Annotated in this window: 55 protein-coding genes and 1 pseudogene (1 of these 56 running past the window's edge); 19 read left to right on the top strand and 37 right to left on the bottom strand. The window is 46.5% G+C overall.

The window, feature by feature from the left end; all coding sequences use genetic code 11:
• Window positions 1-266: the 3' portion of an Rrf2 family transcriptional regulator gene (locus BM101_RS10680; RefSeq protein WP_087033136.1), read on the top strand. Its footprint begins 214 nt before the window's first position; 266 of the gene's 480 nt are visible here — the last part of the coding sequence; its start codon lies beyond the left edge, outside the window; the stop codon is at window positions 264-266.
• A gap of 20 nt (window positions 267-286) precedes the next feature.
• Window positions 287-2,926, top strand: a complete 2,640-nt coding sequence (locus BM101_RS10675) for a YhgE/Pip domain-containing protein (protein ID WP_177194484.1) — start codon at window positions 287-289, stop codon at window positions 2,924-2,926.
• Between the two features lie 84 nt (window positions 2,927-3,010).
• Here the strand turns inward: BM101_RS10675 and pyk are convergent.
• The 3 genes and pseudogenes from pyk to BM101_RS10660 all read right to left on the bottom strand — a co-directional run.
• Window positions 3,011-4,435: pseudogene (gene pyk, locus BM101_RS10670) on the bottom strand (pyruvate kinase); the annotation flags it as partial.
• Between the two features lie 162 nt (window positions 4,436-4,597).
• The gene (locus BM101_RS10665) at window positions 4,598-5,527 is read right to left on the bottom strand and encodes an EamA family transporter (protein ID WP_087033134.1); all 930 of its coding nucleotides are present in this window, start codon (window positions 5,525-5,527) and stop codon (window positions 4,598-4,600) included.
• A 441-nt stretch (window positions 5,528-5,968) separates the two neighbouring features.
• A complete protein-coding gene (locus BM101_RS10660; RefSeq protein ID WP_218149925.1) occupies window positions 5,969-7,090 on the bottom strand; it encodes an NADH-dependent flavin oxidoreductase in 1,122 nt (373 codons plus the stop codon).
• A gap of 214 nt (window positions 7,091-7,304) precedes the next feature.
• Between BM101_RS10660 and BM101_RS10655 the strand changes: the two genes are divergently transcribed.
• Window positions 7,305-8,306 (top strand): nucleoid-associated protein, encoded by a 1,002-nt coding sequence (locus tag BM101_RS10655; protein ID WP_087033133.1) that lies wholly within the window; start codon window positions 7,305-7,307, stop codon window positions 8,304-8,306.
• A 240-nt stretch (window positions 8,307-8,546) separates the two neighbouring features.
• Here the strand turns inward: BM101_RS10655 and BM101_RS10650 are convergent, their stop codons facing one another.
• From BM101_RS10650 to BM101_RS10590, 11 genes are all read right to left on the bottom strand, one after another.
• A complete protein-coding gene (locus BM101_RS10650) occupies window positions 8,547-8,810 on the bottom strand; it encodes a metal-sensitive transcriptional regulator (RefSeq protein WP_087033132.1) in 264 nt (87 codons plus the stop codon).
• Entirely contained in the window at window positions 8,807-9,103 is a 297-nt protein-coding gene (locus BM101_RS10645) for a rhodanese-like domain-containing protein (RefSeq protein WP_087033131.1), read from the bottom strand. The genes BM101_RS10650 and BM101_RS10645 overlap by 4 nt, the downstream gene beginning before the upstream one ends.
• Before the next feature lies 1 nt (window position 9,104).
• Window positions 9,105-10,757, bottom strand: coding sequence for an FAD-dependent oxidoreductase (locus BM101_RS10640; RefSeq protein WP_087033130.1), 1,653 nt, complete (start codon window positions 10,755-10,757; stop codon window positions 9,105-9,107).
• Window positions 10,757-11,071 carry a rhodanese-like domain-containing protein gene (locus BM101_RS10635; RefSeq protein WP_087033129.1) on the bottom strand — a complete coding sequence of 105 codons (315 nt, stop codon included), beginning with the start codon at window positions 11,069-11,071 and terminating at the stop codon, window positions 10,757-10,759. The genes BM101_RS10640 and BM101_RS10635 overlap by 1 nt, the downstream gene beginning before the upstream one ends.
• Before the next feature lie 308 nt (window positions 11,072-11,379).
• Window positions 11,380-12,561, bottom strand: coding sequence for an aminotransferase class I/II-fold pyridoxal phosphate-dependent enzyme (locus tag BM101_RS10630; RefSeq protein WP_087033128.1), 1,182 nt, complete (start codon window positions 12,559-12,561; stop codon window positions 11,380-11,382).
• A complete protein-coding gene (locus BM101_RS10625; RefSeq protein WP_087033127.1) occupies window positions 12,558-13,052 on the bottom strand; it encodes an Lrp/AsnC family transcriptional regulator in 495 nt (164 codons plus the stop codon). The genes BM101_RS10630 and BM101_RS10625 overlap by 4 nt, the downstream gene beginning before the upstream one ends.
• 343 nt (window positions 13,053-13,395) lie before the next feature.
• Window positions 13,396-15,159, bottom strand: a complete 1,764-nt coding sequence (locus BM101_RS10620) for a glycoside hydrolase family 3 protein (RefSeq protein ID WP_087033126.1) — start codon at window positions 15,157-15,159, stop codon at window positions 13,396-13,398.
• Between the two features lie 697 nt (window positions 15,160-15,856).
• Window positions 15,857-16,921, bottom strand: a complete 1,065-nt coding sequence (locus BM101_RS10610; RefSeq protein WP_087033124.1) for an FUSC family protein — start codon at window positions 16,919-16,921, stop codon at window positions 15,857-15,859.
• A gap of 430 nt (window positions 16,922-17,351) precedes the next feature.
• Window positions 17,352-17,594 carry a YdeI/OmpD-associated family protein gene (locus BM101_RS10600; protein WP_087033122.1) on the bottom strand — a complete coding sequence of 81 codons (243 nt, stop codon included), beginning with the start codon at window positions 17,592-17,594 and terminating at the stop codon, window positions 17,352-17,354.
• A gap of 91 nt (window positions 17,595-17,685) precedes the next feature.
• Window positions 17,686-17,919: a cytochrome b5 domain-containing protein gene (locus BM101_RS10595; protein WP_087033323.1), complete on the bottom strand. Its 234-nt coding sequence runs from the start codon at window positions 17,917-17,919 to the stop codon at window positions 17,686-17,688.
• A gap of 178 nt (window positions 17,920-18,097) precedes the next feature.
• On the bottom strand, window positions 18,098-19,429 hold the full coding sequence (locus BM101_RS10590; RefSeq protein WP_087033121.1) for a ferredoxin reductase family protein: 1,332 nt from the start codon (window positions 19,427-19,429) through the stop codon (window positions 18,098-18,100).
• Between the two features lie 430 nt (window positions 19,430-19,859).
• Here BM101_RS10590 and BM101_RS10585 point away from each other — a divergent pair, with 430 nt between their 5' ends.
• The 5 genes from BM101_RS10585 to BM101_RS10565 all read left to right on the top strand — a co-directional run bounded on the left by BM101_RS10585 (window position 19,860) and on the right by BM101_RS10565 (window position 23,365).
• Window positions 19,860-20,357, top strand: a complete 498-nt coding sequence (locus BM101_RS10585) for a QueT transporter family protein (RefSeq protein ID WP_087033120.1) — start codon at window positions 19,860-19,862, stop codon at window positions 20,355-20,357.
• A 35-nt stretch (window positions 20,358-20,392) separates the two neighbouring features.
• Window positions 20,393-20,893 carry a preQ(1) synthase gene (queF, locus tag BM101_RS10580; protein WP_087033119.1) on the top strand — a complete coding sequence of 167 codons (501 nt, stop codon included), beginning with the start codon at window positions 20,393-20,395 and terminating at the stop codon, window positions 20,891-20,893.
• Between the two features lie 29 nt (window positions 20,894-20,922).
• On the top strand, window positions 20,923-21,582 hold the full coding sequence (queC, locus tag BM101_RS10575) for a 7-cyano-7-deazaguanine synthase QueC (RefSeq protein ID WP_087033118.1): 660 nt from the start codon (window positions 20,923-20,925) through the stop codon (window positions 21,580-21,582).
• A gap of 216 nt (window positions 21,583-21,798) precedes the next feature.
• Window positions 21,799-22,491 (top strand): poly-gamma-glutamate hydrolase family protein, encoded by a 693-nt coding sequence (locus tag BM101_RS10570; protein ID WP_087033117.1) that lies wholly within the window; start codon window positions 21,799-21,801, stop codon window positions 22,489-22,491.
• 160 nt (window positions 22,492-22,651) lie between these two features.
• Entirely contained in the window at window positions 22,652-23,365 is a 714-nt protein-coding gene (locus BM101_RS10565; RefSeq protein ID WP_087033116.1) for a poly-gamma-glutamate hydrolase family protein, read from the top strand.
• Window positions 23,366-23,462: 97 nt separating this feature from the next.
• Here BM101_RS10565 and BM101_RS10560 read toward each other — a convergent pair whose 3' ends face one another.
• The 3 genes from BM101_RS10560 to pgsB are packed head-to-tail and all read right to left on the bottom strand — an operon-like array spanning window position 23,463 to window position 26,141.
• Entirely contained in the window at window positions 23,463-24,491 is a 1,029-nt protein-coding gene (locus BM101_RS10560; protein WP_087033115.1) for a CapA family protein, read from the bottom strand.
• A 16-nt stretch (window positions 24,492-24,507) separates the two neighbouring features.
• On the bottom strand, window positions 24,508-24,963 hold the full coding sequence (gene pgsC / locus BM101_RS10555) for a poly-gamma-glutamate biosynthesis protein PgsC (protein WP_087033114.1): 456 nt from the start codon (window positions 24,961-24,963) through the stop codon (window positions 24,508-24,510).
• Complete coding sequence (gene pgsB / locus BM101_RS10550) at window positions 24,930-26,141, bottom strand: poly-gamma-glutamate synthase PgsB (RefSeq protein ID WP_087033113.1); 1,212 nt, start codon at window positions 26,139-26,141, stop codon at window positions 24,930-24,932. The genes pgsC and pgsB overlap by 34 nt, the downstream gene beginning before the upstream one ends.
• Before the next feature lie 412 nt (window positions 26,142-26,553).
• Here pgsB and BM101_RS10545 point away from each other — a divergent pair, with 412 nt between their 5' ends.
• Complete coding sequence (locus BM101_RS10545) at window positions 26,554-27,081, top strand: acyl-CoA thioesterase (protein WP_087033112.1); 528 nt, start codon at window positions 26,554-26,556, stop codon at window positions 27,079-27,081.
• Window positions 27,082-27,198: 117 nt separating this feature from the next.
• Here BM101_RS10545 and BM101_RS10540 read toward each other — a convergent pair whose 3' ends face one another.
• Genes BM101_RS10540 through BM101_RS10495 form a run of 10 tightly spaced genes read right to left on the bottom strand, consistent with a single transcriptional unit; the run spans window position 27,199 to window position 34,938 of the window.
• On the bottom strand, window positions 27,199-28,596 hold the full coding sequence (locus BM101_RS10540; protein WP_087033111.1) for an oxaloacetate decarboxylase subunit alpha: 1,398 nt from the start codon (window positions 28,594-28,596) through the stop codon (window positions 27,199-27,201).
• Entirely contained in the window at window positions 28,589-29,152 is a 564-nt protein-coding gene (gene citX / locus BM101_RS10535) for a citrate lyase holo-[acyl-carrier protein] synthase (RefSeq protein WP_087033110.1), read from the bottom strand. Before citX ends, BM101_RS10540 begins: the two co-directional genes overlap by 8 nt.
• Complete coding sequence (citF, locus tag BM101_RS10530) at window positions 29,145-30,677, bottom strand: citrate lyase subunit alpha (RefSeq protein WP_087033109.1); 1,533 nt, start codon at window positions 30,675-30,677, stop codon at window positions 29,145-29,147. Before citF ends, citX begins: the two co-directional genes overlap by 8 nt.
• 2 nt (window positions 30,678-30,679) lie before the next feature.
• A complete protein-coding gene (gene citE / locus BM101_RS10525; protein ID WP_087033108.1) occupies window positions 30,680-31,567 on the bottom strand; it encodes a citrate (pro-3S)-lyase subunit beta in 888 nt (295 codons plus the stop codon).
• Window positions 31,555-31,863 (bottom strand): citrate lyase acyl carrier protein, encoded by a 309-nt coding sequence (citD, locus tag BM101_RS10520; RefSeq protein ID WP_087033107.1) that lies wholly within the window; start codon window positions 31,861-31,863, stop codon window positions 31,555-31,557. Before citD ends, citE begins: the two co-directional genes overlap by 13 nt.
• On the bottom strand, window positions 31,853-32,881 hold the full coding sequence (gene citC / locus BM101_RS10515; protein WP_087033105.1) for a [citrate (pro-3S)-lyase] ligase: 1,029 nt from the start codon (window positions 32,879-32,881) through the stop codon (window positions 31,853-31,855). The genes citD and citC overlap by 11 nt, the downstream gene beginning before the upstream one ends.
• A 24-nt stretch (window positions 32,882-32,905) precedes the next feature.
• Window positions 32,906-33,034 carry an OadG-related small transporter subunit gene (locus tag BM101_RS14400; protein ID WP_087033103.1) on the bottom strand — a complete coding sequence of 43 codons (129 nt, stop codon included), beginning with the start codon at window positions 33,032-33,034 and terminating at the stop codon, window positions 32,906-32,908.
• A gap of 27 nt (window positions 33,035-33,061) precedes the next feature.
• Window positions 33,062-34,183 carry a sodium ion-translocating decarboxylase subunit beta gene (locus BM101_RS10505; protein WP_087033102.1) on the bottom strand — a complete coding sequence of 374 codons (1,122 nt, stop codon included), beginning with the start codon at window positions 34,181-34,183 and terminating at the stop codon, window positions 33,062-33,064.
• 26 nt (window positions 34,184-34,209) lie between these two features.
• Window positions 34,210-34,596, bottom strand: a complete 387-nt coding sequence (locus BM101_RS10500) for an acetyl-CoA carboxylase biotin carboxyl carrier protein subunit (protein WP_087033100.1) — start codon at window positions 34,594-34,596, stop codon at window positions 34,210-34,212.
• Between the two features lie 12 nt (window positions 34,597-34,608).
• On the bottom strand, window positions 34,609-34,938 hold the full coding sequence (locus tag BM101_RS10495) for a hypothetical protein (protein ID WP_093399861.1): 330 nt from the start codon (window positions 34,936-34,938) through the stop codon (window positions 34,609-34,611).
• A gap of 401 nt (window positions 34,939-35,339) precedes the next feature.
• Here BM101_RS10495 and BM101_RS10490 point away from each other — a divergent pair, with 401 nt between their 5' ends.
• The 3 genes from BM101_RS10490 (at window position 35,340) to citG (ending at window position 38,375) form a co-directional block, all read left to right on the top strand.
• Window positions 35,340-36,686 (top strand): CitMHS family transporter, encoded by a 1,347-nt coding sequence (locus BM101_RS10490; protein WP_087033098.1) that lies wholly within the window; start codon window positions 35,340-35,342, stop codon window positions 36,684-36,686.
• Window positions 36,687-36,814: 128 nt separating this feature from the next.
• The gene (locus BM101_RS10485; protein ID WP_087033097.1) at window positions 36,815-37,522 is read left to right on the top strand and encodes a GntR family transcriptional regulator; all 708 of its coding nucleotides are present in this window, start codon (window positions 36,815-36,817) and stop codon (window positions 37,520-37,522) included.
• Window positions 37,509-38,375 carry a triphosphoribosyl-dephospho-CoA synthase CitG gene (gene citG, locus BM101_RS10480; RefSeq protein WP_087033095.1) on the top strand — a complete coding sequence of 289 codons (867 nt, stop codon included), beginning with the start codon at window positions 37,509-37,511 and terminating at the stop codon, window positions 38,373-38,375. Before BM101_RS10485 ends, citG begins: the two co-directional genes overlap by 14 nt.
• Before the next feature lie 2 nt (window positions 38,376-38,377).
• Here citG and BM101_RS10475 read toward each other — a convergent pair whose 3' ends face one another.
• The gene (locus BM101_RS10475) at window positions 38,378-39,088 is read right to left on the bottom strand and encodes a response regulator transcription factor (protein WP_087033093.1); all 711 of its coding nucleotides are present in this window, start codon (window positions 39,086-39,088) and stop codon (window positions 38,378-38,380) included.
• 96 nt (window positions 39,089-39,184) lie between these two features.
• On the opposite strand from BM101_RS10475, the gene BM101_RS10470 reads away from it, so the two are divergent.
• Window positions 39,185-41,038 (top strand): ATP-binding protein, encoded by a 1,854-nt coding sequence (locus BM101_RS10470; RefSeq protein WP_177194483.1) that lies wholly within the window; start codon window positions 39,185-39,187, stop codon window positions 41,036-41,038.
• A 120-nt stretch (window positions 41,039-41,158) separates the two neighbouring features.
• Here the strand turns inward: BM101_RS10470 and BM101_RS10465 are convergent, their stop codons facing one another.
• Window positions 41,159-42,802, bottom strand: a complete 1,644-nt coding sequence (locus BM101_RS10465; RefSeq protein ID WP_087033089.1) for a phosphoenolpyruvate carboxykinase (ATP) — start codon at window positions 42,800-42,802, stop codon at window positions 41,159-41,161.
• 199 nt (window positions 42,803-43,001) lie between these two features.
• Window positions 43,002-43,145: a hypothetical protein gene (locus tag BM101_RS14140; protein ID WP_177194482.1), complete on the bottom strand. Its 144-nt coding sequence runs from the start codon at window positions 43,143-43,145 to the stop codon at window positions 43,002-43,004.
• Window positions 43,146-43,636: 491 nt separating this feature from the next.
• On the opposite strand from BM101_RS14140, the gene BM101_RS10460 reads away from it, so the two are divergent.
• Entirely contained in the window at window positions 43,637-44,137 is a 501-nt protein-coding gene (locus tag BM101_RS10460) for a hypothetical protein (RefSeq protein ID WP_087033088.1), read from the top strand.
• A gap of 382 nt (window positions 44,138-44,519) precedes the next feature.
• Entirely contained in the window at window positions 44,520-44,831 is a 312-nt protein-coding gene (locus BM101_RS10455; protein WP_087033087.1) for a hypothetical protein, read from the top strand.
• A gap of 67 nt (window positions 44,832-44,898) precedes the next feature.
• Here the strand turns inward: BM101_RS10455 and BM101_RS10450 are convergent, their stop codons facing one another.
• A complete protein-coding gene (locus BM101_RS10450) occupies window positions 44,899-47,757 on the bottom strand; it encodes a DEAD/DEAH box helicase (protein ID WP_087033086.1) in 2,859 nt (952 codons plus the stop codon).
• A gap of 103 nt (window positions 47,758-47,860) precedes the next feature.
• Entirely contained in the window at window positions 47,861-48,016 is a 156-nt protein-coding gene (locus BM101_RS10445) for a ribbon-helix-helix domain-containing protein (RefSeq protein ID WP_177194481.1), read from the bottom strand.
• 81 nt (window positions 48,017-48,097) lie between these two features.
• Between BM101_RS10445 and BM101_RS10440 the strand changes: the two genes are divergently transcribed.
• Both BM101_RS10440 and BM101_RS10435 read left to right on the top strand, forming a co-directional pair.
• On the top strand, window positions 48,098-49,117 hold the full coding sequence (locus BM101_RS10440; protein ID WP_218149924.1) for an RNA-guided endonuclease InsQ/TnpB family protein: 1,020 nt from the start codon (window positions 48,098-48,100) through the stop codon (window positions 49,115-49,117).
• A gap of 326 nt (window positions 49,118-49,443) precedes the next feature.
• On the top strand, window positions 49,444-50,262 hold the full coding sequence (locus BM101_RS10435) for an aldo/keto reductase (protein ID WP_087033080.1): 819 nt from the start codon (window positions 49,444-49,446) through the stop codon (window positions 50,260-50,262).
• A gap of 414 nt (window positions 50,263-50,676) precedes the next feature.
• On the opposite strand, the gene BM101_RS10430 is transcribed toward BM101_RS10435, so the two are convergent.
• The gene (locus BM101_RS10430; protein WP_218149923.1) at window positions 50,677-51,867 is read right to left on the bottom strand and encodes an MFS transporter; all 1,191 of its coding nucleotides are present in this window, start codon (window positions 51,865-51,867) and stop codon (window positions 50,677-50,679) included.
• Between the two features lie 174 nt (window positions 51,868-52,041).
• Here BM101_RS10430 and BM101_RS10425 point away from each other — a divergent pair, with 174 nt between their 5' ends.
• The gene (locus BM101_RS10425) at window positions 52,042-52,434 is read left to right on the top strand and encodes a MerR family transcriptional regulator (protein ID WP_087033078.1); all 393 of its coding nucleotides are present in this window, start codon (window positions 52,042-52,044) and stop codon (window positions 52,432-52,434) included.
• A gap of 106 nt (window positions 52,435-52,540) precedes the next feature.
• On the opposite strand, the gene BM101_RS10420 is transcribed toward BM101_RS10425, so the two are convergent.
• The gene (locus BM101_RS10420) at window positions 52,541-53,542 is read right to left on the bottom strand and encodes a Gfo/Idh/MocA family protein (protein ID WP_087033077.1); all 1,002 of its coding nucleotides are present in this window, start codon (window positions 53,540-53,542) and stop codon (window positions 52,541-52,543) included.
• Window position 53,543: 1 nt separating this feature from the next.
• Window positions 53,544-54,560 carry a Gfo/Idh/MocA family oxidoreductase gene (locus BM101_RS10415; protein WP_087033075.1) on the bottom strand — a complete coding sequence of 339 codons (1,017 nt, stop codon included), beginning with the start codon at window positions 54,558-54,560 and terminating at the stop codon, window positions 53,544-53,546.
• A gap of 191 nt (window positions 54,561-54,751) precedes the next feature.
• Between BM101_RS10415 and BM101_RS10410 the strand changes: the two genes are divergently transcribed.
• Window positions 54,752-55,615, top strand: coding sequence for a MurR/RpiR family transcriptional regulator (locus tag BM101_RS10410; protein WP_087033073.1), 864 nt, complete (start codon window positions 54,752-54,754; stop codon window positions 55,613-55,615).
• A gap of 67 nt (window positions 55,616-55,682) precedes the next feature.
• Here the strand turns inward: BM101_RS10410 and BM101_RS10405 are convergent, their stop codons facing one another.
• On the bottom strand, window positions 55,683-57,092 hold the full coding sequence (locus tag BM101_RS10405) for a 6-phospho-beta-glucosidase (RefSeq protein ID WP_087033071.1): 1,410 nt from the start codon (window positions 57,090-57,092) through the stop codon (window positions 55,683-55,685).
• A gap of 11 nt (window positions 57,093-57,103) precedes the next feature.
• Window positions 57,104-57,671, bottom strand: a 568-nt coding sequence (locus BM101_RS10400; protein WP_143084458.1) for a family 1 glycosylhydrolase, incomplete at its 5' end; no start/stop codon positions are given.

Raw genomic sequence — 57,671 nt, 5'->3', positions numbered from 1 at the left:
AAGAGATTACCATACTGCACATCTATGAAGCGATCGAAGGGAAAGAGAGCTTTGTCCGGCCGACCAATTTGGCTGAAAAAGTTTTCCTCCATGCCGACAAGATAAAAACCAAAAAGCGGGAAGTCCTCGATGTTTTTTTCGATGCGGAACAGCAATTTAAAAACCGATTGCAAAAATATACGCTTGAATCTTTATTGGTTGAAGGCGCCGAAGAAGTAGAAAATGTTGATTGGGAAACAATCGCTTCGGCCACTGAAGGTTATTAATGATAAGGAAGTGCACACCCTTGATAAAACAAGAATGGAAGTCGATCTTCAACAAGAAAATGATGTTAGCTATTCTGTTCGGAATCAGTTTGATTCCCTCCCTCTACACTGTCATATTCCTCAGCTCCATGTGGGACCCCTATGGAAAATTAGCGAATCTTCCGGTTGCGGTAGTGAACCAGGACAAGGCCGTCAGCTATAACGATGAAAATTTGGCGATCGGCGACACGATGGTAGCGGGATTGAAGGAGTCGGATGCTTTGGATTTCGAATTTGTATCCCAAAAAGCAGCCGAAGCCGGACTGAAAGATGGCGACTATTACATGGTCCTCACCATCCCCGAAGATTTTTCGCAAAATGCGACCACCCTGCTGGATAAAACACCCAAACAGATGGAACTGTCTTACGAAACAAGCGCCGGCCATAGCTATATCGCTTCCAAACTGACGGCATCGGCAGCGAATGCAATCAAGGAGACCGTTTCAAATGAAGTGACGGCTATCTATGCCGAAACGGTATTTGCCGAATTGCAAAGCGTGGCCAACGGCATGCAAACAGCAGCTGATGGCGGCGCACAATTGAGCGATGGAACGCTGCAGATCAGAGACGGCAATGAAATCATCACCGCAAACTTGAATACATTGGCCGCAAGCACGCTGACATTCAAAGATGGCGCAGACAGCTTGAATGTCGGTCTGCAGACCTATCTGGATGGCGTCAGCCAACTGGATGCAGGAGCCGTTGCCTTGAATGAAGGGGTGGGCACACTGACCGCAAACATGCCAGCCCTGGCATCAGGCGTAGGCCAATTGACGAACGGCGCCGCTGATTTAGCTGATGGAAGCGGCACGTTGAGCTCCGGGCTATCAACACTAGCCACTAATACGGTCGCACTTTCGGCTGGGATGAGCAGACTGGATGATGGCATGGCCCAACTGACTCAGGGAAGCCGAGCTTTGATCGACGGGTTGAATGCACTGCACAACACGCTCTCCAGCGAAGAGCAGCAAACAAAATTGACCGCTCTGCAGGCCGGTCTTGACCAAATGAAGGACGGCCTTGAAACGTTGGACAGCCAATTACAGCATTCCACGCTCTCTACAGATCTATCCAATGCGATGGGCCAATTGAGCAACCTGTCTGCCATGGTTACCTCCGTCCAAAACGAGTTAGCCAGCATTATTGCGGCTGCTGACCCGACTGCAAATACGACTGCGATTTTGACAACAATCGAACAAAGCGGCGCAAATCTGACGGCTGAACAGGAATCGACCGTCCGCCAAGCCATTTCCGCTCAATTAGCAACCCTTGCAACCGAACAGGCCGGCTCCGTCCAAACAATTGGAACCGACCTGTCTGCCCTTTCCGGCCTTAAAAATATCGATGCCTCCACCATTTTGGACCAAGTCGCTGCTTTGCAGGCGGGCGTGAGCCAATTGTCCAGCGGCTACGGCAGCCTCTACAGCGGAACAAGCACATTGATCGCCGGATTCAATCAGCTCGGAACGAACAGCCAATTGTTATTATCCGGTGCCCAATCCTTGCAGACTGGCCTAGCCCAAGCGCAAACGGGCTCCCAGGCGCTTGCTTCCGGACTGTCGCAACTCTCTGAGGGTACACAACAACTAGCTTCCGGCGGGCAAAGGCTGACGGAAGGCAGTTCGCAATTAAGCTCGGGACTGCAAACATTGAATGCCCAAACGGGAACGCTCGTCTCCGGTACAAACCAACTGCAGGAAGGGACGCAAGCCTTGGCAAACGGAACAATGCAGCTGGTCGAAAATGCTCCCCAACTGAGCACCGGCACAAGTCAGCTTGCGGCTGGCGCCGAACAAATCCATTCCGGTTCCAGCCAGTTGGCCACTGGCTCACAAAAACTGGACGATGGTCTTTCCACGTTATTGAGCGGAACGACCGAATTGAGCACGAAACTGCAGGACGGCAGCACCGCTTTGAACGAGGTGAATGCCACTGAAGACACCTACAGCATGATGGCTGAACCGGTCATCGCGAATCAAACCGAAACGGCACCCATCGCCAACAACGGAACCGGCATGGCACCTTATATGATGTCCGTCGCCCTTTTCGTCGGCGCCATCAGCCTGAACCTGATGTATGATATCTACACGCCAAGAAAATATCCGAAAAACAGCTTCATCTGGTGGGCAAGTAAGATATCCGTCCTTGCGGCTGTAGGCGTTTGCCAATCCGTCATCATGGTCGGTCTCTTGCTTACCGTGAATGGTCTCGAGCCATCATCCGTCGGAAAAACCCTGCTTGTCACCATCCTGACGGCACTGACCTCGGTCTCGATCGTCATGCTGTTCAATCTATTGTTTGATAAAGTCGGATCATTCCTGATGTTGATATTCCTGATCCTGCAATTGTCAGGCTCAGGCGGTACTTACCCGATCCAGTTATCAAACAGCTTCTTTGAAGGCATCCACCCTTACTTGCCGATCACCTATTCGGTTGATGCCTACCGGCAATTATTCGGCATCGGTGGAAGCATTTCTTCGGACCTGTTCGTATTAATGGGAATTCTTGTTGCCGTAAACCTGCTGATCATCCTTTTCTATACGGTGAAACACAAAAAACTGCGGCAAGAAGATTTTGAGGAAGATCCTGAACAAGATGATTTTGAAACACAGTTGGCATAAGAGCCTGGACAGAAAATACCTGCTTCGATTCCATTATCTGGAACCGGAGCAGGTATTTTTTTGTCCTTTTTCAAAGGCTTTTCATCCTATTTTTTCTATTTTCATGAGGTTGGTTGTGCCGCTTTCGAGTATCGGTGTTCCGGCGGTGATGACGATGGCATCGCCTTTTTGGGCGAAGCCTTTCTCTACTGCCAGAGCGGTTACTTTTTCAAGCATATCGTCCACATTTCTCGGGATATCGATCACAAAGGCTTGGACTCCCCAGACGAGTGAAAGCCCTCGCTGAACCCGCTCACTGTAGGTTGCCGCCAGGATATTGGCTTTTGGCCGATATTTTGAAATCATCCGTGCCGTATGGCCGGAGCTGGTCGCCGCCACAACGGTTTTGATGCTCAGATTTTTGACCGTTTGCGCAGCCGCTTGGCTGATGGCCTCCGTGACGGAATCCTTTTCGAATAGATCGCTCATCGTTAGATGCCCACCGTTCACATCCAATGCTTCTTCTGCCCTGACCGCAATGCGCGCCATCATCGCAACCGTTTCAACCGGATATTTGCCGACTGCGGATTCACCCGAAAGCATGACCGCATCGGTCCCGTCGAAGATGGCGTTGGCGACGTCACTCGCTTCCGCTCTTGTCGGGCGCGGATTCCATTGCATGGAGTCCAGCATTTGGGTCGCCGTGATGACCTGTTTTCCGGCGATATTGCATTTCCGGATCAAATCTTTTTGGACTATCGGCACATCGCCGCCGTTTATTTCCACACCCAGATCCCCGCGCGCCACCATCAGACCGCTGCAGACGCTCAAAATAGCCTCGGCATTCTGCACGCCTTCCTGGTTTTCGATTTTCGCGATGATTTGCGTATCGGCTGCATCCATTTCCTCCAAAATCGCGATGATTTCCAGGATATCACTCGGTTTGCGGACAAAGCTGGCCGCGATATAATCCACACCATGTTCCGCACCGAAACGGATATCGGCTGCATCTTTTTCGGTCAGTCCGGGCATGCTGAATTTTGCTTCCGGCACATTGATCCCTTTCGAATTCTTCAACACTCCACCCGTCTGCACGACAGCGATGATTTCCTTCGTTTCGTAATCGATGTCCGTTATTTGCAGAACGAGCAGGCCGTCATCGATCAGGATGTGCATCCCTATCGTGACGTCATCGATCAAAGTCGGATAGGTCACTGAAAATTTATCCTTTGTCCCGAGCACCTGATCCATGCTGATGCGGACAGTATCCCCCGTGGTCAAGGTCACCGCATCATCCGTCATTTTGTGTGTGCGTATCTTTTGTCCCTGGATATCCAACATAATACCGACTACCTGATTGGCTTGCCTTGCCGCTTCCCTGACGTTGTTCAAACTGCCCAGATGCGTTTCATGCTCGCCGTGCGAAAAGTTCAGTCTTGCCACGTTCATGCCGTTATTTATCATTTTCACCAAAGTATCAATCGAATCGCTAGCCGGTCCGATTGTGCAGACAATCTTCGTTTTCTTCACCATTTCAGTCCCTCGTTCCTATGCTGTGCATCCATCTTTCGACAATCTCTCTGTTGATTCTATTATAAAACAAATAGAAGGCTTTAGAAAATCTGACGGGTCAGGGCAAGAAAAAAAACGCAATACTGTCGCACTGCGCCGTGAATGATTCTGCCGATTCTTTTATTGTATTAGTTCGCTTGGCGCCATCGCTATGCCAGCTGCAGTTTTTGGTTTCAGCGTCAACAGGATGACTGTGGAAAGGATCAGGCCGATCCCCAAGGCATCCGTCCAATCCAAGGATGCCTTCAGCCACGCAACCGACAAGAACGTTGCCGCTAGCGGCTCAGCCGATGACAACAGACTTCCGGCTGTCGCACCGATGCGGTTGACGCCTTCCAGGTAACAGCTGAAGGATACGACCGTCCCCAAAACAATGATGGCCGCCAGAGAAAGCAGCGCCGGCATATCCCAAGTGCCAATCACCTGCCAGGGTTGATAAATGAAGGACAGCACGATTCCTCCGATAAGCATCCCCCAGCCCAGAGCCAACAGCGTACCGTACGTTTTGATCAATCGTGCCGGTTGGAGATTGTAGATGACAACCGAAAGGGCTGACAACAACCCGAAGACTAGCGCATTTTTTGAAATAGCCAGGCTGTCGAACTGGCCATGGGTCGCCAGCAGGAAAATGCCCGCCACCGCAAAGCAAATCGCCAACAATTCCATCGCACGCGGCATTTTTTTATTCTTGACGGAAAGATAAGCCATGATCAGGACCGGAGCCAAGAATTGCAGGACCGTCGCCGTTCCGGCATTTGAATAAGTGATCGTAGAGAAGTAGGTAAATTGGCAGAATGCCAGTCCGAAAGCGGCAAAGATGAACAGATCGAGTCGATCTTTCGTCTCTTTCCAGACGCGAAAAATGGCCTTCCCCTCTTTTTTATAGCACAACAACAGCAGAACCAGCCCTGCCGACAACATCCTAACCGATACTAACCAACCTGACGTAACGCCACGGAACTGCAGCAGAAATTGCCCGCACGTCCCTGAAAGCCCCCAAAACAAGGCTCCTATGATTGTGAACAGCACACCAGATTTATAACGAGACATCCCTCTACACTACTCCTTTTTACGCTTTTTCGTCCATTATAGTTGATATAACGGGAAAGCTGAAGGATTTTCGGGTTTTTTTTAGAAAATAACGAGAGATAACGTTCCCAAATCAGCTTATTTCGCTGAACCGCTACGCAAAAGAGACAATCCCTAGCCGTTTTCTTATTTTCTAACAATTAATCGTAAACGTGTTCTAATTCGCAGACACCACTTCCGTTTCGCAACCTGCTTTCGTTCACAAAAGAAGTGAACGGAAGCAGGTTGCTCCAACGTCCGGGTGTCAAAACGCGCATTATCACACACTCTCTAAACGTGTTCCAAAAAGCAGAGCCGACGTCACTTAACGAATAATGCTCAGATGGTCCATGAACATCCTCCGCTTATTAGCTCCAGTGATTCGGGTCAAACGCTTTTTGTCTCACTCTCTCCTCTATTCGCTTATTCGAAAGGCAACCACCCTGGTACGGATTGGATACTTTCTGCCATGGCACGCGGAATCTTCAGTTTGTCCATGTCATCCGCCGAGATGCGGTAGTGCAATTCAAATTCCCAGCCTTCCTCGACTTTTTCTACCCATCTCGGTTCGCACAGCAAGATGCGGCCAAGGGCGACCAAAGGGATACCCTTATCCATAACCTTCACTGCGTCTTCCGGTGTATGGACGGAGCCCACTCCAATAAGCGGGATTCTCCCGGCTACATGTCTGCTGATGGTATCCAACACTTCTGTTTTGTCTTCCTTATTCCGTAAGGAAGTCACGAAGTATTTCCCGATTGAGAGATGGATGTAGTCCAACGGATAGCTGATCAACTTGTCCAGCAGCTGCAGCGTATCCGGGATGGTGATGCCTGGTTCTTCGACTTCTTCCGGCGACAGGCGATACCCTACCGCAAAAGGTTCTTGTGCATGATCCGCTACGCTCTTCAGGACGGCTTCCACAATGGCTGTAGGGAAAGTCATGCGTTTTTTCAGACTGCCGCCCCATTTGTCGTTCCTACGGTTCGAATGCGGTGAAAAGAACTGCTGCAGCAAATATGTATTGGCCCCGTGTATTTCCACTCCGTCGAAGCCCGCCGCTATCGCCCGTCTTGTCGCCTCGCCGAAGTCTCTGATGATCTGTTCGATTTCTTCATCTGTCAACGCACGCGGAACCACGGCATTCGGACGCAAGGCAGCTACTTCACTGGCGCTGACCGGCTGCTTCCCGCCGATCACCTTGGGGTTGACCATGCGGCCACCATGCATGATCTGCAGAATGGCTTTCGCCCCCTTGCCCTTGATGGTATCCGCCATGGCCTTCAATCCCGGTATGAATTTGTCATCCGTGATCCCGATTTGGCCGTCGAATGATTTTCCGCCTTCCGACACATAGGCGCATGCCGTGATGAATGCGCCCACACCCCAGGAGCGAAGCGCATAATAAGCCAGTTCATCGTTTGTGACCATACCGTTTTCGAAAGCGGAGTGCGTCGTCATTGGCGCTACAACCACACGGTTTCGCAAGGTTACCCCGGACGGCAAGACATACGGTTCAAATAATTTTTGATATTCCTCTTTCACAATCAATTCCTCCTTGGATGCGCATTCATTGCGGTGTTAATTTTATTCGATACTTGGTTTCAGTATACTCTACTCACCCCCGTTACCAAACAGATTGCTCTCGGCAACAGCATTTCCCGGACACAATCTTTCCCGGAAAAATGCGTTGTTCGCTTTTTCCAATCCCCGTTTTGTGAGATACTAATCTGCGTGAATACAAACGGAGGTAGTTTAAATGATACGTATCAAGGAAGCCATTTTACATATTCTGGACATCAACACCAATGAACCGCTCTTCTCCTATGCCGGCCTGGACACATCGGAACGGTTGACGATTGACTACATCCAAGCCATGGTCGGCAAAGTCGAGGACTCCGACAACATGAAGGATGGGGTATTGGCGGAAGACAACCCGGTCTATTCCCTTTTCAAAAATTGCCAAGAGGATTTCGTCGAAGGCACCAAAGCCTTATCGGACAAGCTGTTCAGCATCACCAAACTGAATCCGGAGATCCCCGCGGCGGACTTGCTGTTCGCCCTTTTCGAATTGGATGGGGTGCCTTGCCTGGGGTTATTCAAGCTGAATTACTCGGACAGCTATACGCACTTCGTCTCCTATGAAGGCGACGTATTGACCAATCAGATTGTCCTGAACCGCGCCATCCTGCCTTCCCAAAAACAAGCCATCCAAGAGGGGCTTGTCTTGAACCTGGAAACGATGGAATACCATGTGATCGAAAAGAGACACCTGATCGCCGAGCTGGGCGAAAAAGTGAACTACTTCACGGAAATGTTCCTGGAGAATACGCCGAAACCAAGCCTGAAGGAGAACATCTCCATCATCAAAAAAGCCGTTCAAAAGACAAGCAAGGCTTTCAATGATGAGGAATTCCAGGCGTTGGCGGAAACGAAGGACGCCATCGTCCAGAGCATGCAGGAAGAGAACGTCATCGACAACCAGATGATCGCCGAAACCCTCTTCGGCGACAACTATGCGAAGAAGCAAAAATACTTCGAGCAGATCGAGGAACTGGGCTATGTGGACCGCGCGCCTGCCGAAGCCGCAGTCGCCGGACCGAAATATTCGAAGCAAAAATTCCGCCTCGACAACGGCATCGAAATCAGCATCCCCTTGGAACTCTATAAAGACCCCGAGGTTGTCGAGTTCGTCAACAATCCCGACGGAACGCTCTCGGTCATCATCAAGAACATCGAGAAAATAAAGAACCTGTTCTGACCAGGAACCGGAACAAGCTTTCCGTTATGGAATGCATCACTGTTTAGAGAGTCTGCTGGAAAAGTCCTACCCATAATTCAAGTGAAAAAAACAAGAAAACCGCATAAAAATGGAGATTCATCACCATTTTTATGCGGTTTTCTTTATAGAAGTGGAAATCCCTCTTGCTCTGAGTAACAATTCTTCACTTTTTCAGCAGCCTATCTTAATCCGGTGCAAAAAGTCAGACTGTCTTTAACACTAGCGGCTTTTGACAAGCAAGTTGATGGCTTGCTGGATGCTTTCCTCTTGACTGATGCCATCTTTTTTTTGATCACTCACGCAGGCAACCAAGTTCTCCGCCACGATGAGCCCCATGGCACGATCGATGCTGGAACGGACCGCCGACAATTGGGTCACGACATCCACACAGTCTTTCCCTTCTTCCATCATGGCCAGGATGCCACGCATCTGCCCTTCCGCACGTTTGATGCGGTTCACTATTTTTTTGTCGTATTGGTTCATACAACGTCCCCTTTCCAGGCGGATATACCTCCCATAACGTTTGTCACTTTATAGCCTTTTTTCGATAGATATTGGCATGCAGCCATTGAACGGGCCCCGCTTAGACACATCACATAATAGTTTTCCTTTTTATTCAATTGATCGGTCTTTTCTTCCAATTCGCTTAAAGGCATGGATATAGCGCCATCGATATGGGCATGTTCAAATTCGTCCGTTTCGCGAACATCCACCAATTTGACCTTGTTTTTTTTCCATAATTGTTCGAATTCCGGCATTGTGATTGATTGAAACATCTTATTTTACCACCTTTTCTGGTCTGACGGTAGCATACAGACTGAATGCCCCGTCTAAATTTTTGACTGTGAATCCATTTTGTTTCAAGATACGTTCAGCGATATAGCTGCGCAATCCGCTCAGACAGCTGACGATGATCGGTGTTTCTTTTGATAGCTCGCCGATGCGTGCACGCAAGTCATCGACGGGGATGTTGATGGCGCCAGCCATGCGGCCCACTTTGTTGAACTCTCCTGCAGTGCGGACATCAACCAGTTGGTAGCCCATAACTTGCATTTTTTCCAGCTCATGCCATTGGATATTCTCGGAAATGCCTTCGACGATGTTCAATGCCGCATATCCGGCCATGTTGACGGGATCTTTTGCGGAACCGAATGGCGGCGCATAGGTGAATTCCAATTCCGGTAAATCTTCGACGGTCAAATGTCCTTTGATGGCGGTTGCGATGACATCGATACGTTTGTCGACGCCGTCCGCTCCGATCGCTTGCGCTCCGAAAATTTCGCCTGTCTTAGGATCGAAGATCAGCTTCAATACGATGGCTGAAGCGTTCGGATAATAGCTTGCGTGGCTCTTCCCTTGGGTATGGATAGCAGCATATTCTTTGCCGGCCATTTGCAATTGGCGTTCATTCAGCCCCGTTGAAGCAGCGGCCAAGCCGAAGACACGCACGATGGCAGTGCCGATGCTGCCTTTATTTTTCCTCTTCAAACCGCTGATGACGTCGGCAACTTGGCGGCCTTGACGGTTCGCCGGTGAAGCCAAGGCGATCATCGTGTCTTCGCCCGTGATCTGTTGCTTCACGATGATGGCATCTCCGACTGCATAGATGTCTTTTTTGCTTGTTTCATAGTTTTCGTCAACAAGGATCCCTCCACGCATGCCTGTTTCGATGCCCGCAGCGATAGCCAAGCCGTTTTCCGGTTGAACCCCTACCGACATGATGGTCAGGTCGCTTTCCAATGTCAAGCCATTTTCCAGGATGATTGTTTTCCCTTCATTTTGGAAAGCAGTAGCGGCAACACCCGTATAGAGAGTTACGCCATTCTCTTTCAGTTCGTTCGCCAGATAAGCAGCCATTTCTTCATCGAACGGCGGCAATACATGCGGTGCTTTTTCGACGATTGTAACTTCCAAACCACGGTGCGCCAAGCTCTCAGCCATTTCCAACCCGATGAAGCCGGCGCCGATCACGACCGCTTTCTTCGGTTTTTGCTCCAGGATGAATCCCGTTACTGCATCCCCATCTGGAACATTACGCATCGTGAAAATGTTTTTGGCTTCGGATAATCCTTCTGCGGGCGGAACGAATGGTTTCGCACCCGGCGACAGGATCAATTTATCGTAGGCTAATTTGTATTCCCCTTCAGTCGAACGGACGGTCACTTCTTTCTTATCCGCATCAATGGCCGTTGCCTCACTGAAAGGACGAACATCCAAGTCGAACCTTGCACGTAATTGTTCTGGCGTTTGAACAAGCAAGTCGCTGCGCTCTTTGATGTCCCCGGATACGTAGTATGGTAAGCCGCAGTTCGCAAACGAAACGAACGGGCCCTTTTCCAATACGATGATTTCGGCATTCTCATTCAGTCTTCTTAAACGCGTTGCAGCGGACATGCCCCCCGCTACGCCTCCGATAATAACAATTTTCATTACAGTTTTCCTCCTCTTGTCGCTCCGGACCATGCTGACATGCCGCCGCTGACATTGACTACATCGAATCCTTTTGATTCTAAGGTTTTTGCAGCTCTTTTGCTGCGCATACCTGATTGGCAGATGACGTACACCTTACCTCTAGGGGTATATGAACCTATTTTTCCTAAAGGAACGTTCTTCGCACCAGGAATATGTCCTGAAACATACTCGTTCGGTTCGCGGACATCGATGATCTGCGGTTTTTCCGGCAGTTTATTCGCTAATTCTTTTGTTGAAATGGTTGGAATGCTTTTGAATAAGTTAAAAAACATGGTGTGCCCCTCTTTTATCTTCTTTATTTTATTTGATTTTCGTTATCTGTTTGCCTCATACACTCATAATACCCCAAGGGGTATAATTTGTAAACTGTTTTGTTTATAAAAAAGAAAAAATTAGAAGAAGGAGGGAAATAGAAAGCCTCAACCGACCTTGCTGGATACAAAAAAACAAAACCCTGTTGCCACCCTTTCAATTTAATGATATCACGAAAGAATGATGCAACAAAAAGATAAGCCCCCCCCTACAAGACAAAAAACCGCAGCACTTGTATCGGATACAAATACTGCGGTTTTATTGGGTTTTAACCATTATTTTTCTTTTCGACGCGTAGTCTTTCAATGAAGTTTTTGATGTGTTCGAAGGCTTCCTTCAATTCTTCGATGGAGTACGCATAGGAGATGCGGATGAATCCTTCGCCAGAGTCACCGAAGGCGGTCCCTGGAACAACGGCGACCTTCTCTTCCAGCACCAAACGGGTCGCAAATTCTTCCGAGGTCAATCCGAATTCAGAAATATTCGGGAAGATATAGAATGCCCCAAATGGTTCAAAACAAGGCAGCTCCAGATCCTTCATGATCTTCATCAAAAAACGGCGGCGTTGGTTGTAGCTTTCCCGCATTTCGGCAACGTTGTCGTCGCAGCTTTTCAGTGCAACGATACCTGCGTACTGGCTGGTCGTCGGTGCTGCCATGATCGCGAATTGATGGATTTTGATCATCTGTTCCATGATGATTGGAGGCGCCGCCGCATATCCCAAGCGCCAGCCCGTCATCGCGTAACCTTTGGAGAAGCCATTGATATAGACTGTCCTTTCCTTCATTCCCGGCAAGGATGCGATGCTGACATGCTCCCCATTGTAGGAAAGTTCGCTGTATATTTCATCGGTGATGACGAAAAGGTCGTTTTCGATGATGACTGCGGCAATCTCTTCCAAGTCTTCCTTGCTCATGATTGCCCCGGTAGGGTTATTCGGATAAGACAGGATGACTACTTTCGATTTCGGCGTGATTGCCGCCAACAAATCCTCTTTCTTGAGACGGAATTGGTCCTCTTCTTTCAATTCGACAGCGACTGGAACACCATCCGCTAAAACAATACAAGGCAGATAGGAGACATAGCATGGTTCTGCGTAAATAACTTCGTCACCGGGATCCAGCATGGCACGCAAAGCCAAGTCGATCGCTTCGCTGCCGCCGACGGTCACGAGCGTTTCATTTTGTGGCGAATATTTCAAGCCATAGCGGCGATCCAGATAACGGCAGATTTCTTCGCGCAATTCAATCAATCCCGCATTAGCCGTGTAGAAGGTACGCCCCTTTTGCAGGGTATACATCCCCTCATCACGGATGATCCACGGGGTATCGAAATCGGGTTCGCCCACACCGAGCGAGATGACGCCCGGTATCTCATTCGCGATATCAAAAAACTTCCGGATGCCGGAAGGCTTGATATCCCTTACTTTTGCATTTATCGGATTTCTCATGGAGTGACCACCATCCGTTTATCGTCACCCTCATCCACGAATAGCGTACCGTGGTCTTTATAGCGTTTCAAGACAAAATGGGTGGTCGTAGATTGCACTTCGTCGATGACGGATAGGCGTTTCGCAACGAATAACGCGATTTCTTTCATCGGCGCTTTTTTCAATTGAACCATAAAGTCAAATCCGCCGGACATCAGGGAAACGGCTTCCACTTCCGGGAAATGGTATATTTTTTCAGCGATGCGGTCAAAGCCGGAGCCTCTTTGCGGATTCACTCGCAACTCAATGATGGCTGAAACTTCGTCGTCGCCGGTCTTATCCCAGTTGATCAATGTATGATAGCCGCAGATGATTTTTTCCGCTTCCAACTCTTTGATGGCTGTTTCCACTTCTTCCGTGGCAGCGCCCAACATGACCGCCACTTCCTCGGCAGTCAGTTTGCTGTCTTTTTCGATAATCTTCAGGATTTTTTCGTTTAGTTCGTTTTTCATCGTAGTGCCTCCTTTGATTTTCACGCATAAAGGGCATTCTCATACTCTTTCAGCAGTTGCTTTTAATTGAAATTTCTTCCATTTTATCACTCCTAAATAGCACTTGCAAATACGTTTTCAGGAATGTTCGTAAAATGCACACTATGGTTTACGAATCTGCTTTATAAAGAAAAACGAATGCATTTAAAACCAAGAGACGGTTGGTTCCTATCACGATAGCTTTGCTTGTTTCCAGTAATTGTTAAACTGCTTGTAATGAAACCGAAAAAAGCTTCGCATCCCCCACATAATCGTGAAGATGCGAAGCTTATTTACCTCTGTTTATTTTACCGAAAACAGCCGCTTAATAGCGTGTATCCAGGAATCCGCAGAATGCGTCCACTGGAGAAACGCCAGTGAATTCGGAACGGCCAACCATTTTGTTGACAAGGGCTTGCAAGGTGAAGTCTTTGCTATCGTATGTGTTGATGTATGTTTGTACTTGAGGCACGTCAGCCAAGTGGTTTGGTGCTTGCACAGATACAAAGATTGTAGGAATTTCATGGACATAGAAAGGAATGTCCGGTGTTCCTTTTGAAGCTGGCCATTGGATGCGTTGATCCGTATTCGGTTGTACCGAAGCTACGTTTATGATCAAGTCGTAAGCTGCAATCAAGTCTTTAATCGGACGTTTTTGAGCGTACACGTTAGCAACGGCAGCGCCTCTTTCTTCTTCCGGCAATTTGTTGATTCTTTCTTCGGTAGATTCCCAGATAGAAACTTCAAAGCCTTCAGCTTCCAGAATACCTTTCAATGTATCAACAGGGCGAACAGCTTCGCCGCCGATCATTGCGCCGAATCCGCCTTTATGGCCTTCAACGTTAACCAATAAGACGCGTTTTGTCTTTTCTGGTGAAATCGGGAAGATATTTTGGTTGTTTTTAACCAAAGTGATCGCTTTGTCGGCAACTTCAACTGCGATTGCTTTGTTTTCTGGCAAGCCGATCTTAGCCATCGCTTCTTCTTTGGACGGCAAGATTTCTGTTTTCGCTTTTTTGTGTAGGCCTAAAGAAGCTTTTGTACCCAAGATACGAGTCAAGGCTTCTTCCAAACGATCGTCCGTGATGACGCCGTTGTTGTAGCCATCCAACATCCATTGGAAATCTTCCTCTGGATCGTTGAAGAACAAGAACAAGTCTGAACCTGCAGCGATAGCTGTTGGAAGCATATCTTGGCGTTTCATGGCAGAAGTCATCGCAACCATGTGGCTAGCGTCCGTTACTACCAAGCCATTGAAGCCCATTTTGTCGCGCAATAAGTCTGTCAGGATGTATTTGTTCAAAGTAGCTGGCAAGATTTGTTCTTGAACAGTTGCTTCAGGGTTGAAGTATTTCACGTATTCAGGCAATGAAATGTGACCAGCCATGATGGATGGCAAGCCGGCATCGAACAAGGTGCCGTATACTTTACCGAAAGTATCATCCCATTCTTCAGTCGAATATGGGTTTACGCTGAATGATAGATGTTGGTCGCGTTCATCGATTCCGTCTCCAGGGAAGTGTTTTGCCGCTGGTGCAATGCCGCTTTCTTGGATACCTTTCATGTATGCCAATGACATTTCGATTGTTTTTTCTACATCACCGCTCCACGTACGCGTTGCGATGATCGGGTTACGCCAGTTGCGGTTGATGTCCACGATTGGTGCGAAACTCCAATTGCAGCCGATAGCAGCAGCTTCAACACCGGAAACGCGGCCCATTTCGTATGCGTACTTAGCATCGTTTGTAGCGGCGATTTTCACTTCAACACCGATATAGGTGCCGTCTGTACATGCGCCGTTACCGCCCGCTTCGGTGTTGGCCGCGATCAACAACGGAATTTTGCTGTGTTCTTGTAAAATTTTGTTTTGTTCGTAAACTTCTTCCGCCTTACCAGGATTATAACGGACACCCGCAATATGATAATCGTTTAAAACACCCGTTAAGTATTCTTCTGTGCGCTCAGCACCCATGTTGATGAACAATTGACCGATTTTTTCCTCGATTGACATGCCCGCGATTGTGTCTTTTACCCATTTAATGCCTTCAGCATCCAGGTTATAAGGTTTTGCTGTTAATTCGACTTTCATTAATTAGTCTCCTCTCAGAATGTGTTCTCTTTGCATGATGCTCTCGGTTCACACAGCAATGATGCTTATCCATCACTGTGTGAACCTTGTTTCATACAATTATTTGCACAGGATTGTCCCGCAATCCCTACTTTATTTAGTATATGGCTTTTGGATTCAAATAGAAAGTCACTTACCGGTTGTTAACAAAAGGTTCGGATTATGTTCATAATTTGATTGGATGTAAGAAGGGGTTGCCTCCATTGGTGGCAACCCCTTCATTCGCTTTATAAAAATATGCTTAACTTATCCCTCTTCGATAAAGACAATACCAAATATTAATTACTAATGCGATACATGTGATTACTATAATTCCAATTGCTAAAGGCACTGTTATTTTCCGAGAATTTTTACTAATCCAGTAAAATATTATGGCATCATTTAATGCAACAACTAACACACTTCTGATGATAAGCTCTCTTAAAATACTCATACTATCAAACCACCTTTTTTAACATTTGCCATAATGCGACCTCCAAATGTATCTATTATGAATCAATTATAGCATAGCCCCAAAAAAAGAAAGGCAAAATGAGAGACGGATCCGTTCGCTTTTTTCTATCTAAGCACCGTGTCCACTTTCTCGAAAACAGCGAAAAGAAAAGCCTGTTCCTCCCCCGCTTCAGGATGAATGAACAAGCTTTTCTTTAGCGTCTATTTATGCAAGTTTGTTGGGTTCCGTTTCATGGCTCTTGCGGGCCAACGTCAATTCTTTCTCGTACATCTTCATGGAAAACGAAATCAAAGCGGCTCCGATAAAACCGATCAAACTGCCCAGCACAAGGCCATAGAAACGATATTCCACCAATTCGATGGCGAATGCGCTGCTGGATAGATTCGCCAGCAAGAGCGCCAGCGGGTTCGTGAAGAAGTTTGCCAGTCCGTAGTTACGGACCATCGCATATTCCACGAAGAAGTTCAAAATAATCAAAACGACGACTGTGTTGACTGTGCTCAGGTTCAGCGAGAAGAAGAACATCCCGATCGCCAACCCGACAACCCCACCGATGATACGCTGGATATTCCGATGGAAGATGACTTTCAATTCGCGTCCCTGCAATACTGCCGCACATGAGATTGCGCTCCAATAGGAGTTGCCTAGCCCCAACGATTGCGCTAAGTAGGTTGCAAAGAAGATGATGGCTGCATGGTGGACAGAGGACAACAACAGCGCCGAGTCCTGCTCAACCGCTTCGTAAAGATGTTCCCGAATAGTCTTCGTATCATCTTTGTAGGGACGTTTCAGGTAACGATGATTGAAATAGCCCGCAAGACAAGCCCAGAATATGGAAGCCAGCACGCCGATGCCGACGTAAGACACCGCCTGAAGTAGATGCAGGAATTGCAGTTTCAGCCCTGTACCCATCGCAGTGACCATGATGACGAAGAAAGGTCCCGGATTCGGTATGCGCAGGATGCGGCAAATCAGGAAGCCCACCAAGCTGACAAACCCGAGCGCAATCGGACTCGTCCATGGCAGCATAGATGACAACCCGCCGATAAAAAGGCCTGCCATGATCGATATCCCTACAATGAAAATACGCCTCGCCAATTTTGGCGTCGAGAACGGCTGGAAAGACAAGAAGGCAAATGCCCCCAAGCTTCCGAAAGTTGCAACCCGCATATTTCCAATCATCAACCCGATGATCAACGGAACAGCTGTACTCAGTCCGGCACCGATGACCCTTGTAAGGGTATCATCCGTCTCCCTTATATGTAACATTTCACTTATATGTTTCCTGATAAGCCAACAACTCCTTCTCTATGATAGTATTCAGACGCAGGTTTTCCAATAAAAAAAAGCCGCCCTAAAGAACGCCTTGCATTTCCCGGAACCTACTGTTTCTTAAATGAAATGATGGAACATAACGAAAGTTGCCACATGGTATAACTAAATTTTTACTCGAAGGTGAAATTTCCATATCTCTACATTACCAAAAAAAACGTCCGTTTTAAAGAGCAATATTATTTCACAAAAATAAAGATGCAGATAACAAATACTATTAAAACAACGTTTAACCCGGATATGACCCTCGTTCTCTTTTGAATTATCCAACAAAATATAGACATCTATTTTCATAACATCAGAATCGAATAGGAAATAATTAATCGTAAACGCGCTCTCATTCGCAGACACCATTTCTTTTTCGTCTTTATTTTTTGGAATGATAGTCCATGCCCATATAGCTGTCACCGGTCTTCAATTCAGCGATCATCTGCGCAATCCTCTTCTCGCGCGTTTCTGGACGTTTTGCCCGGTTTATCCAGCCGATATAGTCATTTTGTTGGTATGCCGGTCGAAACCGGTAGACAGCGAACACCTTTTCCGCTTCCATCCTTTGCCTGATATCTTCCGGCATCGGGTTGACCGCTCTCTTCAGCCTGGATGAATCCATCACCAGCACCTCCCCGTATTTTTTAGCCAAACAAAGGGAAAAGCCCTCATGAGCTTCCCCCTTTGTTCTTCAGTCCGACCCCGTGCCGAGACTATTTTACTAATTTACCCACAACCGGCAGATTTTCCAAAACCTTTTTTCCATGCGGAGAGCTTAGGATTTCCTTAGATAAATCCTTTCCGGCAGTCAATCCGTTTTGATGCTCGCCGTTTTTCCAGGCTGGTACATTGGTGACATCATAGACGACACCATCCACGGCAACATATGCTTTTTCCCCATTCTTACCGGTATATTGACTGAGTTCTTCCAGCGTAAAGGTGGCCATCTCTGAGCTGGTACTGGACATCGAACTGGAACTGGACACCGAACTGGTTGATGCCATTTCTGAAGAAGTCGTCGTGCTGTTATTGGATGTGCTCGTTCCGCAGGCGAACAGGGCAAGGGATGTGACAGTCAACAAAGCTAAGAATTTTATTTTGGAATACATAAGAATTCCTCCTTTTCTATAGAGCGAAGGCTTCGAAGTGAATCCGATTTTTAGGGACACCTTTTTCCGCCAGTGCCGTTTCGATTGCTTCCATGAAGGGCCTCGGCCCGCACAGGAGATACTGAGCCTTTTCGTAGTGGACGTCTTTATTTTGGAAAATAGCTTGGATTTTACCGGCATCCAAAAATCCGCTTTCATTCGCGAAGAAGGGAACCAAATTGAAATCGGGAATGGTTTCGGTATAACTCTGCAATTGCGCAGCAAAGCCAAATTCACTCTGATCCTTCAGACTCCAGACCAGAACGATTTTGTTCGGCAATTGCTTGTGTTTGATGTCTTCCAGAATGCCCAACAGCGGCGTTATGCCGACGCCACCCGCGAACAGCACCAGGCTGTCTTCAGTATTTTGAAGTTCTTCCCGAATGCGCCAAAGACCGCCGTACGGACCTTCAACCGTGACTTTCACGCCGGGTTCCAGGTCTTGGATCTTATTCGTATAGTCGCCGGCAGCTTTGATGGCAACGGCGATTTCTTTGCGGTTTTGCGGCGCGCTTATCAAAGAGAAGGGATGCTCCTCGAACGGATAGCGCTTGTCCTTCACGCGCATGAAAACGAACTGGCCGGCGTTATAGGGAAATACTTCCCCTTGATCCGGCTTCATCGCCACATTCAAAATGTTGCCCTTTTCCGGTTGGACACTGGTGATGGTGTAGAGATTCTTCTTCAAACGCATCGGTTTGAGGAATTTGTGGTTGACATAGAGGCTCACGGCGATGGCAAAATAGGCGCCCAACACAGTGCCGGCAAGGATATCCCCCTGCACGACAAAGGTCATGGTCAGCACATGGATCGCAAGGAAGGTGGCCGCCAGAATGTTGAAGTTATGGAGAATCTTCATATTGTCGTAATGGGCAAACGGCAGTTTTTTCAGGACCGTTTTGATGGACTTCATCAGTTTCCACTTGCCGAACCAGTTGGTCATGATGAGTATGGTGAATGCGGCTATAGCCAAGAAAGTGACGATAGCCAAATCCCCATAAACCGTAGAAAACCCATAGACCTCACCCCAGACGGCAGTTATCCAAAATTTGTGGATGATACCGATGGATAAAGAAAGGATAGCCATGACGGCATGGAACTTGTTCAATTTGTCCAAACTGAAGTATTTTTCGATGAATGTGGGCCGGGATGCGATGATGACGCCGGCCACTAACCAGGTGTAGGCGACGATGCCCAAGAAGGAGGCGATAGGTGTGCTGCTCCTGTTCCGGAATGCGACTGCAGCGAAGAGCAAGGGACTGAGGAGATAGGCAGCAAAGATGAGAAGTCGTATCGTTTTCCTCTTCATAATTCAGTCCTTCTTTACGTTTTGTTTTTTTCGTCGGAAACAGTATCGGAAAAAAATGGCAAAGGCATAGCCATTTCAACTATAGCAACTCTGTAACTATATTTATTTTATTGTTTTTGATGTGCGAATACAATCAAGAACCCTTGGATAAAGAAAAGAAACGCATCTCATTTGAATCGAAAATAAAACCGCAACCAATCGATAATTGCAGCCCCGAGCCTATTGGCATTCTTGCCCTTCTCTGTTAGAATAATCGAGACAGTTCGTAACCATCCTGTCGTAAAATAAAACTAGGGTAAAAGAATAAAGCGACTGAAACACATAAATGTTTGTAAGATGAGCTTGTTATCCCTGGATACATCCCTCTTGCCATTCGTGTGTCTTTTTTTATTCTTGTAAGGCGTTGAAAAAAATACTAGGAGGTGGACCGATGCCAAAAACATTTACAAAAACGCAAAAACTGACTTTTTCAGCAATGTACATCGCTATGTATATCGTCATCATGTCTCTGACACAATCTTTCGCTTTTGGACAATATCAAATTCGCATCGCCACAACTCTTTACGCCCTTGCTTATTTTAATCCATTCTTGATCGTTCCTGCAGGACTCGCCAATCTCTTGTCGAACCTGTTCTTCGGCGGATTAGGGATCGTCGATATGCTTGGCGGTACCGCCGTCGGTATCGTGACCGCAGCACTTGTCTATGCCGTCAGCAAATACAACTTGCCGAAATGGTGCCTGATTTTACCGATCATTTTCATCCCAGGAGTCGGCGTGCCGATCTACCTGTCCCAACTTTTATCAATACCATTCATCCCGTTGGTCATCAGCCTTTGCATCGGCCAGTCTGTACCGGCTGTCGTAGGCTACTTTTTGGTGCAGGCACTGGAAAAACGATTCTATAAAAGGGAAGTCCCGCAACTGTAGCCAGTAGGGATTCCACCGCATGAGGAGGAAAAAACATGCCATCAGGCAGAAAAGAAAAAGAATTGACCGGCATTACCCAATTGGGCAATCAACAAACAAAGTATCAACAGGACTATGCGCCTGAGGTTTTGGAGACTTTTCCAAACAAGCATCCGGACAATGATTATTTCGTGAAATTCAACTGTCCCGAATTCACAAGCCTTTGTCCGATGACAGGGCAACCTGACTTCGCGACCATCTATATATCCTATGTTCCCGGAGAAATCATGGTGGAAAGCAAATCGCTGAAGCTTTACCTCTTCAGTTTCCGCAACCACGGCGATTTCCACGAAGACTGTATGAATATCATCATGAAGGACCTCATCACGTTGATGGACCCTAAATATATCGAGGTCTGGGGGAAATTCACGCCACGCGGCGGCATCTCCATCGATCCGTATTGCAACTACGGAAAACCAGGCACCAAATGGGAAGACGTAGCTTGGCAAAGGCTTTCCCAGCATGACCTATATCCTGAAAAAGTAGATAACCGCTAACCGGAAGGAAGGAAGGAAGGAATGAACCCATGACAAAACAAGCTTTGATCATCTTTTCCGGTGGCCAGGATTCCACAACCTGCCTGATTCAGGCCATCCAAAAATACGGCGCCGCAAACGTCGTCGCCCTTTCCTTCACCTATGGCCAGCGCCATGAAATAGAGTTGGAAAAAGCGGCCTGGATAGCGAATGATCTGGGCGTGGAGCACCATATCCTGGACGCGACGGTCATGTCGAAAGTCACGACCAATGCGCTGATGGATGATTCCCAAACAATCGAAGAAGCCGATGCCGAAGATTATCCCAACACCTTCGTCGACGGCCGGAATGCCCTTTTCCTTTTATTGGCCGGCATATTCGCCAAATCGAAAGACATCAAGACCATCATCCTGGGCGTCTGCGAAACGGATTTCAGCGGCTACCCGGATTGCCGTGATGTCTTCGTCAAATCGATGAACGTGACCATGAACCTGGCGATGGACTATAATTTCAACGTCGAAACGCCGTTGATGTACTTGACCAAGGCCGAAACCTGGAGACTTGCCGATCAAATGGGCTATCTGGATTATATCCAGGAACATACCCATACCTGTTACCTGGGCGTTCCCGGCGGTTGCGGCGAATGTCCATCCTGCAAGCTTCGCAACAGCGGGCTCGAGGAATATCTGAATAGTAAGGCTGGAATCTGAGGACGGTTCCGCGGAAAATCTCCCCGATGCGTTCCGATGCCCAGCTATTAAAATAAAATACCAAATGACGATTCACATCAGAACCGTCATTTGGTATTTTTCGTATATAATGAACATAGATAAAAAAACATGACCACGGTCGAAAAGTACGGCAAGCTTGCTTTATTTACCGGAACACGACTGCGGAACAGACCGCTTTGAAAAGGAGGATGCGCCTTGAAGAAATACGCTATTTTATTCGCCGCAATCGGGCTGCTGCTCCTTGGCTTTTTTGCTGTGAAAAAATATTTCGTCGTGCAGGCGGGGAGCGATGGTTCCTATGCAAATTACAGCAAGTTGGCGGATGAACGGGTTGAAGGGATCGATTACGAAATCATTTCCCGTGATACCGATTCTGATACGGCTGTCATTGCCATCCACGGCGGATCCATAGAGCCCGGAACAAGCGAATTGGCGGAGACGGTTGCTGGGGATGAATATGATTTTTACACCTTTTACGGCATGATGACTTCCGATAATCTATCGCTGCGCATCACTTCTACAAATTTTGACGAACCGATAGCGCGCAATCTGGTTGAAGAATCCAATCGGACATTGTCCATCCATGGGTTTGCAGGTTCTACAGAACTCACTTATGTTGGGGGCCGCGACCTAGACATGGTCGACCGGCTGAAAAAAAGTCTGGCAGACGCAGGATTTGAAGTGGCGGATGCCCCGATGCGCCTTGCCGCAACGGATGTTTTGAACATCTGCAACGATAACGCACTGAAAGCAGGCGCGCAGATTGAAATATCCGCAGCCCAGCGGTTGCAGTTCTTTGCAGGTCTTGACGAAGAGGGGCGCAAAACAACGACCAACGCTTTCACGGATTATTCACAGGCTGTTGAAGCTGCCTTGGCAAGCCATTGAAACGGAACAATCCCCCTTATCGTTTAAGCTTTACGCGCCGTCCTCTTCCCTTACCCATGGCCACCTTGGCTGTCATCCAAAAGCACTTGCCACTTTGCGCGGGTTGTTTCCATTCTGCTGAAATGTACTAGAAACCCTTTGCTCAAAAAGGAGATGTACTATGAAAAAATCTTCGCCAATCATTGCTTTCCTAGCACTATTGTTCTTTTTTGCTTTTGCTGCGTCCCAATATGGAACGGTCTCTGCCGCCCCGCATTATATGGAATCAACCACCACTGATAGCTATGCGAATTACAGTGAATTGGCCGCCGCAAAAGTCGAGGGGGTTGATTACGACATCCTTCACCGGGATACCACTTCCAAGGTTGCGGTCATCGCTATCCATGGTGGTGGCATAGAGCCTGGGACCGGCGAATTGGCGGACGATATTGCCGGGATGATCTACGACTTCTATGCCTTCGACGGCAAGATGAGCAGCAACAATATGTCCCTGCACATCGAGGCTACCAATTTTGACGAACCGATAGCGCTCGCCTTGGTTCAGAACTCTGAACGAACCTTGTCTATCCACGGCTTCACATGTTCGGCGCGGATCACCTATGTCAGCGGCCTGGATAAAGTCCTTGTGGGTAAAGTGAAAAAAATCTTGAAGGCTGCGGGATTTAAAGTAGCCGATGCCCCACAGGAACTCGCTGGAATAAGTGCCCTGAACATTTGCAACAAAAACATTCCGAAAGCGGGAGTGCAGATCGAAGTGTCTTCCGCCCAACGTTCTAAATTCTTTGCCAGCATGGACAGAATCGGCCGTGAAACAACGACCCCCGCGTTCGTCGCCTATACAGATGCCATTGAAATGGCGCTCGCAGGTTACTAAAAACAGAGCAGGCAGGTCAAGCCTCATCAGGATGAGGCTTGACCTGCCTATTTTTCTTGACGACCCATTCTTACTCAACACCTCAGGGGTAGCGACATCAATTCAATTCGACATTCAGGATGCCGCCCTTGATGGACCAAGATGAGTCCGCAGGCAATTCGGAGGTAAGTATTTTGAAAATATTATGGCGCGTAAATGCTTCAAAGATACCCAAAGCCGGTTCTGGGCGTCCAAAGGTCAGATTCAACGGTATCACCTTCAGCGTCTTCGAAGAACCATCTTGTCCGACGACATATTGCACAATGGCGCTCTCATTCGTGACCGAATAGACTTCCCCATGCAAAAAGTTACCCAGGCTGTACAGAATGATGGTGTCGTTGAATATCTCGATTGGCTTCAGGACTTCGGTATTATGCCCTACGATGATATCCGCCCCTGCATCACTGATGGCTTCGGCTATCCGCCTCTCTTCGGATGCTATTTCGGAGGAGAACTGATTCTCCCAGTTCAAATGGACGATCACCAGATCCGCAGCGCCGTGTGCCTTTTCGATTTCCTGTAGGTTTGTGGCATACTGCGATTCCGTTATGCCTATTGTCGCTATTTTGATACCCTTGACTTCCAGGTAAACGACGTTTTTTGCTGTGTCCGAATCCTCGCCGACGTGTACGATGTCATTTTTATCCAGCGTTTCCAGCGCATCCGCCATCTGAGCATCCGTGTTCGCTGCCTCGGGATCATCGAAGATGTTCACCGTTGAGAATTTAAAATCCTTCAACAACAAGGTCTCTTTGTCTGTCGTCAGGCCGATGATATTCCCGGCGATATAATCGGATGTCCCGAGGTAGCCATCGAGGTGCCTGCTGATTTCTTGGTCGCGCCCTTTCGCAACGGATAAGTCATAATACTCATTGAATGCCATATCCCCCACAAAACTTCCTGTGAACGTATCCTTTGCGTCTTCAGGCACGGGTGTGCCTTGGCCCAAGAAAAAATTCCAGGCAGGGAACAAGATCAATAGAAAAAGAAGTACCCCGGCAGCGATCAGTGTATGGCGGTCGGTATTTTTTTTGTGTTTTTTCACGAAACGAAGGGCTTTCATTTTGAGCGTCAATTGCTTGTCCATCAAGAATCACCTCCTGTCAATGGATAAAGGCATTATACCCGTACAAAACAAGATAAGTCGCAGTGCTGATCACCACTGTACTGGTCATTGTATGGACAAAACCTTGACGTTGAATCGTATTTGCGATGATGCCGGGGATGATGACGCCAATCCCGCTTATTTCGTATATTTCATATGGAATATACGGCACCAGATAATCGAGCAACAGTTTGACGAGAATCCCCACCGTGATCATTGCCACAAATTTTCGACGACCATATAAAATGACAAAACGCGAAACGACGTGGGTCACAATCAAGTAAGTCAAGCAACTGATGAACAAGATACCCAAAATCGCGTAGGGATGATTGAACATCAGGGCGAAATACCCGGCTACGACCAGTCCCGCCGGCAATATCCCGGTTATTTCCGTGTAAAGCAGACTAAGAAAAGTCCCAATCACAATGGCAATGTATAATTCTGTCCCGTACATCGTTCTTCCCCCTCGGGTCTAACCCTCAGTAACGCATCAATGAATTCCTCTGCAGTGCCATGAATGTTGCCTACTCCGATAATCACTTTTCCAGCAAGCTTTTCTTCCAAGTCATTGTAAATTGCGAACCCGTCATCCCTTTTGACCTCGATAAATTCTGCCGTAACAATTTTGCCTGCATGATAAGCATCCCGAACCGGTTTGGTTCCCTCGCCCATGCAAATGAAGAGTTCCGATGGAAGATGGGGTAAAACCTCTTTAGCAAATTGCACGGAACGATCCACCCGATCCGGGCGGCAGTTCATGATGACCGCCAACTTATCTGTCGGGTATCCCAAATCTTGTACCCTTTGCCAGATGGCTAAGGTGGAAGTCGCATCATTCGCTGCAAAAGCATTCACGAAATGGGTCTCCTCACCCAAAACATCTATTGTATGTATCCGCAATATGCCAGGATCCGGATTAGCCCGCAGCATGCCTTGCCACGCAACATCCTCGTCGATGTCCATTACCTCAGCCAATGCCAACGCGAGCGCTACATTTTCCGGGAAAACGACATAGCTGAATCGTTTCAACTGCTCTTCGCTGATTTCTGCGGTATCGGCCACAAAAATTTCCGTTCCGCGCTCTTCCGCAATCTTTCGGAAATACGGCTCGTAGGGGCCTGTTGCAACGATCAGTTTCCCGCCGTAAGGGATGGTGGCAGTGAACGCCTCTGCTATATTATCTAGGGTGGGGCCCATCACTTCCATGTGGTCTTCGATGACATTGACGATGACGCAAATATTTGCCTGCATCAATTGTTCCTGAAAGATGATCTGATAATCCGGATTGACCGCCATGCATTCGCTGACCAGAACATCAGCTCCCAGTTGCACCGCCTGCGCCATCACTTTTTTCTGTTCGCTGATGTTGGGACCTTCAGGCCTTCTTTCAATTGCCTCTTCCTCCGTGCTGTTCCAAAATAGCATGCGGGCGGCCGTTCCGGTTGTCTTTCCGACGACCTTGTAACTTCCCGCGGCCAAGATGCCGGTCATCAGTCTCGTCACTGTCGATTTTCCGCGGATGCCATTGACAACGATGCGAACAGGGATGGCGTCAATATTTTTTTGATTCTTAGCTTTTTCACGTATTCCGATCATCAAAAACAGGACAGAAAACGTAATAACAATTATCATATAGGATCCCTTCTTGGAAGATGTGACATGTTTTGACCCGGTGTGGCTGTGGAGATTCTGGCTTCGATCGCGGTTGGGGATATGTGAGGTATTATGTGTGGATGACGTTCCGTTGACAGTACAGTCTTACTCACCCATTATTATACTACAAAAGAAAGAAAGCGCTTATTCGGAGCAACTGCCTTGGAGGCTAAACTTTTCTCGCCGATAGGACATTCCTGGCAGGAAGCAAAAAAAACTCCACAACTCACAAAATGCAAAATCCATGATCTATCCTATTCGCACATTCATTTCGGATAACACTTTTTTGCATATTGATAGGATGATTCCCGGACGAAACAATCGGCGTTCAGGCTGCTTTTGCAACAGCCTGATGTGATACAATGAAAAAAAATGAAATAAGGATGATGATATGGAAAATCAAAAAAAGACACTGACCTGTAACCAGACTCGCAATGTCCGCACTGAGGTAGTGACTTATAGCCGACTAAATGACAAAGATACCTTGTTCGGCGGCGACATCATGGCACACTTTGACATTGCCGGCGGAAGGGCTGTTTTTAATTTTCTCAAGAGACCCTCTTTTACAGCTTCGGTCGATTCCATCGAATTTGTTCGCCCGGTCTATAAAAATGAAGCCTTCTATGTGGAGTCCTATGTTTCCGGCTGCGGTAAGACTTCCGTTGAAGTCTTCGTAAAAATGATCTCTTCAAATCCCTTGACTGAAGAAAGTCATATCAGCGCCTTTGCCTTTATGACCTTTGTCCTTGCCGACCGCTCCGACGCCTCCTTCAAGATGCCGCTCATCCAGCCGGAATCGGAAGAGGAAAAAACGGTCTGTGCCGGCTACGCCGACAGAAGAAAGGCTAGTCTGGCAAAACGCAATCAAAATGACGCTATCCTATCGCGTCTATCCGACAAGCCGATTTGGGCAAAATGAGCTAGTTATCTGTAAATGTGTATACGTCATTTTTGGCCGCCCAAATCCAATGAACGCAGAAAGACCATGACCTACTCTGTTTTCCACAGACTCAGTCATGGTCTTTCTATTATTTCCTTATTTTAGGACATCGATCGTTACATCGACCGTCTGTACTGGGACATCGTAGAATTTATCTTCTCTGCGACCTAAGAAATCCTTGGCTTGTTGCGGGAACAAGGCATACATCAAGACGTCTTCCGTAGATTTAGCGTACTGTTTGATCTCTTCTTCAAATTTAGGCATTTGCGGCAAGATCAGATCGGCAGGTCTCACAGTTGTGATGCCTTCGTTGCCGATGATTTTTTTCGTAATTTCTTCAGAGATCGCCACTGGCGGTTTGCCGTATTGACCTCTTACATATTCCTTGATTTCGTTAGGCACAATTTTGTAGCGCTCGCCGGAGATGACATTCATCAAGGCTTGCGTACCGACCATTTGCGATAACGGTGTAACCAATGGAGGATAGCCTAGATCTGCACGAACTTTAGGAACCTCTGCCAACACAGCATCATATTTATCCTGCAAGCCTTGTTCAGTCAGTTGGCTCAACAAGTTGGAAAGCATGCCGCCTGGCACTTGATACAGCAATGTTTTCGGTTCGACGTCCTTCACTTTAGGGTTCAGGATGCCCTCGTTGCGGAAACGATCCCGGATTGGCGCAAAATGATCGGCGATTTCTGCAAGTTTGTTCATATCAAGACCGGTGTTGTAGCCTAATCCTTCCAACGCGATTGCGACGGATTCCGTAGCCGGTTGGCTCGTGCCGCCCGCAAACGGGGAAATGGCCGTATCGATGATATCCGCGCCGGCTTCCACAGCTTTCAAGTACGTCATTTCAGAAATGCCGCTGGTAGCATGGGTGTGCACTTCCAAAGGCAAATCAACGGCAGCTTTGATTTTGCTGACCAATTCGTAGGCATCTGCTGGCGTCAAGACGCCGGCCATGTCCTTGATGCAGATGGAATCTGCGCCCATCTTAGCCATTTCCTTCGTCAACCCGACGAAATAATCGACGGTGTGGAAATCGCTGGTCGTGTAGGAAATAGCGGTTTGGCAATGTCCGCCAGCTTTTTTAGTGATTTCGATCGCTGTCTTAAGGTTGCGCAGATCATTCAGTGCATCGAAAATACGCACAACGTCGATGCCGTTTTGGATCGATTTTTCGACAAAAGCGCTGACGACGTCATCGGAATAGTGTTTATATCCCAATAGATTTTGGCCGCGCAACAGCATCTGCAGTTTAGCATTTTTGACTTCTTTTCTGATTGCGCGCAGACGTTCCCAAGGATCCTCGTTCAAATAACGGATACAAGAATCAAAGGTAGCGCCTCCCCACATCTCTATCGAGTGATACCCGGCTTCATCCATGGTTTTGATGATCGGCAACATATCTGATAGTGGCATACGTGTTGCAATCAAACTTTGTTGACCATCACGCAATACCGTTTCCATAAAACGGATTTCTTTAGTCATGTAATTGGTCACTTCCTTCATTTATTATTTTTGAAATAGTATCTTGCATTTCAATGATAGAGTGGCGACGGCTACGGCCACAATCTTTTGCATCCCGATTGCAGATAAAACAGCGCCTTGTCGGCAGACCTAATTCTGTCCGACTGATGCTCTTTAAGCTGTCACCTTCAAGCCATAGGACGTCCAAGTCGAAGAGCCGTCCATAAGGATGCGTTTCTTCGATCATGACCATCTTTTGCTTTAATTCCTTGGGTGTCAATGGAGACAAAAAGTAATATTCGGCGCCTGTTTTGAGATTTCGATAGAGAGACGCTTGCGGCAGATGATTGCTGAGCACTTCCTCTATGCGTTCCAAGACAGCATTAAATGCCTTCTCTAAGTGCAAATTATTTTTAACCGGACCAGGGATATTCATAATAGCCATCAGAAGGCTGTCTTCTTTTTGGCTGCTCAGCAACTCCCGTTGTGTAGAAACGCGGTTTTCGCGAACTTCCAACATTTCCTCCAGTGTGACGCTTTGACCTTCGGCAAAAGGATTGACTTTGACTTTAGACATTTTTTACCACATCGATTATTGTGCCATCGCGATACTCGATCAAGGCCACCACTTTGTCGCCATATTCAATGGGATCAGGTGCTCCTACGATGGAGTAGGCGATATCTTTTAATTGTTTAATTGTGAATTGAGGAACATCCAGCATTCTGAAATGCTCGATCAAGTCTTTTCGTTCCGGATTGATGGCAATCCCGACTTCCGTAACGACAACGTCGACACTCGAACCAGGAGTAACGACCGTGTTGACCGTATCGACAATCGTCGGGATGCGCCCGCGGATCAGCGGGGAAATGACTAGGCACATTTTGCAGGCCGCACTTGTATCGGAGTGACCACCGGAAGCTCCGCGAATGATACCATCCGAACCAGTAATGACATTGACATTGAAATCCGTATCGATCTCTAAAGCCGATAAAATAGCTGTATCCAATTGATTGATGACCGAGCCTTTGCTCAATGGAGAGGCGTACATGATTGCATCGATTTCATAGTGGTTCGCATTTTTTGCCAAAGAAATAGCCGATGGATGATCAAAACCTTGGACGTCCATGATTTTTCCGACAAGACCTTCCTCAAGGAGCTCAACCATTGCGTTGGTGATACCACCCAAGGCAAAGCTTGCTTTGATGCCGTCCTCGATCATGGCATCTTTCAAGAAACGCGATACTGCAAGAGATGCACCGCCCGTACCGGTTTGGAAGGAAAAGCCCTCTTTGTAATAAGGAGAATTAGTGATCACTTTAGAAGCATATTCCGCAATCAGAAGTTCTTTAGGATTTTTAGTGAAGCGCGTTGCTCCTTTGGCGATCCCGGCAGGATCGCCGATTGCGTCGACTACGACTACATAATCAACATCTGTTTGCGGAATGCTGATCGGGGTATTTGGATAAGGCATCAATGAGTCCGTGATGACAACAACTTTATCCGCATACTTAGCGTCGACCATGGCATAGCCTAAAGAACCGCATGTCGTTCTTCCCGCTGATCCATTCACATTGCCGTATTCATCAGAACTTGGTGCGCCCAGGAAGGCAACATCAATATGGATATCCCCTCTGACGATTGCTCTTGCGCGTCCGCCATGAGAGCGGATGACAACAGGATTTTCCATGATGCCTTCAGAAATAGCTGCACCAACTTTGTCACGCAAGCCGCTGGACGTAATGTGTGTGACCACGCCTTTCTTGATATGGCCGATCAAAGGTTCATGGACGTTGGCGATGGAGCTAGGTGCAATTGATAGATTCTTGATGCCCATTTTGGCGATTTCATCCATGACCATGTTGATGACGAAGTCCCCCTCACGGAAATGATGGTGGAAAGAAATGGTCATGCCGTCTTTTAGTCCTGTTTTTTCAATAGCCTCACGAATACTGTTCAGCATTTTTTTATCACGAGGTTTTACCGGGTGAATGTTGCGGACAGCTTCCTTGTAATCATCGATATGTGCTAATTCACCTTCGTAAATGCCGTATTGTTGAACAAATACGTCAGGAATATCTTTTCCAACTTTATTGATGGCCATGATTAAATTTCCTCCTCGCTAATAAGTTTGGCAGCTTTGGCTAATGCAATCACACGTTCCGCGCGTTCAACGATCGGTTTATCGACCATCTTGCCCTTCAGTGAAATGACGCCGGAACCTTTTTCTTCGGCTTCTCTGATTGCCCAAATAACTTCTTTAGCATTTTGAATTTCTTGTTCTGTCGGCGCATAGATGTGGTTAACGATCGGAATTTGACGTGGATTGATGACGGATTTACCATCGAAACCAAGCTGTTTGATGAGCTCCACTTCTCTGGCGAATCCTCCCACATTTTCAACATCCGAGTAAACTGTATCGATGGCTGCGATGCCGGCTGCCCGAGCAGAATGAAGAATGTAGCTTCTGGCGAAGAATAATTCTTGGCCATCCGCAAAACGTTTCGTCTTCATGTTTGTTACGTAGTCTTCAGCACCCAGCGCAATGCCGATCAAACGTGGAGATGCTTTCGCTATTTCGCGGGCGTTCAGCACACCTTCGGCAGACTCGATGGCTGCCATCATTTTAGTCGTTCCAACTTCAATACCGTATTTCATTTCTACTTCTGTAATGGCTTCGTCTACATCAACGATGTCTTGAGCCGTTTCCGTTTTTGGAAGACGGATAACATTCGCTCCAGCTAAAACCATCGCCTCTATGTCTAATTTCCCTACAGTGTCTAACGTATTGATCCGTACTACCGTTTCTGATTGGCTGTAATCGAATGTTCTTAAGGCGAAATGCACCAAAGTACGCGCTGAATCTTTTTCTTTCAGGGAAACAGCATCTTCCAGATCAAACATAATTGAATCGGCACCATACAGTGGCGCATCCCGCAGCATTGCCGCATTCGCACCAGGTACAAACATCATCGTTCTTCTTAAACGTTCCATGAGTCCATCTCCTTCCAATTGTAGCTATCATTTTCAGCAGCACGATGGATTGCCGTAACCGTGCGTGCTTCGATTGTACAATCCAGGGCGCCTTTATCAACGGCAGATACCTTGGCACTTGTAATCCCAAGATTATGAAGGGTTGTTACGATAACTTCCTCGATTCGCTCACCGTATTGTTTTTCGACGCTGGAATCCAGCGTAATTGCGACTTCATTGGTTTCGCTCGGTTCAACGATGATCATGATGTCACTCGATTCTGTCGTACCAGCTACTGCATATTTCTTAATTTCCACTTTTTTCACCTCTAAATTTATTTTTGTCGTACTTTTCTGCCAAATAAACATAAGTTGTTGGTGGTACAAGTTTTTTGATTGTTTGAAAATCATCTTCTTTCAAAGCTTTTCGGACGCGCGTAGCACTGATGACTTGCCCTTCTATCCCGAGCCGCGGAATGACAACAAGATCCAAGCTGCCTGAGAAGACATGACGCATGCTCTCGTTGTATACTTCCGTAACCGGCGAAAGCGGCTCCTCACCGACGTAACGCGTTTTGATGTGCAGGACCGGTGCAATCCTTTCCTTGAACAAGGTTGCATCCAGTGTAGCCTGGATACGCGCTACACTTTCCATCGCCTGATCTTTTAAGAAGTACGATGGAAAGGTGGCTGAGGACACTTGATAATCCCTAGTAGGCAAGATGACGACATTCGGAAGATGCTTTGTGCCTGCCTCTACCAACATCAGCCGCTCCGCAGTCGAAAAATCCGAACGATCATCGGATAGGACAAAGAGGTACAGAACATCAACCTGGGCTGCAGCCGTCTCGACTAAGTATAAATGCCCTTTTGTAAATGGATTTGCATTCATGACGATTGCTCCCGCATGGGAAGCCGGTTTCCTTTGAGTGTCAAGCAGCGTCAGATACTCGGAAAAGTCCGGAGAACCTTGTTCCATAAAGAGAATATTCTCTGTGCGGACAATTTCTTTAAAACCAAGTGACGTAAAGGAAACGGCCACACATGGTTTGGTATATAAAAAGAAGTGGATAATGCCCTCATCGTGCAGCTTGGAAGTCAGAGCCATCACGATTCTCGTCAATAAATTCTCGCTTTGATACTCGGGATCGACAGCAACCAGCTTGATGATGTTCTGATAAGTAGAACCGGTGGCAATCAATTTGTTGCGGTCATAAATGCCTACCGTATAATCGACCTGCTCATCGGGAACCAATCCGCTCGAGAGCAATAAATCTTCCCAAGCTTTTTTGTCCGCCGGAACACGCGTTATCCAGATTCTTTTCAGTTCATACATAGGTAAGCCTTCTTTGTTTTATTTTTAGGCTGGAAACCGTTTAATCAGTACAATCGATACAACATACAGGAGGAATAGGACTAGGAAGATACCTCCCATACCGAAAATCATCAATTCAAATGCAGTTTGTAAAGCTTCTGGATCAAAAACCATAATTATATCTCCTTTCAATGAACCTTCTTAACTAAAGAAGGCAAGTACTAAACCACCAGCGATAACAGATGCAATTTGTCCGGATACGTTAGCACCGACAGCATACATCAAAATAAAGTTTTGAGGATCTTCCTCAGTAGCCATTTTTTGAATAACACGGCTGGACATCGGGAATGCAGAAATACCGGCACCACCGATCATCGGATTGATTTTTTCGGTTCTGAACAAGTTCAGCAGTTTTGCGAACAATACGCCGCCGATTGTGTCCATGATGAAGGCAACCAAACCGAAAGCGATGATCATCAATGTCTGTACGTTCAAGAACAAGTCAGCCTGCATCTTAACAGAGATCGTAAGCCCCAACAGGATACTGATGATGTTCACCAATTCGTTTTGAGCAGTGAATGAAAGTCTGTCCAACACGCCACATTCGCGCAACAAGTTACCGAACATCAGAAAACCTACCAACGGAAGGGAAATTGGTGCGATAAAACCGGCAACGATGGTGATGATGATCGGGAATAAAATCTTTGTCATCTTGGAAACACCTTCAGCTTTATAAGTCATGCGAATTTGGCGTTCCTTTTTAGTTGTTACAGCTTTGATCGCAATCGGCTGGATGATCGGCACAAGCGCCATATAGGAATAAGCGGCGACTGTGATCGGTCCCAGCAGATTTGGTGCCAGTTGGTTGGATACGAAGATGGCTGTCGGGCCATCAGCGGCACCGATGATACCGATTGAAGCAGCTTCTCTGATGTCAAATCCGAAGAAGATAGCAACTACGATAGTGAAGAAAATACCGAATTGAGCGGCGGCACCGAACAATAACATGAATGGGTTTTGCAATAGCGGTCCGAAGTCGATCATGGCTCCGATACCGATGAAAATCAGCAACGGGAATAATTCGGTGCTGATACCGGCTTTAAAGAGCACATCCAGAACGCCCTCCGCTTGGGTTCCGTTGACCATTTGGGTCAGAACCCCGGTGCCCGGGAAGTTGACCAAGATTGTACCAAGTCCCATCGGCACCAATAATGTAGGTTCATACTCTTTTTTGATTCCTAAATATATCAGGGTAGCCCCGATGAGCATCATCACGATTTGTCCCATCGTAATGGATGTAATACCTGCTAATAATGTCTCCATTGATTCACTTCCTCCTAATTAAATACTTATACGATGGTGATTAATGCATACCCTGCGTTAACGACTTGTCCTTGATTCACATGGATTCCGGCTACTTTACCAGCATGGTTTGCTACAACTTCATTTTCCATCTTCATTGCTTCCAGGATCATCAATGGTTGATTTTCTTTCACTTCATCGCCGATGTTTACCAACACTTTTAAGATTGTTCCTGGCATCGGCGCTGTCATAGCATCACCGGATGCAGCTGAAACAGGTGCATCCGGAGCCGCTGGTTGTTCTGTAGGAGCCGCAACGGCTGCAACAGCGACTGGTGCTTGCACCGTTTGTACTGGCTGAGGCACACCGCCGATTTCTTCCATTTCTACCATATATTCCATACCATCGATTGCGATCTTGAATTTTCTTAACATTTATTTTCCTCCTTATTGTTTAACCTGACTTATTCTTTTTACAACAAATTTACTTTCAGGCATTGTGCCTGCTGCAACGCTTGCGCATATCAGCGAAACCAGATGCGCTTCAGGATTCCGCTTCATAATATTGGTGACAACAAACTTCGTCTTGGGATAATCTCCCGCAGCGATTGCTGTCGCGATAACACTGACTAAGTCATATTCTTTTGGATCGGTGGGTATGAAAGCAGGAATTTCAATCTGGTTATCCAACGGCTCATTTGCATGAACGGCTGCTATCGGTATCAGCTCAGATGATTTTGTGTCTTTTTTCCCAAAGATTCCTTTGAAAAACAGCATTTTCTCACGTCCTTTCTATCGATTTACTCTCATTATAGGAATTTCTCTCATTAAAAACAGGGCCAGTTGTCAATTTAATTGTTTTTTTAATGTTCTGAAAACCTTGGAAAAGCGTAAAACGCTGCCAAATCAACGTTTAAAGCCATTTAAGACTTTTTTAATATCTCGTTAAGCCCCACTTAAGAAACCGTTTTACTATGGGTGTTTTTTTCGTGTTTTTTAAAAGTAACGGCTTTCATTCCGACGCCAAAGTGACTATTATTTCCTTAGAGAAGAAAACCAGCTTGTTCTTTGCGAAGTTAAATTAGAAAAAACGTGAAACAATTCACTTTCTATTTGATCAATAAAGAATCCGTCGGCACTTCTCAGAAAAATATTCAGTAGTCGGAAGGAGAAAAAAAATGTTACTTACAGTCTTGGCTTATGGAATGATCGCAGTGTTCATGTTTGCGATTATGAAGAAAAAATTATCACCATTCACTTCATTAGTCATCATCCCACTTATTTTCACGATCATCGCAATGGTAGCGGGTGTTGCCGAAAAAGGAAATATCGGTGATTTTATTTTGGATGGGGTTACCACCACTTCTAAAACAGGCATCATGTTGTTGTTCGCTATTCTTTATTTCTCAATCATGTTGGATGCCGGTCTATTCGACCCTATCACCAAAAAAATGATCCACTTTGCTAAAGGGGATCCAATGAAGGTATTGATGGCAACAGCAGTTGTTGCTGCCACTGTTTCCCTGAATGGTGATGGAACGACAACAACTTTGATTTGTTGTTCTGCTTTCATTCCTATCTATAAGAAGTTAAATATGAACATGATGAATCTTGGTGTGTTGGTCATTCTGCAAAACACCATCATGAACTTACTGCCTTGGGGCGGTCCTACTGCTCGAGCGATGGCTGTTTTGGAAGTCGATGCAAGCATCCTTTCTTATCTTGCTCCTGGTATGATTCTAGCTTTAATTTATGTAACTTTCTGGGTTGCTCCTCACATGGGCCGCAAAGAACGCGCTCGTCTAGGCATAACAGTATTATCCGATGCTGAAATTGATGAAATGACGACTGTGACGGATCCTGAAACGTTAGAAATTCGCCGTCCAAAGAACTTCGCTTTCAACGGTATTGTAACGATCCTTTTGATTGCTTGGTTAGTTGCTGGATCGTTTATCGAAGCCATTGCTATGCCGCCATTGATGTTATTCTTAATCGGTACTTGTATCGCGTTGATGGTCAACTATCCTGTCCTTAAAGATCAATCCTCTCGTATCGGCGCAAACGGCGGCGATGCTGTACAAGTTGTTATCTTAGTTCTCGCAGCTGGTGTCTTCATGGGCTTGTTCCAAGGCTCTGGTATGGCAACCGCATTAGCGAACAGCTTCACACAAGTTATCCCTAAACAATTGGCAGGTTTCTGGGGGATAGTGATTGCCCTGATTTCTGCGCCAGGTGCGTTCTTCATCTCCAATGACGGATTCTACTTCGGTGTATTGCCGGTATTAGCAGAAGCAGGTCGCTCTTATGGCTTTACAAACATGCAAATGGCTGTAGCCTCTCTAATGGGACAAGCGTTCCACTTACTGAGCCCATTAGTAGCATTCATCTACCTGTTGCTTCGTTTGACTGGTTTGGATATGGGTGCTTGGCAAAAAGAAGCTGCAAAATATGCGCTTGGTATTTTCGTTATTTTTGTAGTAACAATCGTATTATTCGGCCAAATGCCGCTTTACATTCCACAATAAGCAAACGTTACGATGTAAAAAAGCCGAGCAGAATCGCTCGGCTTTTTCTTTCTATCGATTTGTGTTCCAAAAAATGCTTGAATCCATTGTAAATCAAAAAAAAATAATATAGGATGAAGGGAAATCAAATGAGTATCATAATCAAAGCAGTCAGTAAGAACCTGGATCTTAGCCAAAACAAGCCACTTAAAGACCTTATCTATGAAGCCTTCCGGAAAACCATTATTTTAGGTGACATTCCGGCCGGAGAAAGAATCAATGAAAAAGAGTTCTCTGAGAAGATGAATATCAGCCGCACACCCATTCGCTATGCCCTGAAGAAGTTGACGGAAGAGGAATTGGTCAATCATGTCCCGGGAATGGGCGTGGTCGTTAAAGGGATCAGCATCAAAGACGCCTATGAAATCTATGATATCCGTAAATCCTTGGATACACTTGCCACAACAACAGCCATGACATTGATGACGCCAGCCGATTTTGAGGAACTACGGTTACATTTGGAAATCTGCGAGGACCTGAATAAAAAGGGAAAAGTGGATGAACTGTTGCAGAAATTTTCAGATTTCAATGCTTTTATTTATGAGAAAAGTCAAATGTTGCGTTTAAAATCAATTGTGACGAAGCTGCAAGAATACTTGATTTATTTTCGGGATATCTCGATCCGTTCAAAGGAAAGACGCGACTTGGCATTAGCCGAACACTGGTTGGTTTACCAAGGGATGAAGACACAAGACGCAGGGAAAATCCAGATCATTACAGAGGAGCACTTGGACCGGTCCCTGAATTTTATCGTCAAAGAAATGGAGCAACGAAAAATTGACTATGAACTTAACTAACGAGCCACTGACCTACATCGCGAATCAGGCTGAAAAAGCGTTGCTCTACGAGGTTGCCTTGTCTCCAAAACCGGGGCTGGTAGACCGATACAACAGCGGCGCCCATGACGATATGGACTTTTACACGTTCATCGAAAGCATCGTCAGTCTGACGCCTTATCTCTTGCAATATGTCCAGCTAGGCAACGAGCACGAAGGGTCTCCCATAGAATTATTCGATAAAGTCCGGAAATTGGGCATGCAGGCTGAAAAAGCCATGCTAAAAGCCACCAAAAATATCAACACCCACAAAGGGGCTAACTTTTCATTCGCCGTTTTGTTGGCGGCAACCGGTTTTTATGTCAATCATGCCGAACAACTTCCCTTTACTGAAAAGGATACCGAGAAAGTGTTCGCTTATGCCAAAGCGATGAGCCACGGCCTTGTTACACATGATTTTGCAAATCTTGATGCAAAGCCTGCTTTATCCTACGGCGAAAAACTGTTTCTCGAATATGGCATTACGGGCATCAGAGGCGAGGCAGAAGCCGGCTACCCCATCTTGAGCGAGTTGGTTTTGCCGTTCTTGCGAGCGAACCGTAACCGCCCCACGGAAGAGCTTTTGTTGGAGAACCTGCTCCTTCTGATGAGCGAAGTGGAAGATGCAAACATCATCCATCGCGGCGGCATCGCGTCATGGCAATTAGTCAAAAGTGAAGCAAAACAACTCCTGCAGGATTCAAAGGAAGGAAACCTGAAAGAGTTATTATATCACTATGATGAAATACTGATCCAAAGACACCTGAGCCCTGGCGGAGCCGCCGACCTACTGGCATTAGGCATCTTTTTCGCAAAATTGGAAAACTTATTTTAGCCTCACTGACCGTCAGGACTAAAGGTGTACCCGATGCCCCAAACCGTCTTTAAGTAACGCGGCTTCTTCGATTCGTCCTCGATTTTATTGCGGAGATAGCTGATGTATACCATGATGAGATTGTTGTCCATTTCCCCGTCATTCCAGACATTTGCATAAATCTGTTCTTTGGAAAAAACTTGGTTCGGATTCTCCATGAAAAACAGCATCAATTGGACTTCTTTTGATGACAGGGGGATGAGCTGCCCTTTCTTCTCCAACTGATAAAGATTTTTGTCGAACTTAAAATCGCCGATCTCAATGACCCGATCATTTTTATTCGTTTTTTGGGATTGGATCGTCTTCATTCTTTCCAGCGTACCGATGATCTGTGCGCGTAATATATTGGGGGAAAAAGGCTTTGTGATATAGTAATCAGCCCCTGTTTCGAGGCCGCTGATAATATCGCTCTCGCTTTTTTTGCCACTTATAAATATAATGGGTGTCAGTGGCTGCTGTTCACGAATAAGTTGGGCAAGATGATAGCCATCATTCTCATATTCGAGACTGATGTCCAGTAAAAACATGTCAAATGTCACCCGCGTCATGATGTCCAGTGTCTTTTCAATCGAATCGCTTTGGTAAATAAGGATTCCCGTTGATTGCAGTGATTTCCAGATCAGACGCCGAATGGCGATATCGTCATCGACGACCAATATTTTTTGGTTACTCATTTTTCGCCTCCTAAAAGTACCTTAAGTTTCGCAAGAATGTCCCTGTTTTGTCAAGTGTATGTAAGAATACCTATTTTATCAGAAAGGGCTTTTATCATGGAAAAAAAACCAACAACACGCTTCCTTAATGCCGCTGTAATTGGGTTGTTCTCTATTATTGTAATCTCTTTAGTGATTGTTGCAAGAGGTTTTTATGCGGTTCAGCAAAACGCCATCACCAGTGGTGAAGCCCAATTAATGCAGACAGTGGCCTATATAACGAGTGATCTCAAAATAGCCATCGAAAATCGCGCCTTGGCACTAGAAAATTTAGCTCAGGGAGTGTCACCCAAACAGGAGCTGGTTACCGCGGAAAATCCTATCGGCTTCCCAGCGGATCCGCAATCGCAGCTTGACCATTATTTCCATTCCATCGACAGCCAATCAGACATCCTCATTTTTCTCAATGCGGATGGCAGTTTTGAACGTGCTTGGCAATTTCAGGAAGAAACCATAAGGGAACTTAGCGAGGAAGCTGCTCGTCCCTATCTCGCTGCTGATCCAAGCCTTGCAACCATACTGACTGCTGCTGACGTCAGCCAAAACAGCAGGGAATACTTCATCGAAAAAGAATCCTACATCAACATGTATAATACATTAACTGCAGCGGACGGTCATACAATGGGCTATTTTATCGCGCCGTTAAATCTCGAAAAAATGTTCAATACGAAAATCTATAGAAACGATAGTAATGATAATGACTATAGCGGCTATCCCATCGTCAAGAATGAAGAAATGAACGTCCTTATGCATCCTGTAAAAAACCAAGTGGGCCTTGACATCATTTCGGGACGGCAGGAACAATTTCCGAACCTCGATTTTTCTGACCTGAAACGTTTAGAAGAAGTCCAACTCAGCCAAGAGGAAGGGACTCTCAGTTACTATTCTTATTGGTGGGATGAAAAAAATCCAACCAAAGTTCTGAAATTGGGCGCTTTCCAATGGATCGATGTCGGTTTAGCTCATTGGGTCGTCTCCCTTAATTCAGACTTTTACGAACACAACCGCATTCCGATCCAAAACAACTACATTCTGCTAAGCCTGATACTATTGATTTCTGCCATTATACTGATCCTTGTCATCCTGTTTCGAGGCTACCACAAAAAAAATCTAGCTTATGAAGAGAATCAGCGCTTACTCGAAAAACAAAAATTTGAAAATGAACGACACCGATTGGAAAACCGCATTTTAAAAGAAAATAAATTGGAAACGATCGGCCTCCTGACCACGACGATCGTCCATGATATGAATAATTTCTTGACCCCTATTCTCGGCAATGCACAACTCCTGATGGATGAATATGCTGAAAATGATGAACTGGTCAGCGAGCTGAAAGAAATCTATCTGGCGGCAGAAAAAGGGAAGGACCTTTCGACGAATGTATTGCGCTTTTCCAAAGTGAGCGAGGGGCAGCAAAATAAAGATACTGATCTTTCCGAAGTGCTGAAGGAAACATTATCGGAAATTTCCATGTTGACGCCGAAGTCCATTAGGATCGAAAGTGACCTTGCTCCGGGAATCATCGTTGCCGCATTTGAAAAACAGGACTTGCAAGTAGTGATCTACAACCTGCTCACCAATGCCTTTCAAGCAATCGGTAAAAAACGAGGCAAAGTGACCGTCAGCCTGAAAAAAGCAAATGAAGAATGTAACGCAGCCTTGCAAAAGCGTTCGGTCGTTACGCGGGAAACGAAATATGCATTATTGACGATTGTCGATGATGGCCCCGGTATCGCAAAAGAATTGGACATCAAAGACTTATTCGATCCCTTTTTCACTACGAAAGGAAGCAACGGCACCGGATTAGGTTTGTTCGTCGTCTCCTCAATAGCAGATAAATATGATTGGCAAATCAAGATGGAAACAAAAGAAAAAGGACTTACTGTCACGGTATGTATCCCGCTCCAATGATATAAATCAAAAAATAGCGAACCAGCTTTATTGGCCTCCGATTAAGGTGGCCAAGCTAAAACACCAGGAACCCAATAGCATTATCCGAACGGTTGGATGATGCCGGTGGGTTCCTATTTTTTAGATGGATGCGATGATCTTATCCATAGCGTTTATGGCTTCTTCCGGGAGCGGATAAGCTTGGTTGGCCCCGTTGAAGGATACCAGGAAATCTTTCCGCATGATCATCCGTTCTTTGACCAATGCTTGGTAATCCTCGCTATCCAATGGCGGTTCATAGCCCGGGACTTCCAAGTAGGCCAAACCGGTGCCTTCCCCGAACGGCTTGAAGGTGGCGGTATCCTCGACGATGCTTTCGATCACGCCCAGGGTTACGTCTTTCGTGATGTCCTTATCCAAGAATGCTCCTGTATTGATGATGTAGCAATCAATCGAATCCCTGCTCAGCAACTTTTTGAAATCCTCATAATCTTCGATCAAGGGATAGACGCGGAATGGGTTGGCATAGGGTTCGATGACCAGTTTATCCCGGTTTTCCCCGTTCTTGATTGTTTCGGCAGTCGATCTTTTCGTCGCCAACGTGGCGCCGAAAGTAGCAGCCAGAACTGCATCCTCAATCTTGATAAGCGGAGGCAAGGATTCATCCTTCATGATCCAATAGACCGCTTCGATCGGCGAGTGGAACTTATCCACCCGGTTCGGTGTGGCGTATCGTGATTTCACTGTCCGTCCGTTCCCATTGCGGATGTCCTCCGTGACCAATACGATGTTGTCATCCACGTCTTTGGTGACGCCGACGTTCTGCACCGTCATAAAATACTCTTGTTCAGGATGGTCGGCCGGATAATCCTGGGTCTTATCGAAGTAGGAAGGCTCAAGCGCGATAGACGAGCCATCCGCTAGATCGATGATGAAGGCATCATCATGCAATACCTTCACGGTGTATTTATTGTTGTGTTTCGAATGGGTAAGCGTCGACTTCCCGGAGCCGGATAAGCCGAAGAAAGCAAAGACGCGTTTTCTGTCTTCCAAAACAAATTTCTTCAGGCCACCATGACAAGAGACATAGCCGTTCCGATGGGCAGTCCCCCACGCCAAAGACAAGGTGCCTTTTTTGAATTCGCCAAAATATTGCATACCGAGAATGCAGGCGACATTCCGATCCGGCTCGAAATAGGCTAGCCCCATTGGATAATCGGGATGGCGCCAATCGGGATCCGCATAGATGTAGATATCGCCCTCAGCGTATTTTTTTGAACGCGCGTACAATTCATTGTATGCATCATTGGCCCATTGGAAGTTCAACAACCAGGAATAAAGGTTATTCTCATTACCTTCCGGGAAAGCGATATGCGCCTTTATGATGAAGTCCTCATCCAAGCCGACGTATCCGGTTGCTTTGTGGTACGTTTTGGTGCGGTTTTGATAGATCACATCGCGGATGATCCCCAATAATTTTTCATCTTCTTCTTTGTTCTCGCCGACGACCCTTCTGGCTCTGGCGGTTCTTCCCACTATTTTACCGCCATTTTCCACCAGGACTTTCGCATCTGCAGGCAGCCCTAATTTCTCCGCCTCTTTGACCGGCAGATCCGTAACGATGACCCCAGGCGATTCTTTTGCCATGTGATAGGCCTCCGCGATATCCCCCACTTCACGCATATTGCTGCCGTAAAAAGCCGTTTCGATTGTCGTCCGCAGCTTGGTGAACAAGGGATTGGACTTCTTCAATTCTGATCTTTGGAATGTTTCAATTGTTGCCATATAGGATATCCCCCTTTTTTGTGGTAGCTTCATTCGCGTATTTTTTAGACTTACTGTTCCTTACAAAGGGTGCTTGTCCTGTTTTGCTGTTTGGATAGAAAAAAACAAGTTCACCCTTTCTTCCTTTTCGAATAGGCCGAGGCGCCCTGATGGATTTGAATGTCGTTCCCCTTTGAGCACCCTGCTTCTCCGGCTTTTTTCAAACAGAAATTACGGATTCTATTTCATTTCCCATCAAGCTTTTCTTCACAACTTCAAATTCTGCCTGCGTAATGAGACCCTGATCCAAAATCTCTTTCAGGCAGCTGATTTCCTCGGCTAGATAATCTGATTCAATATTCACTGTGTTCCCCCCTTCCCCCTAAGCGATTGCTCGTTCATTTCATCGAGAACTATGTGTAATAGTGGAACCATTTTCGTTATATAAGCGGTGCCATTTATCACGTTGCGCTACACCCCAGCTAATTGACTTCATTATCGCACTTGCTTCGGCCTAAGTGTTGTTCTTTCAATGTTCTTTATATGATGAAGAACATTTTCCGTATCAGACAGCTACACACTTGTTCCAAATTCATCATTGCCTTGAAAGCATACCTCTTCTCAGCTCAGGCTTGTGGAGGATTGTGTCATCCGCAGCGTCTTGATCAGATTGACACTTGCTGTTTCTGCCGCCTCAAGGACAAGTCAAAAAGCTCTCCTTGATTTTCAATATTATTTGCTATATAATGATAACCATAAATGAATAACCAGTGCGTAAAATTGATCAGCACGAGACTTTCTTAGTCTCGTGCTGTATTTTTTTGCACATAACTTTGAAAAAGGAGCTCATCATCAATGGAATTTTTTATGAAACTGCCCCGAAACAAAAAGGAATTCGCCTTATTTTTGGCAATCATTTCCATACTATCGGTCAACATCATTGCCCCACTTATTACTTGCTTGGAAGTGGGTTTTCACCTGTACGTCTGGGCGGACACCATCAAAGTCCTTCCCTTCATCTGGCTTTCCGTAATCATTCTGGTGCTTTCGACCCACAAACCCGCGGACTGGCTTACATCACATTTCGTCCACAAAGACGACAGCTTCAACGCGCATATCATCATCAACACGCTGTGCACGGTCTTTCTTATGTCGATTTTCTTAACGATCATCGGCACATGGATCGGTACGCGCCACATAAGTATCGAGCCCTTTACAACCTTCTTTTACAAATGGCCGAGAAATTTTGCCATCTCGTTTTTTGTTGAATCCTTGATTGCTCAGCCGATCGCACGCTTGGTTATGTTGAAGATGCACCAACAATCGGATAACGGTGCTGAACCTGCATTAGATTAAATGTATTTAAAAAGGCTTATCACATAAGCACCCGGATAGCCTTTTTACTTTTTCTTCGTATTGTACGATTCCTTGGTTGATATCTTTTTCTATGGAGAATATCACCCACTATGGCGCTACATTCCCTAGAATCTGTCATGAGTGTCTCTAAGTTACGGTAATAGGCATATGCAGACAGACGATAAGTCAACGTGATCAAAAGCAATAAATCCTCACCACAAAACATAAAAACTACCGAAAGACCAAGACACGCCTTTGCGAGTCCCCAGTCTTCCGGTAGTTTTTTATTTCATGTTTGTTGCCAATTATCTTTAAAATCGAAATTTTCTTGCAATTCCCCCAAAATGATCGTAGGATCAGATCCCCTAAAGGAGGAATTATCATGCGTTACCAAAAATTGATGCAACAACTTCACCATGAATATAAACAGTTCAAGCAAACCGAATTACGGAAAGATCAATCCGACCTTTTCAACGATGCATACAAGATCGCCTTTTACGATGAATGCCTTTATCTATACGAAACGGTCATCGAAGACTTCGAACGCCACATTCCAGGTGTCATCGCTAAATGTCTGAGTACCCCCGACCTACTTGCGCTGACCTATATCGATTCGCTAAGCAACGAAACCAGCTTTATAGACGAAGAAGGGTTGCGGTTATTTTTAGCAGACTATTTGGATTTGATGATTTGATATTAGCTTTGCAAATGGAATCCGGATAAATTTCTTATAAAAATTATAAGCAGTAAGATACTCTCTTTTATTTCAATAATTCCGGTTCAAACTCTTGATACAACTCCCACGGCACTTCGTTTTGCAGCTTATACTGAATCTCAATCGGTTTTTCATTTCGGTATGACAATGGATTTATTTTGCCTAAATAGATGAATTTAGAAGTCACATTATCGATTTTTTTGAATTTTCGGGCGAACAAATGCAGGGTTACGCCTCGCTTTTCCGCGTTGATGAAGTCTTGCCCTCGGTCAGAGTTTACTTTTGTGGCATTAGGCGATTCCCATTGGAACTGCTTGGTATTGATGAACTTATCCTTGTAGTTCACGCGTTCTTCTACGTCGTCACCTTTATGCAGGTCGACAAAATAGAAGTAATGATTGATTTCATCATTTTTCAGCACGCCCTGTCCTCGGAAGGAAGAGTGTATTTTTTTATAGTTTGAAACGACGGCGATGTCCCGCATCGTGTACTCTTCGTACAGTTTCAAATGAGGAATGCCATAGTTTAGTGAGCCGAAAGTTTTTAAATAACGCATTCTGCCGTAATGAAGGACATCTTCGATAAATGGACGATAGCATTCATCGGCCAATATGAGCGAATATTCTTCCGTCCGATGCAACACATTCCTATCATCCAAAATCGCCAACGGCCTGGTTGATTTCAATTCCCCTTTGTCGGAAAAATCCATATTCAGGGTTCGGAAAGCATGTAGAATGGTCTCGTCATCGACGGCATCCAAATACGCCAATAATTCTGTTTTTGCTGCTGCCAACGTACAGGTTTCATGCGTCAGCAAATAGGTTATGAGCACATTTTCATGCAGCCGAACTAACGGCAATTTTTGCGATAAATCCGTCAGTACCGACATGAACAACGAATTTCCAAGCAGTTCCATCACTTGCGCATTATTCGGTTCTACTTTATCCAAAAATTCGATGTAATTTCGCGCTTTGAAACTTCCCGATCGGGAGAAAAATTTAACCGGATCCGGTGCGGAATCGATCTTTAAATAATCCTGCAATAGCCAAGGAATTCTCCCGCTATTCAAGTTTTTGAATTCATTGTACGTATTCTTTAAATAAGCCAAAGTGGAGAAATTTTCAAAATCAATTTGCTCCAATATCTGTTGTTTGCTGATTTCATCCAACTGGATGTGGGTTGCTCCCGGCAAATCCGAAAAATTTCGTTTCACTGAAGTTTTGACGCTGTCCTTGTCGTAAAAGCGGCGACCATTCAAAGCGATCGCAATCAGGAAGCTCTTGCTGTAGTTGCCGATGAAGTCCAAAACAGTAAGGAATTCCTTGTTGTCTTTTTTGCGCAAGCCACGCCCTAATTGTTGTGTGAAGACAATAGAAGATTGGGTCGGCCGCAACATCATCACGAGATTGACGCCTGGTATATCGATCCCTTCATTGAAGATGTCTACCGTAAAGATCACTTCCAGATCAGAATCTTCCGCTTCCAATAATTTCGTATACGATTCTCTCTTCGTCACGCTGTCCTGTCCGGATAACGCCATACTCTTTATGCCGCGCTGATTGAACTCCGCCGCCATAAATTCAGCATGTGCAATGGTCATGCAGAACCCTAACGCTTTGCGCTTCAAGCCATCATGTCCATAGTAGTTCATTTTTTCAATGATGAAATCTACCCTCCGATGAACACTGAGACGTTGTGCAATTTGATCGGGTGTCAGATTCTCCGAATCCTTTAAGTCGACGCCGGATTCATCGGTGATGCCAAAATAATGGAATGGCACTAGCAAATCATATTCCAATGCGTCACGCAGTCGGATTTCCATCGGCACATTATTATCGAATAAGTCAAAGATATTTCCGCCATCTGTTCGCTCTGGTGTTGCGGTCATACCTAACAGGAATTTTGGTTTAAAATGCTCCAGAACCTCAACGTATCTCGGACTGGTCGCATGGTGCGCTTCATCCACGATGATATAGTCGAAGTGATCCGGCTCATATTGTTCATAAATATTCTTCATGCTATGGATCGTCGCAAATAAATAATCAGCCTGATGCTCTTTGGAAGTCCCAGATAAAATACCGGTCGATTTATCTTTCAGATTGATTACTTTTTTAAAAGACGACTCAGCCTTTCGCAGGATGTCTTCCCGATGCACTAAGAACAAAAGCCGCTCTGGTTTTGTTTGCTTCACATCAAAAGCCGCCATATACGTTTTGCCCGTACCTGTAGCAGCGATGACCAAAGCTTTCTCCTGATGCTTCTCACGCAAATGCAGCAATTTTTCCATCGCCAATTCTTGCATCATATTTGGTTTGATCGATGGCCCGCGGGTAAATTGAAAAAACATGGGGAAAGACTCTTGTACAACAAGGTCCTTTTTACGTTCCTTCAAAAAATGCGCGTAATCATTGATGAATGTATCATCCAATATTTCACTGCTATCCCAAATCATGGAATAGGCTTCCATAATTTCCGAAATAAAGGTCTCGTCCTCATTGCCATCTTTGGTGATGATCTGAAGATTCCATTCGATATTGCTCTTTAAGGCGTGTTGGGTGATGTTCGATGAACCGACGATGACTTTATAATAATTTTCGTATTCGAAAATGTATGCTTTGGGGTGGAAGCCTGTTTGTTGGGTGGCGACAAATATGCGGGTATCGATATGCGGAAAGGCTTTTAACCGTGTCAACGCATATGGTTCGGTAAAATTCAAATAGGTGCCTGTCAGTATTTTTCCTGTTGCACCATTCTCTGCAGCTTTTTGGATAGGATCCAGCAAGAGTTGCAGACCAGAAAAATTGATGAAGGCCACGTTCAAATAAAAGCGATGGCACGTTTCCAAAGATTGGACTAATTCATCCAATAATGTGCCTTTTTTGCTGTTGGTTATCAAGGAGTACATGGCTTCACCTCGCTTTTTCTCTATACTCACCAGTTTATCATATTGGAAATATATTACCGAATTTGGCGCTGAGAAAGCCCACCACGGTGTATCAATACCCCCTTTAGAGGCGGGATGAAAGGCGCTGCTCTTTTTCCAAGTATTCCTTTGCGATCCGTTCGAGCAGTTGCGACACGGACGTGTTTTCGTCGATTGCCTTTTTTTTCAAGTCTTTATACACCTGTTCCGCTATGGTCAGATTGATCCTTTTTTTGGTCATTTCCGGCACCATCTTTCTTGTTGTATTATACAGTTGTCTGTATAATAGGAGTATACCCAGTGACAGAAAGAGGTGTCAAGGATGAGGACGGTCAAAATCAAATTGAAACCGATAAAGTCCCAGGCCGCCGAACTGAAACGGCTCTCATTAGTGTATATCCAACAGGCAAACGTATTGGTCCAACAGGCAATCAGCGAAGAAAGGTTTCCAAAGGTCACCTCGAAAGACATCGAAGCGGATATTCCTTCAGTCCTGAAAAATGAATTGATCCGATACGCCAAATGCAAGCACAAACAATTCGGCAAATGCGTCTTCAAAAAACCGATGCTTTCGTACAACAATCAGAATTTTTCGGTGGATGAAAAGGCTATCCGTTTTCCGCTTATGATGGACGGCAAAACCAAGAAGACGGCCATCAAGGCCGTCATCCCGGAAGAGCTGTTCAGGGTGCTTTCCCGTTCCAAACTGGGGGCATTGCGGATCACGAAGAAAGGTTTCCATTGGATGGCGCAAATTTCTGTTTATACCGAAGCGGAGGAATTTGTTGGTGACGGGATACTCGGCGTGGATTTGGGCATCCTTTGCCCGGCGGTCGGCGTGGTCGCTTCCAGTGGGAAGACCCAATTCTTCGGCAACGGCCGACAAAACAAGTGCCTCCGAAGGAAATACAAAGAACTCCGACGTCAATTGGGCAAAAAGAAAAAACTTAACGCAATCAAGAACATAAATGACAAGGAAGCCAGAATTATGCGGGACATCAATCACAAGCTTTCCCGGCAGATCGTCACGTACGCAATGGAAAACAACTGCGGCACCATCCATCTGGAAAAGCTTTCCGGCATCCGTCGGACCTCAAGGCTAAGAGGAAAAAACAAAGCGAACCTGCACAGTTGGACCTTCTACGAGTTGTCTTCCTTCATTGAATACAAGGCGCGCGAACTCGGGATACAGGCAGTCTACATCGATCCCGGATACACGTCCCAAACCTGCCCAACGTGCGGGGAACGGAACAAAGTGGAAGACCGGAACTATAACTGCGGCTGCGGGTATCACTCCCATCGCGACAGGGTCGGCGCCCTGAACATCGCCAGAACAATCTAATCCAGATGGTAACAGTCTGGGTGCCCAAGGGTCCAAGAGACCTGCCTTGGGAGGGGTGATGGCACACCCTAAACTTGAGACCGGACAAAACAGAAATGGCCTGCGTTCGTTAAGGTACTCAAGAATCCCATTCTAGCACCGTAAGGTGTGGGACTTGCGGCTTTAGCCGTGGGAGTGTCAATAGATCTTGTAGAGATAATTATTCTATTTACGCATATTACATTATTGTCGTTTTTTCGATTTTCAAGTTGTATTCTTTTACATCGGCCCCCAACTGTTCTAAACTGAACTTTAGTAAACGTTATCATATCAGGAGGTATTCGCGTATGACAAATAAAGATGTATTCACGTTTTATAATGGTGTAACGATTCCCCGTATCGGCTTCGGGACATGGCAAATCCCCAACGAAGAAGCCTATGCGGCGGTGACCATGGCTCTGAAGAACGGCTATACGCATATCGATACGGCGCATGCCTATCATAATGAAGAGAATGTAGGGAAAGCGATCCGCGACTTCGGCATTGCCCGCGAAGAAGTGTTTGTGACCAGCAAGCTGCCCGCACAAGTGAAAGATTTCGACGGTGCGTTGCAGCACTTTGAAGAAACCATGAGCAATCTTGGTTTGGATTATTTGGACCTTTATCTGATTCATGCGCCTTGGCCATGGGACGAAATCGGCAAAGACTGCACCGAAGGCAATATCCAAGTCTGGAAAGCCATGGAACAGCTCTATGACGAAGGTCGGATCCGCGCAATCGGGGTTTCGAACTTCGCCATCAAAGACTTGCAAGCTATCCTGGACAACTGCGACATCGTGCCGATGGCGAACCAAATCCCATTCTACATCGGCCGTGACCAAACGGGCCTGCTGGCTTTCTGCAAATCGCATAACATCGTTGTCGAAGCCTATTCGCCTTTGGCTACCGGGGCAATTCTGGACAGCACTGAAATCAAGCAGATGGCTGAAAAATATGGCGTGACGCCGGCGCAACTATCCATCCGTTACTGCCTGGAGAAGGATACGTTGCCTCTGCCGAAGTCCACGCACGAAGCGCGCATCATCGAAAATGCGCAGCTGGATTTCACCATTTCACCTGAAGATGTGGCTATTTTGGACGCCCTGAAGGATGTCCGCGCAAAATAAATCATCACACGTTTAGAGAGTGCTTCCTTAATATGGAGGCACTCTTTTTTAGATTTGATGCAGCACGGGCATGTCCATCCGTATAAGATGGCCGCGGGATTACGTCCGGAAAAGCGGATAAACGTGTTATATTCGGTAATTTCTATAAGATTCTGATCAGGAAACCGAATAAGCTATTGTTATTCGATAATAAGGATGTGCATGAAGAGCATGTAATCGAATAACTAGTGGGTATTCGATAATGCGCGGAAAATTCTGTTCAGAAAGCCGAATAGGCTTGCATTATTCGGTTTCTTGGCAACTTCCCTGAAACCGTGCATCCAGAATGATCAGTGCGAATCCGGCACCCATCCGAAGAAACAAAAAACCGCATTAAAATGGACGTTCAGATCCATTTTAATGCGGTTTTCTATGTTATAGAGGAGTATTTTTGCGGGATGGAGCAAGGCCGAAGGAAACCATTCCCACGATGGCGGCAAAGGCTACCGAGGCAGCACCTGTCCACATGATTGCCATTATCGACGCACTTCCCACGACGATTCCCCCTATCGCAGCACCAGCAGCAAAGCCGAACTGGATGAAGGTGCTGTTCAGGCTGAGCATGATACCCGACGCTTCCGGTGCAAGGGAGACCAGATTGAAGTTCAGGGTCGGTCCGCATATCCAGGCGGCTATGGCCCAGATAATCAGCAAGGAAACGGTGGCAATTACCGATCCGGAAAAGATAGGGATCATCATCAGCGCAATGGCTTGTACAATCATTCCTCCCACCAAGGTACGGGCGGCACCCATCCGATCCGCCAAAAAGCCACCCAGCTTGGAACCGACCAAGCTAGCGACCCCTAATAAAAGGAGAATGACACTTATGCGGGATTCCATCGACGGCATAACCGATAGAAGAAAAGGAGTCGTGTACGAATTGACGATCGAATAGGCGACAAACATAAAAAACGATACGCTGAGGGCCACAGTTATCTTGGGGTTCTTCAACAGTGAAAGTTGTTGACTAAGCGGAATCGGCGCTTCACCTGCCGCGGTTGGAATCATGCGTATTACGGCAACGATTGACAGCAGGGTCAGGATGCCGATGACCAGGAAGATGATTCTCCAATCATAAACAGCGGCCACAACACGGGCAATCGGAACACCAATGACCAGGGCGGCGCTGGCTCCCATTGCGAGGTTCGACAAAGCCATGGCCTGCCGTCCGGGAGGAGCCATCTTGGCGATGATTGCATAAGCGCTTATGTTGTAAATCCCCGTCCCTACGCCAAGTATGATACGGGAAAACATCAGGAACCCGAATCCAGGCAAGGCTATCGTAGAAATTGTGCTGAGCAATATCGCAGCAAGACCGATCAGCAGTTGCTTGCGTCTATCCATCTTCGCGGTCGCCATCATGAAGATTGGCGTGCCGATGGCGGCGGCCAGCGAAAAAGCTGTGATGACCTGTCCCACTGTGGATACCGAAACGCCTACCGAAAGAGCCACTTTATCCAGGATGCCCCCGATGACGAATTGCAACGTGCCGACTAGGAAACTTACGAACGTCAGCAAATAAATTTTGCCTTTGATGTCCATTGTATCTTCAATTGTTTCTTCCATTGTGTTTACTACTCCTTTTGTAAATTAGTGATATTGCTATCATGGAAATAAAGCTACGAAAAAATCGTTATCATATCTTCGCATTAACAGCGTTCCTTTGATATAATGACTCTACCATCTTCGAGTTACACGAAGTCAAGGAGTTTTTCAATATATTTTGCAGGGGGATTTAAAATGTATACCGTCAAAGAAGTTTCCAAAATGCTCGGTATGACTGAACATACCATCAGGTTCTATACAGACAAAGGACTCGTTCCAAGTCTTCAGCGCAATCAAAACAACAACAGGCTTTTTGACGAAAAATCCATTCATTGGCTAAAAGGCGCGCAAATCCTGAGGGGCTGCGGGATGTCGATAGAGGTAATCAAGGCATACGTCGACCTGTGTCTACAGGGTGATTCTACCATAAGGGAGCGCTACGAGATAATTTTGAAGCAAAAAGAAATCGTGGATGCCAAGCTAATTGAGATAACCCAAAAAGCTGAATCCATTACGAATAAAGCGAATAACTATGAATATGTTATGAACCATCTTATTCCCGATAACAGCAATCCCGACAAATGGTAAAAAGAGCGTGGCGCATAAATCATTCCCGATGATCTATGCACCACGCTCTTCAATATTTCGGCAAGAAAATGCGGGATCTTCTCCCATGGCAACGAATCCGCCTTGACTAATTTTGTTCAGCTTGCACTTCTGCACCGAATAAAAGTCCGGCCGAGGCTTTGGCCTTCTCGATCACTTGCATGACGGATCGGCTGTTCGCCAGCATGGCTTCAGCTTTGACAGTATCCTTTTGGCGGATGATCCGTTCGAATGCCACGAATTCATCATACATGCGATGCGGGTGATCTTTCTCATCGAATGCTGTCGCTGATCCATCATTCAGTAATAGATCAAACGAATCGCAGACGTTGGCTGGACCATTCAAGTGGATGCAGCCTTTATCCCCCTGGATGTTGGCTGAAACGGGCGCCTTGCTGTCCTTCGAACCGATGCAGACACATTTGAAAGTGCCGTAATCGAGCATCAGTATCCCCGATGTGTCGACTCCCCGTTCCATGTTCGCGAAGTACTGGACGTCCTTCGGTTGGCCGAACATTCCGACTACAAAGTGGATATTGTAGATGTTGAGGTCCATCAGGGCGCCGCCGGCCATTTTCGGATTGAATGCCGGCAATACTTCTCCCCTTTTGAAGGCATCATAGCGGGACGAGTATTGCGAATAGTTGCATTCCACGATTTTGATGTCCCCGAGTCCAGCAATTTTTTCTTTGATGGATAGGTAGTTCTTCAAGTATTGCGTCGTGATGGCCTCCAGCAAAATCAGCCCCTGCTCTTGGGCCAAGACGCTCAATTCCTCGAAATCCCGCAAATTGGAAGTGAATGGTTTTTCGCAGATCACATGCTTGCCCTTCAGGAGCGCTTCCTTCGAGAAGGTGTAGTGCAGGTGGTTCGGCAAGGCGATGTAGATGGTGTCCACTTCCTCATCCCGCAAAAGTTCTTGGTAATCCAAGTAGACCTTTGCGATGGAATGGTTCGTTTGCAGTTCTAGAAGCTTCCCTTCTTCCTGTTTTGTTGCACAAATGGCATGAAGTTCAATATTCGGAACCTCCTGGATGAAGTTCAATAAATCCTGTACGATTTGGCCTGCGCCGACGATGCCTAATCTCATGTTAACGACACCCTTCTATCCCTTTTTCTAATATCTCCATCTGCAGGATTGTTTCTTCATCCTTGGTCACTTTTTCTTTCCCATTCACGATTGCGTTGTAGACATCGTCGTAGACCCGCGCATAGTCCCCCTTTTCGGAAACCACTTTTTCTTCGTGATAGATCCCCTCATCGTCCATATAGGTCAGGACCCCGTAATGTTCCGGCAAGTCGATCCCGAAATCGGAATGGTTCAGCATATGGAATAACTTCAGGTGTTCTTCCTGTCTGTCTTTTGTCTGTTTGACGAACATGCCCTTTTTACCGTACACCACAAAGCTAGGGCGTTCCTTCAATCTGAAATAGCTGGATTTGACGGAGACCTTCAGGCTTTGATAATAAAAATCCAGGTCAAAGTAATCGTTCATTCTTCCCGCCCCTAATAATTGCCGCACATCGTAATGGATGTTGTCCGGCTTGCCGAAATAGCCAAGGACCTGATCGATGGTATGGCAGCCATGCCCATAGAGATAGCTGCTGTGTTTAGAAAATTGGGTAACGGAATTGGGAATCTCCGGCCGATAGTAGTCGAAATGCATTTCGACCTCCAGCAGCTCCCCTAGTTTGCCGCTTTCGATCACCTTTTGCGTCGTCAAAAAATCGGAATCATATCTTCTGTTTTGATAGCATTGGATAAACAAGCCTTTTTCTTTTGCATAGTTAAAAATGGCGATCGCTTCTTCGCTCGTCAACATGAAGGGTTTCTCGACGAGTACATTTTTCCCGTGATCCAACGCCATTTTGGCATATTCATAATGGGAGTCTGTATACGTGCAGATCACAACCAGTTGGATGTCATCATCTTTCATGATTTCTTCGATATTTCCCGTATAGTGGATGCCTTCTATTTTTTCCCAATCACTTTTTTCGGGATTCCGGCTATAGATTGTTTTGACCTTGATATTCTTTCTTGATAAAGAAAAAGGCAAATGATAACGGTTCGTGCTTTTCCCGTTTCCGATGTATCCGATTGTCAGCATATTTTCTCCCCCTAAAAGATTCTTTCTACTATCTCCATTTTAGCGGTATACAACAGAATGTAAACACCTTCATGAAGAATCGGTACATTAGTAACCATTAACTTGCGCTATTCCTTTTTATCGTGGACTAAATGTTCAGGATATATATTTCCGGTTGCTGTTTTGCTACAATTATATCCGAGGTGACCCACATGAAACTATTGACCCAATTACAGGAAATGCAAAATTTTACCCAAACGGAAGAGACGATTGCTTCCTTTATCTTGTCGAACAAAGAAGCGATCGCCCATCTCAGTATTCAGGAGCTGGCCAAACAGACCTTTTCCTCCCACTCCGCCGTCATCCGTCTGAGCCGCAAATTAGGGCTCAGCGGCTTCAAGGAGTTCAAAATTAAGTTAGTCCAGGAATTGCAACAAGATCTGGAAGATGTTTCCAACGTCGACCCGAATATTCCTTTCCAATATAACGAATCCCCGATTCAGATCGGCAAAGACATCGCCGAGTTGATGAAAGAGACGATCGATCGGTGCTACGGCGAACTGGACAACGAGACGCTGAATCAAGGTGCGCACCTGCTGCATCAGGCGAAACGCATCTTCATCTATGCGCTGGGCGATTCCCAGATCCGTGCCACGAGTTTCCAAAACAAATTGTTCAAACTGAACAAGTATGCCATCATCACAACGGAGCTTTCGGAATGGGCCTACCACACCGCCAACATGGACAAAAATGATTGCGCCATTTTCCTGACCTACCACGGGCAATTCGAACACTATCTGAAGGCGGCGCAATACTTCAAGGAAAAGGCGATCCCCTTCATCACGATCACTGCCATGACGCAAAGCCGCTTGTCCCGGTTGAGCACGGTTTGCATAGGCGTCCCCGACGACGAGGTGAAGCATGCAAAAATCGGGACCTTTTCCTCCCAGATCGCCTTCGAATATGTATTGAATGTCCTCTATTCCTGCATTTATAAAATCGATTATACTGAAAATAAAGAAGCGTTGGCGCGGTCGATCCAGACGCTGAAAACGAAGGATATGCTAGATCACTGAAGGCTGCAGCATCCATTAATAAGCTCAAAAAAATGACCCCCAACTTACTAGCTGGAGGTCATTTTGTTTATTCTAAATCCGAGCCATTGCTCTCAATCACTTTTTTGTACCAATGGAAGGAATCCTTTTTAAGCCTGTCGAAGCTTCCCGATCCGTCGTTGTTGCGGTCCACATGGATGTAGCCGTAGCGTTTGGCCATCTCGCCGGTTCCGGCGCTGACCAGATCGATGCAGCCCCAGGAGGTGTAGGCAATCAGTTCCACGCCATCCAGAACGATCGCATCGCGCATCGCTTTGACGTGGTCACGGAGGTAGGAGATGCGGTAACCATCATGGATTTTGCCGTCGACGATTTCATCCACAGCGCCCAGTCCGTTTTCAACCACCATCAACGGCAATTGGTAACGGGAATGGAACGTGTTCAAGGCCACGCGCAGACCCAATGGATCGACTTGCCAGCCCCACTCTGATTCTGCCAAATACGGATTCTTTTCGCCCATCAAGGCATTGCCTTCACCCGGCACGCCGGATTGCGCAAAGCTGGCTGCGCTGGAAGCATAGTAGCTGAAGGAAATGAAATCGACCTTATGTGCGGCTAAGATTTCCTCGTCGCCTTGTTCGAATGTGACGTTGATGCCCTTGGTGGCGAAGTAAGCCAGTTTGCTCGGCGGGTAGTAACCTCGGGCATGGACATCCGAGAAAAACAATTTCTCTTCTTCTTTCCGTTGTGCCGCCCATACGTCTTCCGGTTTTGCGGATAGTGGATAGACCGGCGCATAAGCGATCATGCAGCCGATGCGGTTCTCAGGATCAATCGCCCGTGCCGCTTTCGTCGCCAAAGCGCTGGCAACGAATTGGTGATGCAAGGCTTGATACATGATTTCTTCCTGGCTTTCGCCCGCTTCAGCTTTCGAACCGATCGAAATCTGCGGCAGGAACGTGGCCATATTGATTTCGTTGAAGGTCAGCCAATAGTTGACTTTTCCTTGGTAGCGTTCAAACAAGGTGGTAGCATATCTTTCAAAGAAGCCGATCAGCTTGCGGTTTCTCCAGCCGCCGTAGTGGTCGACCAGATATTGCGGCATCTCGAAATGGGAAATGGTCACCAGCGGTTCGATGCCGTATTTGGCCATTTCGGCGAATACGTTGTCGTAGAACGCCAACCCGGCTTCGTTCGGCTCCGACTCGTCGCCTTGCGGGAAGATCCGCGTCCAGGCGATGGACAGTCGGTAGATTTTGAAGCCCATTTCGGCAAAAAGAGCGATGTCTTCCTTATAGTGATGGTAAAAATCGATGCCTTCGTGCGAAGGATAGTAATCGCCGACCCCAGCAAAGCGTTCCGAAAAGTCGCGTGAACAGGTCAATGCATCGATGACGGACGGCCCTTTGCCGTCCACATCCCATGCCCCTTCGCATTGGTTGGCCGCCGTAGCGCCGCCCCAGAGGAAACCCTCCGGAAATTTTTTTTCTGCTGTCATGCTTACACCTCTTATTTTTCTGTCAATGATGCGCCATTCGTCGCGATGACTTCTTTGTACCAGTTGAAGCTCTTTTTCTTGTAGCGGTTCAAGGTACCCGATCCGTCATCGTTGCGGTCCACGTAGATGAAGCCGTAGCGTTTTTTCAACTCTGCAGTAGAAGCGCTGACCAAGTCGATGCAGCCCCAAGTCGTATAGCCCATCAGATCGACGCCGTCCGCGATCGCTTCGGCAACTTGTACCAAGTGGTCATTCAGGTACTTGATGCGGTAGTCATCGTTGACCGTCAGTTGGCCGTCTTCGCCCTTGACCAGTTCATCGATTGCACCCAAACCGTTTTCGACGATGAACAAAGGTTTTTGGTAGCGATCCCAGAAGGTGTTCAGGATGATGCGCAATCCCTTCGGATCGATCTGCCAGCCCCATTCGGAAGCTTCCAGGTAAGGATTCAGCACGCCGCCGAGGATATTCCCAGCACCCTTCACTTTCTTGGATTCATCTGCTGTTTCGGTCGAGCTCATGTAGTAGCTGAAGGAAACGAAATCGACTGTGTTCTTCAGGATCTCTTCGTCTTCCGGC

The sequence above is a fragment of the Trichococcus palustris genome, from assembly GCF_900114465.1.
Taxonomy (GTDB): Bacteria; Bacillota; Bacilli; order Lactobacillales; family Aerococcaceae; genus Trichococcus; species Trichococcus palustris.
The sequence above is the reverse complement of the archived record's forward strand: the minus strand, read 5'-3'. Positions and strand labels throughout refer to the sequence as shown.

Coding starts and splice junctions, on each gene's coding strand:
- BM101_RS10665 (WP_087033134.1), bottom strand. CDS start 5,527: ATGTCTCGTTATAAATCTGGTGTGCTGTTCACAATCATAGGAGCCTTG.
- BM101_RS10655 (WP_087033133.1), top strand. CDS start 7,305: ATGATACGTATCAAGGAAGCCATTTTACATATTCTGGACATCAACACC.
- BM101_RS10650 (WP_087033132.1), bottom strand. CDS start 8,810: ATGAACCAATACGACAAAAAAATAGTGAACCGCATCAAACGTGCGGAA.
- BM101_RS10645 (WP_087033131.1), bottom strand. CDS start 9,103: ATGTTTCAATCAATCACAATGCCGGAATTCGAACAATTATGGAAAAAA.
- BM101_RS10640 (WP_087033130.1), bottom strand. CDS start 10,757: ATGAAAATTGTTATTATCGGAGGCGTAGCGGGGGGCATGTCCGCTGCA.
- BM101_RS10635 (WP_087033129.1), bottom strand. CDS start 11,071: ATGTTTTTTAACTTATTCAAAAGCATTCCAACCATTTCAACAAAAGAA.
- BM101_RS10630 (WP_087033128.1), bottom strand. CDS start 12,561: ATGAGAAATCCGATAAATGCAAAAGTAAGGGATATCAAGCCTTCCGGC.
- BM101_RS10625 (WP_087033127.1), bottom strand. CDS start 13,052: ATGAAAAACGAACTAAACGAAAAAATCCTGAAGATTATCGAAAAAGAC.
- BM101_RS10620 (WP_087033126.1), bottom strand. CDS start 15,159: ATGAAAGTCGAATTAACAGCAAAACCTTATAACCTGGATGCTGAAGGC.
- BM101_RS10610 (WP_087033124.1), bottom strand. CDS start 16,921: ATGTTACATATAAGGGAGACGGATGATACCCTTACAAGGGTCATCGGT.
- BM101_RS10600 (WP_087033122.1), bottom strand. CDS start 17,594: ATGGATTCATCCAGGCTGAAGAGAGCGGTCAACCCGATGCCGGAAGAT.
- BM101_RS10595 (WP_087033323.1), bottom strand. CDS start 17,919: ATGGCCACCTTTACGCTGGAAGAACTCAGTCAATATACCGGTAAGAAT.
- BM101_RS10590 (WP_087033121.1), bottom strand. CDS start 19,429: ATGAAGAGGAAAACGATACGACTTCTCATCTTTGCTGCCTATCTCCTC.
- BM101_RS10585 (WP_087033120.1), top strand. CDS start 19,860: ATGCCAAAAACATTTACAAAAACGCAAAAACTGACTTTTTCAGCAATG.
- queF (WP_087033119.1), top strand. CDS start 20,393: ATGCCATCAGGCAGAAAAGAAAAAGAATTGACCGGCATTACCCAATTG.
- queC (WP_087033118.1), top strand. CDS start 20,923: ATGACAAAACAAGCTTTGATCATCTTTTCCGGTGGCCAGGATTCCACA.
- BM101_RS10565 (WP_087033116.1), top strand. CDS start 22,652: ATGAAAAAATCTTCGCCAATCATTGCTTTCCTAGCACTATTGTTCTTT.
- BM101_RS10560 (WP_087033115.1), bottom strand. CDS start 24,491: ATGGACAAGCAATTGACGCTCAAAATGAAAGCCCTTCGTTTCGTGAAA.
- pgsC (WP_087033114.1), bottom strand. CDS start 24,963: ATGTACGGGACAGAATTATACATTGCCATTGTGATTGGGACTTTTCTT.
- pgsB (WP_087033113.1), bottom strand. CDS start 26,141: ATGATAATTGTTATTACGTTTTCTGTCCTGTTTTTGATGATCGGAATA.
- BM101_RS10545 (WP_087033112.1), top strand. CDS start 26,554: ATGGAAAATCAAAAAAAGACACTGACCTGTAACCAGACTCGCAATGTC.
- BM101_RS10540 (WP_087033111.1), bottom strand. CDS start 28,596: ATGACTAAAGAAATCCGTTTTATGGAAACGGTATTGCGTGATGGTCAA.
- citX (WP_087033110.1), bottom strand. CDS start 29,152: ATGTCTAAAGTCAAAGTCAATCCTTTTGCCGAAGGTCAAAGCGTCACA.
- citF (WP_087033109.1), bottom strand. CDS start 30,677: ATGGCCATCAATAAAGTTGGAAAAGATATTCCTGACGTATTTGTTCAA.
- citE (WP_087033108.1), bottom strand. CDS start 31,567: ATGGAACGTTTAAGAAGAACGATGATGTTTGTACCTGGTGCGAATGCG.
- citC (WP_087033105.1), bottom strand. CDS start 32,881: ATGTATGAACTGAAAAGAATCTGGATAACGCGTGTTCCGGCGGACAAA.
- BM101_RS14400 (WP_087033103.1), bottom strand. CDS start 33,034: ATGGTTTTTGATCCAGAAGCTTTACAAACTGCATTTGAATTGATGATT.
- BM101_RS10505 (WP_087033102.1), bottom strand. CDS start 34,183: ATGGAGACATTATTAGCAGGTATTACATCCATTACGATGGGACAAATC.
- BM101_RS10500 (WP_087033100.1), bottom strand. CDS start 34,596: ATGTTAAGAAAATTCAAGATCGCAATCGATGGTATGGAATATATGGTA.
- BM101_RS10495 (WP_093399861.1), bottom strand. CDS start 34,938: ATGCTGTTTTTCAAAGGAATCTTTGGGAAAAAAGACACAAAATCATCT.
- BM101_RS10490 (WP_087033098.1), top strand. CDS start 35,340: ATGTTACTTACAGTCTTGGCTTATGGAATGATCGCAGTGTTCATGTTT.
- BM101_RS10485 (WP_087033097.1), top strand. CDS start 36,815: ATGAGTATCATAATCAAAGCAGTCAGTAAGAACCTGGATCTTAGCCAA.
- citG (WP_087033095.1), top strand. CDS start 37,509: ATGAACTTAACTAACGAGCCACTGACCTACATCGCGAATCAGGCTGAA.
- BM101_RS10475 (WP_087033093.1), bottom strand. CDS start 39,088: ATGAGTAACCAAAAAATATTGGTCGTCGATGACGATATCGCCATTCGG.
- BM101_RS10470 (WP_177194483.1), top strand. CDS start 39,185: ATGGAAAAAAAACCAACAACACGCTTCCTTAATGCCGCTGTAATTGGG.
- BM101_RS10465 (WP_087033089.1), bottom strand. CDS start 42,802: ATGGCAACAATTGAAACATTCCAAAGATCAGAATTGAAGAAGTCCAAT.
- BM101_RS10460 (WP_087033088.1), top strand. CDS start 43,637: ATGGAATTTTTTATGAAACTGCCCCGAAACAAAAAGGAATTCGCCTTA.
- BM101_RS10455 (WP_087033087.1), top strand. CDS start 44,520: ATGCGTTACCAAAAATTGATGCAACAACTTCACCATGAATATAAACAG.
- BM101_RS10450 (WP_087033086.1), bottom strand. CDS start 47,757: ATGTACTCCTTGATAACCAACAGCAAAAAAGGCACATTATTGGATGAA.
- BM101_RS10445 (WP_177194481.1), bottom strand. CDS start 48,016: ATGACCAAAAAAAGGATCAATCTGACCATAGCGGAACAGGTGTATAAA.
- BM101_RS10440 (WP_218149924.1), top strand. CDS start 48,098: ATGAGGACGGTCAAAATCAAATTGAAACCGATAAAGTCCCAGGCCGCC.
- BM101_RS10435 (WP_087033080.1), top strand. CDS start 49,444: ATGACAAATAAAGATGTATTCACGTTTTATAATGGTGTAACGATTCCC.
- BM101_RS10430 (WP_218149923.1), bottom strand. CDS start 51,867: ATGGAAGAAACAATTGAAGATACAATGGACATCAAAGGCAAAATTTAT.
- BM101_RS10425 (WP_087033078.1), top strand. CDS start 52,042: ATGTATACCGTCAAAGAAGTTTCCAAAATGCTCGGTATGACTGAACAT.
- BM101_RS10420 (WP_087033077.1), bottom strand. CDS start 53,542: ATGAGATTAGGCATCGTCGGCGCAGGCCAAATCGTACAGGATTTATTG.
- BM101_RS10415 (WP_087033075.1), bottom strand. CDS start 54,560: ATGCTGACAATCGGATACATCGGAAACGGGAAAAGCACGAACCGTTAT.
- BM101_RS10410 (WP_087033073.1), top strand. CDS start 54,752: ATGAAACTATTGACCCAATTACAGGAAATGCAAAATTTTACCCAAACG.
- BM101_RS10405 (WP_087033071.1), bottom strand. CDS start 57,092: ATGACAGCAGAAAAAAAATTTCCGGAGGGTTTCCTCTGGGGCGGCGCT.